Genomic DNA, 56,492 nt, shown 5'->3' with positions numbered 1-56,492 from the left:
CGCGATCGCCGATCACGCCGCTGCTGCCGTAGTCGAGGTCGAGCACAGGCGTGAAGCTGAGGTCGATATCGCAGGCGCGCAGCTCGGCGGCGAGCACATAGCCGCAGGCCATCGCGGCCTTGGTCGCGGCGAGCACGTCCTGATCCCACAGCGCGCCGAGCTTGGCCATCGCCGGCAGGTGCGTGAAACCGTCGGTCTTGCAGCGCTGCACGCGGCCGCCTTCGTGGTCGATGCAGATCAGCACGTCCTGCCGCACCTCGCGGATGGCGCGCGTCAGCGCCACGAGTTGCGCGCGCGATTCGAAGTTGCGCGCGAACAGGATCACGCCACCCGTCAACGGATGCGCGATACGGCGGATATCGTCGGCATCGAGCTGCTTGCCGACGACGTCGAGCACTACCGGGCCCGGCCGCTTGCCGGAGGTCTTCTTGTTCATAACGTCTGGTTGGATTCGTTGGAAGGCACGCCACGCTCGGCGACCGCGAAGGCGACCGCATAATCGTGTTCGTCGCTGACACTGACACGAATGGTGAGTCTGCGTTCCCTGACCCACTCGGCCAGCTCGCCCGAGCAGACCGGCGTGGGCTCGCCCGACGGCAGGTTCACGAGCTCCATCGCGCGCCATGTCATGGGCCAGCGCATGCCGAGGCCGATGGCCTTGGAGAACGCTTCCTTGGCCGCGAAGCGCGTGCACAGGAACGCGAGCCCGCGTTTCTCCGAGCGCGCCTTGCGTGCGTGATAGATCTTCAATTCGCGTGGGCCAAGGATTTTCTCGGCAAAACGCCCGCGCGTGCGCTCCATGACGCCGCGCACGCGGTCGATCTCGATGATGTCGGTGCCGATACCGGAGATCACGCCGACGTTCCGCCGAACGAGGATGCCGCCGGATAGCGCGTGCCCAGGCGCGCGGCCACCATGATGGCCTTCATCTCGCGCACCGCGTTCTGCCAGCCCACGAACACGGCATGCGCGACGATCGCATGGCCGATGTTGAGTTCCTTGATGCCCGGCAGCGCCGCAATCGGCTGCACGTTGGTGTAATGCAGGCCGTGGCCCGCATTGACGATCAGGCCGTGATTTTCGCCAGCGATCACGCCGGCGGCAACGCGCTCGAACTCCGCGGCCTGTTTGGCCGCATCATGCGCATCGGCATAAGCGCCCGTGTGCAATTCGATGACCGGCGCGCCCACCGCCTTCGCCGCGGCGATCTGCTCGGCATCCGGATCGATGAACAGCGACACGCGGATACCCGCGGCCGCGAGCTGGCGGCACGCGGCTTCCACCTGCGCATAGTGGCCCACCACGTCCAGCCCGCCTTCCGTCGTCACCTCGGTGCGCTTCTCGGGCACCAGGCACACGTCCTGCGGGTGGATCTCGCAGGCGATGTCGAGCATCTCGCTGGTGATCGCGCACTCGAGGTTCATGCGCGTCGCCAGCTTCGGCCGCAGCGCGCGCACATCGGCGTCGCGGATATGGCGGCGGTCCTCGCGCAGGTGCAGCGTGATCAGGTCCGCGCCCGCTTCCTCGGCCTGCAGCGCCGCCTGAATCGGGTCGGGATAGACCGTGCCGCGCGCGTTGCGCAGGGTGGCCACGTGGTCGATGTTGACGCCGAGGTCGATGACGCCGGGATTCGCGTGGAAAATCATGCTGTCTTCATTAGAGATACTGCAGGTCGATCAGGATCTGCCGCGTTTTCAGCGGCACGCCCTGCAAATGATAATGCAGCAGGAACCGCATCAGGCCACGACTCTGTGCAACGGTCTGCGCGCGGCCGTAATCGTCCTGCGCCATGTCGAGCAACGTCTGCCCCGATATCACGGGCCAGCTCGACGGATCGCTGGCCTGGGCGCGCCGGACGCCACGCTCGGGCTGGTAGACGTAGTCCAGTCCGGGCTGCACGCGCTCGTCGGAACCCGCGACGCGATCGAACGCCACGGCGAACCCCGTCTCCTGCAACAGCACGCGCTCGAAGCTTCGCAGCACGAGCCCCGCGGCTTCGCCGTGGGCCAGACGCGTCAGCGTGATCATGTAGTGCTTGAACAGCGCGGGATGGGCATCCTCGCGCGGACAGAAGCGCAGCAGCAGCTCGTTGAGGTAGAAGCCCGAAAGCAGCGCATCGCCGGCCATCGGCAGCATGCCGCCAACGTACTCGGCCTTCGTCATCGTCTTGACCTCGCCGCGGCCGCTCCACGACAACGAGATCGGATGAAAGTGCTGGAGCACCGCGCGCAGCGCGGAGTGCGGACGCTTGGCGCCCTTCGCGACCATCGCCATGCGGCCATGATCGCGCGTGAAGACGTCAAGGATCAGGCTGGTCTCGCGATACGGATAGGCATGCAGCACGAAGCCCGTCTCGTTCGTGACGCGCGCCTCGGGGCGCGCGGGCACGATGCGCATCGCGCGGTCCATCATTTCGCGCCCGAGCGCGGCGGACGCGCTCAGTGCCGGCGCCTGCGTGGCGAGCAGCTCGGCGGCCTCCTCCACAATGGGGTCGGCACGGCGCGGATCCGCGCGGCGCGGTGGGCCGTCGCCGCGACGCGTTTCAGCCATGCCGCTTACTCGTATCCGTAGGCACGCAGTCCTGCTTCGTTGTCGGCCCAGCCGCTCTTGACCTTTATCCACATCTCCAGGTAGACCTTGCCGTCGAACAGCTTCTCCATGTCGAGGCGCGCCTCGGTGGAGATCTGCTTGAGCTTGCTGCCCTTGTTGCCGATGATCATCGCCTTGTGCGCGTCGCGCTCGACGAGGATCGTCGCGAACACGCGGCGCAGGCGGCCTTCGGTCTCGAACTTGTCGATGATGACGGTGCTCGTGTACGGCAGTTCGTCGCCGGTCCAGCGGAACACCTTCTCGCGAATGATCTCCGAGGCCAGGAAACGCTCGCTGCGATCGGTCATCGCGTCCGCGTCGTACATCGGCTCGCCTTCAGGCAGATACGGACGGATGATGGCCATCAGGCGGTCGATATGGTCGCGCGTCTTGGCCGACATCGGCACCACTTCCCGGAACGGGAACTGATGCCCCATCTTCTCTAGGAACGGCATCATGACCTCGGCGCGGTTCTCGCCGAGCCGATCGAGCTTGTTGGTCACCAGCAGCACGGGCGTGTTCTTCGGCAGCAGCGCGAGCACTTTCTCGTCGTCGGGACCGTAATACCCGGCCTCCACCACGAACAGCACGAGGTCCACCGAGGACAGCGTGGACGTGACCGCGCGGTTCAGCGAACGATTGAGCGCGCTGGCATGGCGCGTCTGGAACCCGGGCGTATCGACGAACACGAACTGTGCATCGTCGGTGGTCTGAATGCCGACGAGGCGGTGGCGCGTGGTCTGCGCCTTGCGGGACGTGATGCTGATCTTCTGGCCGACCAGCGCATTGATCAGCGTGGACTTGCCGACGTTCGGACGGCCGACGATGGCCACCGTGCCGCAGCGGAATGCCGGGACATCGGGGTTGCCCGCCGCTTCTTGCGACGGAGGCTGTAATTCGGTCATTCCTTCAACCTGAGAGACAACTGGGGATCGGGAGGCACCGGTTGCTTGCGTGTCTTGCCCGTGCGCTCGGCGCGGCTGCGTTTGAGCAGTTGCGGCACGAGCTTCTGAACTTCGTCGAGTGCAAGCTTCGCCGCGGCCTGCTCGGCCGCGCGCCGCGAGGCACCGGTACCGAACACGCTGACTTCCAGTTTAGGCACCGTGCATTCGACTTCAAACTGCTGACTGTGCGCGGCGCCATGCGTGGCGACCACGTTGTACTGCGGCAGCGCGATTTTGTGACCCTGAAGGTACTCCTGCAGCAGCGTCTTGGCATCTTTGCCCAGCGTGCGCGGATCCACCTGCTCCAGGATCGGGATATACAGCTTGCGGATCAGGCCCCGCGCGGCGTCGAAGCCGGAATCCAGGAACACGGCACCGACGATGGCCTCGAGCGCATCGGCGAGGATCGAGGGCCGCCGGAAGCCGCCGCTCTTCAGCTCGCCCTCGCCCAGCCGCAGCGTGTCGGACAGCTGCAGCATCTGGGCGATCTCGTACAGCGCCTGCTGCTTGACGAGGTTGGCGCGCACGCGCGACAGGTCACCTTCGTCGAGCTTGCCAAACATGCCGTAGAGCATGTCCGCCACGGCGCAGTTGAGCACCGAATCGCCCAGGAATTCAAGGCGTTCGTTGTGCTGGGCGCTGTGGCTGCGGTGCGTCAGCGCTTGTTGCAGCAATTCGGGCTTGCTGAATCGGTAGCCGAGTCGTTGCTGCAAGGCGTCGAGGTTCATGTCAGTGCTGCGTTCCCGAATAAGTAATCAATAGACTCACGGCGCCGTAGACGGGAATCTCGGTCCGGTACGAAAAATCGATCGCGCGGACGCGACCGCCTTCATCTTCCTGCACGTCCAGATCCTCGCCCCTGACGGAGGAGATCTGGTCGATCTGCGCCTGCTTGTCGAAGTAACCCGCCACTTCCTTGCGGTTGGCGGCGTGGTCCTTGGCAAACGTCACCGCCCGCCGTACTGAAAAGTATTCCAGCACACTCGGTATCGCCTTCACTGCGGGGAGCACCACGCAGATGAGGATGGCGATGACGACTAGCAAGGAGCCCAACGAAAAACCACGATTCCTGCCGATGCTGCCGAAACTGCTGACCCTTTGACCCATGTTGCGCTTCCCTCTTCTATGTGAGTGTTTGCGCGGCGCGAGAAACTGTCGTTATTTGAACGTCCCCACACGCCCGAAGTTGCCCAGATTCATCCAGATCACAAATGCCTTACCGACCACATTTTTGTCCGGCACGAACCCCCAGTACCGCGAATCGAGGCTGTTGTCCCGGTTGTCACCCATCACGAAATAATGACCCTCCGGCACCTTGCACGTCAGCCCCTGCTGATTGTAAGTGCAGTTCTCGTGGAACGGAAAATCCGGGTCGGCGCCGGCCACGAACGCGGGCCGGTCGGCATCGTTAAGAATGCCGTGCGACGGACCGCCGGGCAGCGTCTCGGTGAAATGCTTCGAGTACGTCAGGCGCTCTTCGTCGAGGTAGTCGGGCAGCGGCTGGTACTCGGCCGGCTTGCCGTTGATCGTCAGTTTCTTGTTCTCGTACCGCACCGTGTCGCCTGGCACGCCGATCACGCGCTTGATGTAGTCGAGCGACTCGTCCTTCGGGTAACGGAACACCATCACGTCGCCGCGCTGCGGCTCGCCCACGTTCATGACCTTCTTGTTGATCACGGGCAGGCGAATACCGTAGTCGTACTTGTTCACCAGGATGAAATCGCCAATCAGCAGCGTCGGGATCATCGAGCCGGACGGAATCTTGAACGGCTCCACCACGAACGATCGCAGCACGAACACGGCCAGGATCACGGGGAAGAAGCTCGCCGAATACTCGAGCCACCAGGGCTGGCGCATCTTTTCCTCGGCCAGGCGCGCGCGCGAGGTATCGAGTTCCGTGCTGCCGTGCGTGGTCGCGAGGCTGCCGCGATTCGCGTCGAACTCGGCCAGCGCGAGTTGCGCCACGCTGCGGCGTTGCCGCTCGAAGATGAGCTTGTCGGCAACCCAGGCAATGCCCGTAATGACCACCAGCACAAAAAGAATCAAGGCGAAATTCATGACGGCGTTTTAGTTTTTTGAAATGCGTTTGACGCTTACTTGTCGTCGACCTGCAGGATCGCGAGGAACGCCTCCTGCGGAATCTCGACGGTACCCACCTGCTTCATGCGCTTCTTGCCGGCCTTCTGCTTTTCCAACAGCTTCTTCTTCCGCGAGATATCGCCGCCGTAGCACTTGGCCAGCACGTTCTTGCGCAGCGCCTTGACGTTCTCGCGCGCGATGATGTTCGAGCCGATGGCCGCCTGGATGGCCACGTCGTACATCTGGCGCGGAATGATCTCGCGCATCTTCGCCGCGACCTCGCGGCCGCGATACTGCGAGTTCGAACGGTGCACGATCACGGACAGCGCATCGACCTTGTCGCTGTTGATCAGGATATCCACCTTCACCACGTCCGACGGCCGGTATTCCTTGAACTCGTAGTCCATCGACGCATAACCGCGCGACACCGACTTCAGCCGATCGAAGAAGTCGAGCACGATTTCGGCCATGGGGATTTCGTACGTGAGCTGCACCTGCTTGCCGTGGTAGCTCATGTTGATCTGCGTGCCGCGCTTCTGCGTGCACAGCGTGATCACGGAACCCACGTAGTCCTGCGGCATGTACAGATTGACGGTGACGATCGGCTCGAGAATTGCCTCGATCTTGCTCGGATCGGGCATCTTGGCCGGGTTCTCGACGGTCACCATCGAGCCGTCGCGCAGTTGCACCTGATAGACCACGGTCGGCGCCGTCGTGATCAGGTCCATGTCGAACTCGCGCTCGAGGCGTTCCTGCACGATCTCCATGTGCAGCAGGCCCAGGAAGCCGCAGCGGAAACCGAAGCCTAGCGCCTGCGAGACTTCCGGCTCGAACTGCAGCGAGGCGTCGTTGAGGCGCAGTTTCTCGAGCGACTCGCGCAGGGCTTCGTACTGGTTCGATTCCACCGGATAGAGGCCCGCGAACACCTGCGGCTTCACCTCCTTGAAACCCGGCAGCGGCGCTTCGGCCTTGCGCGTGGTGGTGGTAATCGTGTCGCCCACCTTCGCGGACTTCAGTTCCTTGATGCCGGCGATGACGAATCCGACCTGGCCCGCCGACAGCGAGTCGCGCTGGATCGACTTCGGCGAGAACACGCCGACCTGTTCGACCAGATGCTGCGCGCCCGTCGCCATCAGCAGGACCTTGTCCTTGGTGCGCAGCGTGCCGTTGACCACGCGCACGAGCATCACCACGCCCACGTAGTTGTCGAACCACGAGTCGATGATCAATGCCTGCAGCGGCGCGGTGGGATCGCCCTCGGGCGGCGGCACCTTGGCGATCAGCGCCTCGATGACATCTTCCACGCCCTGCCCCGTCTTGGCCGAGCAAGGCGTCGCATCCTGCGCGTCGATCCCGATCACGTCCTCGATCTCCTGGATCGCGTTCGCGGGATCGGCCTGCGGCAGATCGATCTTGTTGAGCACGGGCACCACTTCCACGCCGAGTTCGATCGCGGTGTAGCAGTTGGCAACGGTCTGGGCTTCCACACCCTGCGACGCATCGACGACGAGCAGCGCGCCTTCGCAGGCGGACAGCGAGCGGCTGACTTCGTAGCTGAAGTCGACGTGCCCCGGCGTGTCGATGAGGTTCAGGTTGTACACCTCGCCGTTGCGCGCCTTGTAGGTCAGGGCGGCGGTCTGCGCCTTGATCGTGATGCCGCGCTCCTTCTCGATGTCCATCGAGTCGAGCACCTGCGCTTCCATCTCGCGATCGGAAAGCCCCCCGCAAAGCTGAATGATCCGGTCGGCCAGGGTAGATTTCCCATGGTCGATGTGGGCAATGATCGAGAAATTACGGATATGGTCCATCAAAAGTTCAGGGAAGCGTGGCGTGACCTCGCGGCCGGCCGAGGCGGTGTTATGCCTCGGTGTTATGCCTGAGTGTTAGGCCTGGATTAGGCCCGGATGTCGAGCGGGATTGCCCCGGGCCGGTATCGCGCGGGTTGGCGGCGCGGTTCTCGCGGGCCAAACCGGGATTTTACCGGATTTTCAAAGGGTTCCGTGACATCAAATGGTGTCGCGCCCCGGCACCCGGGTGGCGCGCGCAACACTCCCGCACCATCCGGCCCCAAAGAAAAACGTCGCGCCCGGGAGCGCGACGTTTGCGGCTTAGCGAGCCTGCCCGTTCGGGCGTAGCGTCAGTACCTGCGTCGCGTCGCCGCGGCGCACGAAGATCGCCACGATGCGGCTCTTGTCTAGCGACTTGACCATGTCGTTGAACTGGCGCGCGCCGGTCACGTCGGTATCGCCCAGGCGCAGGATGACGTCGCCCGGACGGATGCCGGCACGCAGCGCCGGACCATCGGCCGTCTCGACTTCCACGCCCGACTTGACCTTCATCTCCTTGAGGCGCGCCTCCGGGATGTCGTTCACGACCAGACCCAGCGCGTTCGGCTTCGGCGCCGGCGTGGCGCCATCATCGCCGCCCCGCTTGTCGCCGCCCTTCGAGCGCGCGGTCTTCGCGCTATCCGGCTCGAGCTCGGCCACGGTGATCGTCACGTCGCGCGTCTGGCCCTTGCGCCAGAATTGCAGCGGTACACGCGTGCCGGGCTTCGTGTCGCCGACCATGCGCGGCAGATCCGACGCCTTCTCGATATCGCGGCCGTTGAACTTCAGGATGATGTCGCCGGCCTCGATGCCCGCCTTTTCCGCGGGGCCACCGGGCTCCACGCTGCCGACCAGCGCGCCGCGCGCGCGGCCCAGGCCCAGCGAGTCGGCCACTTCCTTCGTCACGTCGCCGATCGCCACCGCGATCCGCCCACGCGTCACCTTGCCGGACGTCTTCAGTTGCTCCACCACGCGCATCGCCTCGTCGATCGGAATCGCGAACGAGATGCCCATATAGCCGCCGCTGCGGCTGTAGATCTGGGAGTTGATGCCAATGACCTCACCGCGCAGGTTGATCAGCGGACCGCCGGAATTACCGGGGTTCACCGCCACGTCGGTCTGGATGAACGGCAGGTAGTCGCCGGTATCGCGGCCCTTGGCCGAGACGATGCCCGCGGTCACGCTGTTGTCGAGCCCGAACGGCGAACCGATAGCCAGTACCCACTCGCCCGGCCGGATCTTGTCCGAGTCGCCGAGCGTCAGGCGCGGCAGGCCGGTGGCTTCCAGCTTGATCAGCGCCACGTCGGTCCGCTTGTCGGAGCCGATCAGCTTGGCCTTGAACTCGCGCTTGTCCGGCAGCGTCACGTAGATGGTCTCGGCATCGGCCACCACGTGGGCGTTGGTCATCACGTAACCGTCCTGGCTGATGATGAAGCCCGACCCCACGCCACGACTCTGCTCTTCACCCTGCGGCGGCTGACCGCGGCGCGGCGTGTTGCCACCGCCCGGCGGCGTCGGCTGGCCGGGCATGGGCACACCGAAGAAGCGGCGGAAGAACTCGGCCATCTCGTCATCGTCGGGCGTACCGTTGCCGCGCGCGCGGACGCGCTCGGTGGTGCGGATGTTCACGACGGCGGGGCTCGCCTTCTCCACCAGATCGGTGAAGTCCGGCAAGTTGTAGTTCGATGCCGCAGCCTGGGCGTGGCCGGACATGGAAACGCCCGGACCCAGCACGAGCATGGCCACCATGACCATGGTTCGCACCACGGATGGAGATTTCATCATCATCGACGGCTCCCGGAATTGCAGCGAGAAAGGAATGCGGTGAAAAGACGTGCGGGGGATCCCCGGAGACGCTCCGCAATGGAACGTCTCAAACGGGTTCAGTGTACCGTCTTGGGCGGACGATATTCGACGGCGTTCGCGAATTGCTTGACCGTGGCGGCCGGCACCTCGCCGACGACAGTGATCCAGTAATCGGATACACGGCGCACGACTACCTGGGTCGCGCCGAGCGATGCCACGCCTTCGCGCCGCGTGCGTTGCTCCGACACGGGCTCGATGAAGATCGACAGACCGGTGAGGCCGTCGCTGTAGACGACCTGCAGCACCTCGAACACCTTGTCCTTGGCGTCCTTGCTGTCCTGCGCGGGCGCGCGGAGCTCGCCGAGCGGGCGGCGCACTTCACGAATCTTCTGGAAGCCCTTGATGGGCGTATTGATGGTCCACCCCTCGTCGGCCAGATTGGCCGGCTGGTAATTGACCTCGTAGTGATTCCAGGAACTGGCGTTCTTGATCGCCGTGAGAATACGCTGCTTCTCCGAGGGCACGCCGATATCGACCTGCGAGAACGCGACCTGCTCGAGGACCTTGCCGTGCTCGCCTAACGTCTGCGCGCGCATCAGCAGTCCCGAGTTCTTGTCCGCCCACAGGCGCACGGCATACCGGGCGCTGTCATGCGGTTCGAGCGCGAACACCTCGCACTCGACGCCCGCCACGCGCTCCGCCGGCAGCTTGCGCATGTCGTACAGATCGAGCACGTCGGTCTTGTTCGTCGCGAGCAGTGCCGGGAAGCGATCCTTCGCTTCCTGCTTCTCCACGACGACGAGCTTCGCTTCGGGGATCAGGCTGTGCACGACGTCGTTCTGCCGCAGCACTTCACGCGGCTTGCCGTCGAGCGTCTCGAGACGTTCGTACTCGTTGTGCACGAGATCGCTGTAGTGCTGGATGCGCGAGGCGTGCATGACGCTGCCGCGCTGATAGATCAGCGTGCCAGCGTAGTTCTCGCGCTGCGCCGCGCGGTGGATCTTGTTGAGCCACGCGGTAGCGTCGCGGCGGTTCAGCGTGCTGTCCGACGGCTGCGCAGTCGCTGCGGCAGCGGTCAGACACAAGGCCAGAAAAAAGGACCTGCGCAGGCCCTTCATTCCGTATCCGCCCGCTACGTTGGCAGGCGTGTGTCCTTTATGCATGTCCGGCATTATTCCTGCGAATTATCCTGGGTGAAATTGGCGCCGTTAGCCACCGTGCGCATGGTGGGCACGACGGCATCGGTCGCCACCGACGTACGGTGGGCGCGCAGGTATTCGTCGAGGCGCGGATCGCGGATCATCTGCGAGCTTTCGGCAGCGACCGTGACGAGCGCACCGCCCGCTGCGGGCTTGGCGGCGACGGATTGCACAGCCGGCTGTTCCGCGCGGGCCACCACGGCATCGGGCGCGCCCAGATCGGCGGGACCGCGCATCTGCGGCACGACAACCCAGCTCACCGCGGCCACGGCGGCGGCGATCGCCGTACCGGGCATCACGCGGCGCACCCACGACGGGCGCACGAGCATGCGCTGGCGGCTTGCCGCGGCCACCGCGGGAACCAGCACGTGCGGCTCGGCGTCCAGCGTTGCGGAAAACCGCGCGAGGAACGCATCGGTCGAACCGGCATGCGTGAGTTCCTCGGACCGCAGGGCATCGCCAATCAGCTGATAGGTGGACCAGTCGGCCATCCCGGTGTCGCCCTTGGCGAGCGCCAGCACTGCATCGACTTCGTTCGGCGCCAGCTCGCCGTCCATCAACACGGAGATTTGCTCCGATGCTTCCATTACCTGTACTGCATGAACCGACTGCTTATGAGCCTGACCCATTTCCAACCCCAAGAAATTCCATTGAACACCGATAAATCCCGTACTACTGCTTGTCGTTTATCGATGCAGGAATAGGCTGCAACGCTGGCTGCACGACATTCTTCTTACCATCGCTTGCCCTCTGCCGTTCCCAGCAGGGGCCGCAACTTCTCGGCAATGGCTTCCCGCGCGCGGAAGATCCGCGAGCGCACCGTGCCGATCGGGCACCCCATCGCCTCGGAGATCTCCTCGTAGCTGAGGCCCTCGATCTCCCGCAGGGTGATGGCGGTACGCAATTCCTCCGGCAACGCTTCCATGGCGCGGTTGACCGTCTCGGCCACCTGGCGCGTATGGAGCATCGACTCCGGCGTATTGATATCCCTTAGTTGTTCACCGTCCGCAAAAGTTTCAGCCTCTTCGGCGTCAATATCGCTGGAGGCCTCCGGACGTCGGCCCTGGGTCGCCAGGTAGTTCTTGGCAGTATTGACCGCAATCCGGTACAGCCACGTGTAGAAAGCGGATTCGCCCCGGAATTGGGGCAAGGCGCGATATGCCTTGATAAAGGCATCCTGCGCCACATCCTCCACTTCGGCGGGGTCCCTGACGAGGCGCGAAATCAGGCGAATGATCTTGCGGTGGTACTTGGCCACCAGCAATTCAAATGCCCGTTTGTCGCCCTGCTGGACGCGTTCAACAAGAAGCTGATCGGCTTCGCGTTCGCTCACGAATGGTTCACCTGCAGTGTATCTCTTGGTTTCGTCGTCACGACAAGCGTTGTATTTTACCTACGTTCGCGAAACTGCCGTGTGTTGCGCAGCGCATCTTGTGACCATCACTGCGCAAGAAACGTTCCTTGGACGTGATGCGCGCGTCGCGCGGGGAAAGGGTTGCACGCGGCGCGCCCCGTACGGGGGCGCCGGCGTGCGGACAGGCGCGGTGTCAGACGCGCTTGAAGACAAGCGTGCCGTTGGTGCCGCCAAAACCGAAGTTGTTCTTCACGGCCACGTCGATCTTCATCTCACGGGCCGTGTTCGGCACGTAGTCGAGATCGCACTCCGGATCCTGATTGACCAGGTTGATGGTCGGCGGCGATACCTGGTTGTGGATCGCCAGCACCGTGAAGACCGACTCGAGACCGCCGGCACCGCCCAGCAGGTGGCCGGTCATCGACTTGGTCGAGTTCACGGCCAGCTTGTAGGCGGCATCGCCGAACGCGAGCTTGATCGCATCGGACTCGTTCTTGTCGCCCAGCGGCGTGGACGTGCCATGCGCGTTCAGGTAATGCACCTCGTCCGGATTGACGCCGGCATCCTTCAGCGCGTTGACCATGCAGCGGCGCGGACCGTCCGTGTTCGGCGCGGTCATGTGGAATGCATCGCCGCTCATGCCGAAGCCGGTCAGCTCCGCATAGATGCGCGCGCCGCGCGCCTTCGCATGCTCGTACTCCTCGAGCATCAGCACGCCGGCACCCTCGCCCAGCACGAAGCCGTCGCGATCCTTGTCCCACGGACGCGAGGCGCCCGCCGGATCGTCGTTACGCGTCGACAGCGCGCGGGCCGCGGCGAAGCCGCCGATACCCAGCGGGGAAACCGTCGATTCGGCACCGCCCGCGAGCATCGCGTCCGCGTCGCCATACTGGATCAGGCGCGCGGCCAGGCCAATGCTGTGCAGGCCGGTCGTGCACGCCGTGACGGCCGCGATGTTCGGGCCCTTCACGCCGTGGATGATCGACAGGTGACCCGAGATCATGTTGATGATCGAGCCCGGCACGAAGAACGGCGAGATACGGCGCGGGCCGCGATTGGCCAGCACCATCTGCGTGTCTTCGATCATCGGCAGGCCGCCGATGCCGGAGCCGACCAGCACGCCGATACGCTCGGCGTTGGCTTCCGTTACCTCCAGGCCGCTGTCGCGCAGCGCCTGGCTACCCGCCGCAATGCCGTAATGGATGAACGTATCCATGTTCCGGGCTTCCTTCGCGGGGATGTAATCCTCGGCGTTGAAACCCTTCACTTCACCGGCAAAATGACAGGCGAAAGGAGTCGGATCGAATTTGGTAATGGTGGCGATGCCGGACTTGCCGGCAACCAGATTGGCCCAGCCTTCGGCGACCGTGTTTCCAACCGGAGACACAAGGCCAAGCCCAGTGACGACGACGCGACGACGGCTCACTATCTTTTCCTACGAGGTGCGTGAAGCGAAACGAAATCTCGCTTCATCGAACAGACGAAAGCCACAGAAAGCAGCTTGACGGACCGGACTGGCCGGCCGCCGTGCCTTCTGTGGCTCGAATGAATACCGAGACGGCAGCAGAGACGACAGGCTTAGGCCTTGACGTGTGCGGTAGCGTAGTCGATCGCTTGTTGCACCGTCGTGATCTTCTCGGCTTCCTCGTCCGGAATCTCCATGCCGAATTCATCTTCCAACGCCATCACGAGTTCAACCGTGTCCAGCGAGTCGGCGCCGAGATCGTTCACGAACGACGATTCGTTCTTGATGTCTGCCTCGGCCACGCCAAGCTGTTCAGCCACGATTTTCTTGACGCGTTGTTCGATATTGTCCATGTAACCCTCCAGGGAAGTTCGACAAAAAGTGGGCGCATTTTAGCAGGTTTGGACCGCAAAAAATCCGCTTAGCGGTCTTTGCAAGAATCGCGCCCGTTTGGTTTGAAAAACGACTGCTACGGCCGGCTTCGGATGGCTTCTCCCTCGAAGCCGGTAAGCCGGTTAATTCAATCAGTTCATGTACATGCCGCCGTTCACGTGCAGCGTGGTGCCCGTGATATAGGCGGCCTGCGGACCGGCCAGGAACGTCACCGCGTGCGCGATGTCTTCCGGCTGACCCAGACGGCCGAGCGGGATCTGCGACTTCAGCGCGGCGTGCTGCTCTTCCGACAGGACCTTGGTCATGTCGGTATCGATGAAGCCCGGCGCCACGCTGTTGACCGTGACGTTGCGGCTGCCGATCTCGCGCGCGAGCGCGCGGGTCATGCCCTCCACGCCGGCCTTCGCCGCCGCGTAGTTCATCTGGCCCGGGTTGCCGGTCGAGCCGACCACCGAGGTGATATTGATGATGCGGCCGCCGCGCGCCTTCATCATCGGGCGCAGCACCGCGCGCGACAGGCGGAAGACGGCCGTCAGGTTCGTGTCGATGACGTTGATCCAGTCCTCGTCCTTCATGCGCATGGCCAGCTGGTCCTGCGTGATGCCGGCATTGTTCACCAGCACGTTCAGGCCGCCATGCGTCTTCACGATGTCTTCGATCAGCGACTCGCAGCGCGCGGCGTCGTTGACGTTGAGCACCGCGCCGTTGCCCTTGAGGCCCTCGGCGGCGAGATATTCACCGATCGCCGCTGCGCCGGCCTCGCTCGTGGCGGTGCCGATCACGTGGGCGCCCTGACGCGCGAGTTCGATCGCGATGGCGCGGCCGATGCCGCGCGAGGCGCCGGTGACCAGCGCAACCTGATTGTCGAGAAGCTTGCTCATCTTGCGTTCGTTGTTGCGTGGATTATTTCAGCAGCGCCAGCGTGTCCTGGAGCGAGGCGGGATCGAAGATCGCGCCGCCGACAAGGTTGCCGTCGATACGCTTGGTCATGCCGGCCAGCACCTTGCCCGGACCGCATTCGATCACGTGCGTCGCGCCTTCGGCGGCGATCTTCTGCACGCACTCGACCCAGCGCACCGGTGCGGCGGCCTGGCGCACGAGCGCGTCCTTGATCTGTTCGGGATCGCTGACGATGGCCACATCGACGTTGTTCACCAGCGGAATCTGCGGCGTGGAGAACGTCAGCGTCGCCATGCGCTCCTTGAGGCGGTCCGAAGCGGGCTTCAGCAGTGACGAGTGGAACGGCGCGGACACCGGCAGCGGCAGCGCGCGCTTGGCGCCCTTGGCCTTCGCGATCTCGCACGCGCGCTCGACGGCGCCCTTGTGGCCCGCGATCACGACCTGCGACGGCGCGTTGAAGTTGACGGCCTCGACCACGCCCGCCGATGCGGCTTCCGCGCAGGCGGCGCGCACGTCGTCATCGGACAGGCCGAGGATCGCGGCCATGCCGCCCTCGCCCACGGGCACGGCTTCCTGCATGGCCTGCGCGCGGAAACGCACGAGCGGTACGGCGTCGGCAAACGGGATCACCCCCGCAGCGACCAGCGCCGAGTATTCGCCAAGGCTGTGACCGGCCACCAGCGCCGGACGCGGACCGCCGGCGTCGAGCCATGCACGGTACACGGCCACCGCGGCGGTCAGCATGACCGGTTGCGTATTGGTGGTGAGGTTCAGTTCTTCAGCCGGACCTTCCGCGATCAAGCGGCCGATGTCCTGGCCCAGCGCGGCGGAGGCTTCCTCCAGCGTCGCGCGCACGACGGCGTTGTCGGCGAAGCCATTGAGCATGCCCACTGCCTGCGAACCCTGGCCGGGAAATACGAATGCGAATGTCATCGGTGATTCTTTCCTAGATTCGTGCTTACATGCGGAGCAGGACCGCACCCCACGTGAACCCGCCGCCCACGCCTTCCATCAGCACCGTCTGACCGGGCTTGATGCGGCCGTCGCGCACCGCGACGTCGAACGCGAGCGGAATCGACGCGGCCGAAGTATTGCCGTGCTCGTGCACCGTGGCAACCATACGGTCGTTGGAGAGCCCCAGCTTCTTCGTGGTGCCCTGCATGATGCGGATGTTGGCCTGGTGCGGCACGACCCAGTCGATCTGCTCCGGCTGCATCTCGGCCAGCGCGATCGCTTCGCGCGCCACCTTGTCGAGCACCGTCACGGCCAGCTTGAACACCGCCTGGCCGTCCATGTGCAGGAAGGCGTTGCCGGTGATGCTGCCGCCCGAGACGTTGCCCGGCACGCAGAGGATGTCCACGTGACTGCCGTCCGAATGCATGGCCGACGACAGAATGCCCGGCTCGTCGGAGGCCGTCAGCACCACGGCGCCCGCGCCGTCGCCGAACAGCACGCACGTCGTGCGGTCGGTGAAATCGAGCAGGCGCGAGAATACCTCGGTGCCGATGACAAGCACGTTGCGGTGCGAGCCGCTGCGAATGAACTTGTCCGCCGTCGCCAGCGCGTACACAAAGCCCGAACACACGGCCTGCATGTCGAAGGCCGCGCAGTTGTTGGTGATGCCGAGCTTGTTCTGCACGAGGCAGGCCGTGCTCGGGAACACGAAATCGGGCGTGGACGTGGCGACGATGATCAGGTCGATGTCCTGACGATCGAGCCCCGCAGCCTCGATCGCGCGCTCGGCGGCCTTGACCGCGAGGTCGCTGGCCGTGACATCGGGTTCGGCCCAGTGGCGCGCCGAAATGCCGCTACGCGTGACGATCCATTCGTCGCTGGTCTCGATGCCCTTTTCCGCGAGCTGGGCAGCCAGTTCCTGGTTCGTGACGCGCCGCGGGGGCAGGTAGCTCCCGGTACCGATGATTTTTGCGTACTTGGTCATGTAGTTCGGATCGTGAGGTCCGGGCCGCGGCTACCGCCGCGCACCTGGCCGGCGCGGCATGTCAGGCGGCATGCTGGCTGGAATGAGGATCGGGCGAGTTTGTCTCCGGGCCGCCGGGCGGGCTGCTCGTGGCGCCAGCCTTGTTGGCAAAAGCCTTGGCGATGCGTTCGATGACGCCGTTACTGGCGGCATCATACCCGCGTTTGATCGCCCATTCAAAAGAGCGGGCGTCGGCCGAACCGTGGCTCTTGATCACGAGGCCGCGCAGGCCGAGCAGCGACGCGCCGTTGTGGCGGGCCGGGTCGAGCCGGCTGGCAAGGCGCTTGAGCACCGGCATCGCGATGGCGGCCAGCAACTTGGTGAACCAGGAACGGGTGAACTCGTCCTTGATCATGCCGCCGATCATCTTCGCCAGCCCTTCGCTGCTCTTGAGCGCGACGTTGCCGACGAAGCCGTCGCAGACGACGATATCGGTGGTGCCCTTGAAGATGTCGTTGCCCTCGACGTTGCCGTAGAAATTGAGCTCGGAGGCGCGAAGCAGTTCGCCCGCGGCCTTGACCACTTCATTGCCCTTGATCACTTCCTCGCCGATATTCAGCAGGCCCACCGTGGGGTGCGCCTTGTGATCGACGACGGCGACCATCGCCTCGGCCATGCGCGCGAACTGCAGCAGATGCTCCGGTTCGCAATCGGCATTGGCGCCGAGGTCGAGCACGGTGGTTCCCCAACCCTGCTCGTTCGGAATCGTGGTGGCGATGGCGGGACGCTCGATACCTTCGAGCGTCTTCAGCACGTAACGCGAGACCGCCATCAATGCGCCGGTATTGCCGGCGGAAATGCAGGCCCCCGCATGGCCTTCCTTGACCTGCGTCACGGCGACGCGCATCGAGGAATCCTTCTTCTTGCGGAGCGCGACTTCCACCGGATCATCCATCGTGATGACTTCGGTGGCGGCCACGACTTTCACGCGCGGGTGATCCTGCGCATGCAGCTTTTTCAGCTGCGCTTCGATGGCGTCGGGCAGGCCGACCAGCACCATCTCGGCATCGTCGTGACGGGATAGAAAACTGATCGCTGCGGGCACGGTCACGGACACGCCGTGATCGCCGCCCATGCAGTCGATGGCGAGCTTGATCGTCATTGTTTCCTGATACGGAAAACGCGCTGCCGGCGTGGAGGTCGAGCGCCCAACAAAAAAGCGGCAACGAGCTTGCCGCTTTCCTGTTTCATTCCTGACAACGCGCGCGAGCGAGACGCAGGGTCACGCCGGACGACTTGATCAGTCGTTCTTGGTCTTGATGACCTTGCGACCACGGTAGTAGCCGTTCGGGCTGACGTGGTGACGCAGATGCGCTTCGCCGGTGGTCGGCTCGACAGCCAGGGGCGCAGCCTGCAGATGGTCGTGCGAACGGTGCATGCCGCGCTTGGACGGCGACTTCTTGTTCTGTTGAACAGCCATGATGACTCCTTCGAGAATTTTGCGATATTAACACACACGCACCCTGCACAAGGCGTAGCCGGGGCCCGGCCGGGTGCTTCAACTTACTACCCTCCAACTGACGGCGCCGATACTTCGATCAGTGCTTCGTCGTCTTCAGGCCAGCCAGCGCCGCGAAGGGCGATGGCCGCTTTTCCTCTTCGGGCGGAGCTTCCGGCTCCACCTCACCGTCCGCGCCGGTCACGAGCGACTCGTGCACGGTCGGACAAACTGCATGCTTCGGCGCGACCGGCATGGCCAGCAGCACCTCGTCCTCGATCAGCGCCAGCAGCGAGAACCGGCGCGAACCGACGATCACGTCCACGTCTTCGTCCTCGTCGGGTACGGCGTCCGCCTCTTCCTCGCTGGCCATGATCTCGAAACGCATATCGGTTTCGATCGGCTCGGCAAATGCCGCGAGGCAACGCTGGCAATCCTGCCAGACCCGGCCAGCCGTGGTCACATCGAGGAACAGCCGCTGAACCGCCGCCGTGCCGGGTTCCGCCGCATCTTCCTGGACAAAGCCCTGGACCGTGTAACGGATCGCCTCGTCGGCCGCCGTCGCTGGCGCGTCCTCGGCCGTCTCGGCTAAGATGCGCGGCAAATCGCGTACCGCGATCTCGCCTTCCGCGCTGCCGCCTTTGCGGCAAAACGCGAAGATGTCGATCTCGCGCAAATCGAAGTCAGCGACGTTCGCAGTGACATTCGCGGTCGATGGAGTCATGTCGATCTCCTGCAGATCTCTGCCATACGCGAGCAGCTAAACGCGCGATTATACGACGCTTTTGGCCGCGCGGCAAAGTTTACGGAACAACCCGCCGGATAAACCGCCGAGCAAACCGATCTGACCCGACCGACCGACGACCGTTCCCTCTTTCCCTTTTGCTTCAAATAGTTACTCATATGCCACACTCCTCGCGGCCCCTACTGATCCTCGGCTCGAGTTCGCCCTACCGGCGCGAATTACTGACGCGTCTGCGCGTGCCCTTCGAGGTGGCCGTGCCCGATATCGACGAGACACCGCTCGCCGACGAAACGCCCGAAGCCACCGCGCTGCGGCTGGCGCGGCGCAAGGCGGAGGCGATCGCCGCACAGCTTCCTGGAGCGTCGGGGGCGTTGATCATCGGCTCGGACCAGGTCTGCACGCTGGACGGCGCGCAGCTCGGCAAACCCGGCGACCATGCGCGCGCGCTCGCGCAGTTGCAGCGCATGCGCGGCCGCACCGTCACCTTCCATTCCGCGCTGTGCCTGCTCGATGGCCGCACCGGGGACGCACAGGTCGCCGATATCCAGACGCGCGTGACGTTCCGCGACCTGCCCGACGCGGAGCTCGACGCCTACCTGCGCCTGGAGACGCCGTACGACGTAGCGGGCAGCGCCAAGGTGGAGGGGCTCGGCATCGCGCTGCTCGAGCGCGTGGAGTCGGACGACCCGACCGCGCTCATCGGCCTGCCGCTGATCGCGCTGACGGGCATGCTGCGCCGGGCCGGCTTTCCGCTGATCGACACGCCTGCCGGGAGCCAGCCATGAGCGGCATCCTCTATCTATTACCGAATACGCTCGGCAAGCGCGACGAATTCGATCCGCTGCCTGACGTGCTGCCCGCGGGCGTGCAGCAGATCACGGCGCGGCTCGACTACCTCGTGGCGGAAAACGCCAAGACGGCTCGTGCATTTCTGAAGAAGCTCGGCGAGACGTGCCCGTTAGCGAAACCGATCCAGCAGATCGAGATCCGGGAGCTCAACGTCAACACCCGGGCGGACGCGCTTGGCGCGCTGCTGGATCCGATCGCGGCGGGACGCGACGGCGGGCTGCTGTCGGAAGCCGGCGTGCCGGCCGTGGCCGATCCCGGCGCCGATCTGGTCCGCCTGGCGCATGCGCGCGGCGTGACGGTGCGCCCGCTGGTCGGGCCCTCTTCGATTCTGCTGGCGGTGATGGGCTCCGGCCTGAATGGCCAGAGCTTTGCCTTCAATGGCTATCTGCCCGTGGATCCGGACGATCGCGCGCGCCGGTTGCGGGAGCTGGAAGCGCGGTCGCGCAAGGATCGGCAGACCCAGGTGTGGATCGAGACGCCGTACCGCAACGGCGCGCTGCTGGAGGCACTGCGCCAGCATTGCGCCGGCACCACGCTGCTGTCGGTGGCCGTCGATCTGACGCTGCCGACCGAGTCGATCGTCACGCTGCCGCTCTCGGCGTGGACGCCGGAGCGGCTGGCACTGCACAAGCGGCCGGCGATATTTTCGCTGCTGGCCGGCTGAAGCAGGGTGGATCAGCGGAGGGCGTCCACGCGGGCGCCACCGAAGATCATCGCCTTCATCGCCGCGCTGCCCATGGCCGCGCCAAACCGCTTGGCCACGCGCTCGGCGATGTTCTCCTTGACCGTGTAGTCCACGATGTCCTCGGCCTTGAACAGGTCGCGCGCCACATAGTCGGCGCTGCCCAGGCCATCGGCAAGACCCAGCTCGACGGCACGCTCGCCCGACCAGAACAGGCCCGAGAACAGCTCCGGATCGCTCTTGAGGCGATCGCCGCGCCCTTCCTTCACCACGTTGATGAACTGCTGGTGAATCTCCTTGAGCATCGTCTCGGCATAGGCCTTCTGGCGCGGCACCTGCGGCGAGAACGGATCCAGCATGCCCTTGTTGGCGCCGGACGTGTACAGGCGACGCTCGATACCGAGCTTGTCCATCAGCCCGGTGAAGCCGAAGCCGTCCATCAGCACGCCGATCGAGCCGACGATGCTGGCCTTGTCCACGTAGATCTTGTCGGCGGAGGCCGCGACGTAGTAGCCGCCCGACGCGCAGATCTCCTCCACGACGACGTAGAACGGCTTGCCCGGATACAACGTGCGGAGGCGGTGGATCTCGTCGTTGATGATGCCGGCCTGCACGGGCGAGCCGCCCGGCGAATTGATCTTGAGGATCACGCCCGCCGCCGTGGTGTCGGCAAACGCCGCCTGCAGCGATGCGTTGATCGACTCGGCGCTGGCCGGCGTTCCCGCCGCGATCTCTCCCTCCAGCGTGACCATGGCCGTGTGGCGGCCGGACGTGCTCAGCGCGCCGTCGCCTTTGAAGTCGAAGACCGCGAACAGGATCAGCGCGAGGATGCCGAGCCCGATGAAACGGAAGAAGATGCGCCAGCGGCGCGCCGCCCGCTGCTCGCGCAGGGTGGCCATCAGCACGCGCTCCAGCACGTCCCGCTCCCAGCGCGCGCCCGGGGCGCCGTCGGCGCCGACCGGCGCGGTGCCGCCCTTGCCCGCCATGCGCGCGCGGCGGGCCTCGGCCTCGCGCCGCGCGGCTTCGTCGCCCGCGCGCAAGTCCTTCTCGAGCGGATGCTCGGCTTCGCGCGCCACATCCAGGCGCTCTGCGTCCGGCTGCGTACCTTGCGGATCGACCGGCGGTTTTTGCTGTTCAGTCATGCAATGGACTCATTGGGTTCGGGCGGAAAAAAAGGCGGCTCGGGCAGCCAGTAGACGCTGCCATCGCGTTCCTCTATCCGGAGTTTGGCCAGCGCGGCGCCCCGGCAAGGGCCGCCCACGCAATGGCCGGTGTCTGGCGCATAAACCGCGCCATGTGTCGCACACATCAAGTATAGGCCCGCGCTATCGAAAAACTGGCCTTCCTGCCAGTCCATCTCCATCGGCACGTGCGCGCACCGGTTCAGATAACCATGGGCCACGCCATCGTAGCGGATGACGAATGCGCCGACGTCGCGCATGGCGTCGCGCGCCGCCACGGCAACCGTGAACCGCACGCCGATGCCGCCATCGGCCAGCTCCCCGGACGCGCAGACGCGCCGCGCGCGATCCATGTCAGGCATGGGCCAGCAGCCACCCATGGAGGTCGTCGATCGACGTCGCGCAGTGGACCGGCGTCATCGCGCGCAGCGAATCGGCCGGATGGGCGCCGTAGCATACGCCGAGCCCGTGCGCGCCCGCGTTGACGGCCATCTGGAGGTCGTGTGTGGTGTCGCCGATCATGACCGTGCGTTCGACGTCCTGACCGAGTTCGCGCGTGAGTTCGTGCAGCATCGCGGGATGCGGCTTGGAGAACGTCTCGTCCGCGCACCGCGTGGCATCGAACAGCTTGCCGAGGCCCGTGGCGGCGAGCGCGCGGTCGAGCCCCGCGCGCGTCTTGCCGGTAGCTACGCCGAGGAAGTAATGCTCGGCGCGCAGCGCCTCCAGCATCTCCCGCACGCCGTCGAACAGCACGAGGTCCGCGTCGCGCGTCAGAAAGTGATAGCGGTAGCGCTCGGCCAGCTTCGGGTAGTCCGCGGGGTCGAGCGTCGGGACAGCGTACGACAGCGCATCCTTCAGGCCGAGGCCGATCACGTGGCTCGCGGCGCTGTCGTCAGGGACCGGCAGGCCGAGATCGCGGCTGGCCAGCTGGATGCATTTGGCGATGGTGGGCGTGGAATCCATGAGGGTTCCGTCCCAGTCGAAGACGATCAGGTCGAAGCGCTGCCTGGCCATTGGGATTGGGGTCCTTGTAGGGAGACTTTTCGGCGCGGCACCGTCAGGCCGCCGCGCCCGGCTCCCGCAATTGTTGCAGAAATTCGACACACTCCGGCGGCAGCGGCGCGGAGACGGTGAGCGCCTCGCCCGTTGCCGGATGCACCAGCGTGAGACGGTGCGCATGCAGGAACATCCGCTTGATGCCGGGCCGCGCCCCGCTGCGGGCAAGCGCCTTGTTGAGCGCGAAGTCACCGTACTTGTCGTCGCCGACGATCGGAAAGCCCGAGTGGGACAAATGCACGCGAATCTGGTGGGTGCGCCCGGTCTTGAGCTCCGCTTCCAGCAGGGTGTAGCCGGGGAAGGCCTCCACGCGGTTGAAGATCGTGTGCGAGGTGAGTCCGTCTTCCTGCACGCGCACGCGGCGCTCGCCGTCGGCGGTCGTGTATTTGAACAGGGGCAGCTTCACATGCTGGCGCTGATTGAGGAATGCCCCCGCCACGCACGCAAAATACCGCTTGTCCATGCCATCTCCACGCATCTGATCGTGAAGATGCACGAGGGCCGAGCGTTTCTTGGCCAGCACGAGCACACCCGATGTCTCGCGGTCGAGCCGATGCACGAGTTCGAGGAACCTGGCATCGGGCCGCGCGCGCCGCAACTGTTCGATCACACCGAAGGCCACGCCGGAGCCCCCGTGCACGGCGACGCCGGCGGGCTTGTTGACGACCAGCAGGTGCGCATCCTCGAACAGGATCGGGAATTCGCTCGGCGGCGCTTCCGCCGTGGTCGCGCGTTCGGCCACGCGCATCGGCGGAATTCGGACAATATCGCCGAGCTTCAGGCGATAGGTAGCATCTATCCGACCCTTGTTCACCCGGACTTCGCCGGAACGCAGCACCCGGTAGATATGGCTCTTCGGGACCCCGCGCGCAACCTTCAACAGAAAGTTATCGATACGCTGCCCTTCGCCGCTTTCGTCGATCGTGACGTACGCCACCTGGAGCGCGTTCGACGTGGAACGGGCCTCCTTTTCAATTTGATGGCGTAACTCATTCATTTTCAATATAATTTCCCCGCTGTTGCCGGCGAGACGCCAGCAACGCAAAAGCCTGTGTGACTTTGCGTAATTCCGCATTTTACACTTCGGGTTGCCGCCAGCCCGGCCCGTCCCGCGCAAACACGCATATATTCGCGCGCGCCGATGGGTGAATGACGGCATCAGCAGCACGCACGCGCCACGCCGGCGCGCAGGAAGCCGCCCACAGGCGACTTCGGCGAAGACGGCGGGCTCGTGGGAACAGAGCTATCAGGTAGATCAGAATTTGGATGCGGATGCCCGGTGGCATCCGCAAATGGTGAGAGAAGACCGCCTGCACCGGGAATCCGGTGCCGGCCGGCAGGTCGAACTGCCACCTGACTTGTCACGCCGGCGTCGCGCCGGCATGACGCACGGCGCCTAGTCGCAGAACTCCAAGAAGCAGCCAGCGCGCCCAGAAGGAGAAGTCAGGTTGGCGAGTGTTCGCCTGCCGCGTCCGAAAAACTTGCTCTTTGACGCGTCTGGGCCGCCCGGCCAGCCGCGGCGCGAGGCACGCATGCCGAAGGCTTGCCGTGCTGGCCGCGCCGCCGCTGGCATCCGGGAGTTCGCCGGAGCCGCTGCACGAGGAGCAGGACTTTTTTGGTGCCCCTCCCTGCCAGCGGACGACTGCCTCGACGTCATCGCCTCTTCCCTCACCCGTGCCCTTGCCGGTGCGCATGTCTTTCGCGCCGGTGCCCTGGCAATTCTCCCACCCTGCTCTCTTTCCTCGCGTGCTCCATGGATCGTCGCGCGCACGGCCACCTTTTGGCTTTCGGCTCCGCGCGACACTGGAGTGAGGTATTGCGATGAAACGCATGCTGTTCAATGCGACGCAACAAGAGGAATTGCGCGTCGCGATCGTCGATGGTCAGAAGCTGATCGACATCGACATCGAAACTGCCGGGCGCGAACAGCGCAAAGGCAATATTTACAAGGGCGTGATCACGCGCATCGAGCCGTCGCTCGAAGCGTGCTTCGTGAACTACGGCGAAGAGCGCCACGGCTTCCTGCCGTTCAAGGAAGTCGCCCGCGCCTACTTCAAGGAAGGCGTGGACGTGCGCAACGCGCGCATCCAGGACGCGCTGCACGAAGGCCAGGAACTGATCGTCCAGGTGGAAAAGGAAGAGCGCGGCAACAAGGGCGCCGCCCTGACCACGTTCATCTCGCTGGCCGGCCGTTACCTCGTGCTGATGCCCAACAACCCGCGTGGCGGCGGCGTGTCGCGCCGCATCGAGGGTGAAGACCGCCAGGAACTGCGCGAAACCATGGCGCAGCTGCAGGTGCCGGACGGCATGAGCATCATCGCCCGGACCGCCGGTATCGGCCGCGCGGCCGAGGAACTGCAGTGGGACCTGAACTACCTGCTGCAGCTGTGGAAGGCCATCGACGGCGCCGCCGGCGACAACAAGGCTCCGCTGCTGATCTATCTGGAATCGAGCCTCGTGATCCGCGCGATCCGCGACTACTTCCAGCCCGATATCGGCGAAATCCTGATCGATACCGACGAGATCTACGAGCAGGCCCGCGCCTTCATGAGCGTGGTGATGCCGGACAACATGAATCGCGTGAAGAAGTACCGCGATGACGTGCCGCTCTTCTCGCGCTTCCAGATCGAACACCAGATCGAGTCGGCGTACTCGCGCATGGTCATGCTGCCGTCGGGCGGCGCGATCGTGATCGACCATACCGAAGCGCTCGTCTCCGTGGACGTGAACTCGGCCCGCGCCACCAAGGGCGCCGACATCGAGGAAACCGCGCTCCGCACGAACCTCGAAGCCGCCGACGAGATTGCGCGCCAGCTGCGTCTGCGCGACCTGGGCGGCCTGATCGTGATCGACTTCATCGACATGGAGTCCGGCAAGGCCCAGAAGGACGTGGAAACGCGCCTGAAGGACGCGCTGCGCCACGACCGCGCGCGCGTGCAGATGGGCAAGATCAGCCGCTTCGGCCTGATGGAACTGTCGCGCCAGCGCCTGCGTCCGTCGCTGTCCGAGGGTTCGCACATCACGTGCCCGCGCTGCAACGGTACCGGCCATATCCGCGATACCGAATCGTCGGCACTGCAGGTGCTCCGCATCATCCAGGAAGAGGCGATGAAGGAGAACACCGCGGCGATCCACTGCCAGGTGCCCGTGGAAGTCGCGGCCTTCCTGCTGAACGAGAAGCGCCAGGAAATCAACCTGATCGAGCTGCGGTTCAAGGTCAACGTGCTGCTGATCCCGAACAAGCACCTCGAAACCCCGCATTACAAGCTCGAGCGCCTGCGTCACGACGATCCGCGCCTCGAGGATTCCACGGCCAGCTACCGCATGGCGGAAGCGGCGGCCAAGGAACTGGAAGCCGATACGAGCTACAGCAGCCGCAAGAAGGAAGACGCGCGTCCGCGTCAGGAAGCGGCGGTCAAGGGCATCACGCCCGACGCGCCGGCGCCCGTCTCGGTGCCCCGCCCCGAGCGCGCGCCGCGTCCGGAGGCCCCGGTGGCACGTCCGGCACCCGCGACGCAACCCGTCGCGGCCGGCGGCTTCATCGGCTGGCTGAAGGGCCTGTTCGGTGCCCGTCCGGCGGCGCCGGCGGCGGAGCCCGTCAAGGCCGAGGCTTCGGCGCAAGCCCGCGGCGAAGGCCGCGAGGGTCGTGAAGGCCGCGAAGGTCGTGGTGAAGGCCGCCGTGAGCGTGGTGAGCGCGGCGAGCGTGGCCAGCGCGGTGAAGGACGCGAAGGCCGCGAGGGCCGTAGCGGCCGTGCCGGCGGCGAAGCACGCGAAGGCCGTGGCGAGCGTGGCCCGCGCGGTGGCGAAGGCCGTGGCCAGCGCACCGAGAAGGAACAGCGTGAACCGCGTGAATCGCGTGAGGGCCGCGAGGCCCGTGCCGATCAGCGTGGCGAACGAGGTGAGCGCGGTGAACGTGGCGAGCGTGGCGAGCGTGGCGAGCGCCCGGCGCGCGCGCCGCGCGATGCGCAGGCCACGCCGGCCGTCGCCCGTCAGGCGGATGCCGCCCCCGGTACCGAAGGCGCGCGCCCCGAAGGCGGCCGTCAGCGCAATCAGGAACGCCGCGAACGCCAGCGTGAACGTCAGCGCGAGCGCAGCGAGTCGCGTGAGGGCGAGACGACCGATGAACTGAACGCCGTGGCGGCCGCGCCGCAAACCGCGTTCGAGGCCATCCAGTCCGCTCCCGCGACGATCGCCCAGACCGCCGACGCCGCTGAAGCCGATGCGCTGGAACGCGCCGATGGCCTGGACGGCGTGGCGACGGAAGGCGGCGAAGGCGAAGAACGCCGCCGCCGCAACCGCCGTGGCCGTAACCGCTACCGCCGCGAACGCGACGAGGCACAAGGCGCCGATGGCGACAACGTCGCCAACCTCGCTGAAGTGTCGGCTGGCGTGACCGAAAGCGAGTCCGAGTTTGCCGAGACGGTGGCGCCGGTGTCCGCGCAACCGGCACTGCAACCGGTGTCTTCGCCGCTCTCGTCGCCGCTCTCGTCGCCGCTCTCGTCGCCGCTCTCGTCGCCAGTATCGCAGCCTGTGGCCACCGCTACCGCGCAATCGGACGTTACGCCCGCGGCGCAGCCCGCCGCCGAACCCGTCACGGCCGTGGCCGTGCAGCCCACGCCGGCTTCGTCCGTCACGCCCGTGACGCCGGAACCCGTATTTGCTCCGGTGACACCGGAAGCCGAGCCGGTTGCCGCAAGCTATTCCGCACCGACAGCCGCACCGACAGCGGCACCGGCAGCAGCACCGGCACCGGCAGCGGCCCAAGCCGCGCCGGTTGCACCGGAAGCCGCGCCCGCCGTCGCGACGGCCGCAGCGCCGGTCGCCGCCCCTGTCCCGGCAGCCGCCGTGGCACCGGAACCGGTGATCCTGTCCGCCGAAGTCACTGCCGTACCGGCACCGCTGGCCGCCCCGGCATCCACCCGCGTCGCCACGGAAACGCTCGAGCCGATGCTGGCCGCCGCAGGCCTGCAGTGGGTCCACACGGACGACAGCAAGCACCGCGCCGCGCAGGAAGCCGCTGCGCGCATCGTGCCGGCGCCGCGCGTGCCGCGCGAGCGCAAGCCGCTGCCGCCGCTGCCCCAGGGTCCGATGATCCTGGTGGAGACCGGCCGTGCCGGTTCGGACCAGCAGCAGCAACAGCAGCAACAACAGCAGTAATCCGCCCGCTGGCGATACCGCGGCCGCACCTTTCGAGGGGCCGCGGATCCCCAGATGAACCGGCAGCGCCGCAAGGCCTGCCGGTTTTTCTTTGTCAGGCAGGATTGTCTTCAGCGCACTGCAACATCTGTACTCCTCGGGCGTCGCCCCAGGTGTACGCCCGTCACGGCGCGGTAGTTTGGCGGTGTCGGCTAGAATGGCACCCATAGCCGCGGCCTGTGTCGCGGCGAATGCCCCCGCCCATGACCGACACCGTCATTCCGATCCTCGACCTGCGCGACCATCGATATCGTTCGATGGTGCCGGCCATTCCCGCCCGCCTCACGCCGCCCACCGGGCTGGTGACGGACACGCGGGGCCGCATGCTGCACGACCTGCGCATCTCGGTGACCGACCGCTGCAACTTCCGCTGCGTCTACTGCATGCCGAAGGAGGTGTTCGACAAGGACTACACGTTCCTGCCGCATTCGGCGCTGCTGAGCTTCGAGGAGATCGAGCGGGCCGCGCGGCTGTTCGTCGCGCATGGCGTGGAGAAAATCCGCCTGACCGGCGGCGAGCCGCTGCTCCGCAAGAACATCGAACGCCTTGTGGAAATGCTCGCGCGCATCGAAACGGTTTCGGGCAAGCCGCTGGATCTGACGCTGACGACCAACGCCTCCCTGCTCGCCCGCAAGGCCCGCGCGCTGCGCGATGCGGGCCTTTCGCGCGTGAGCGTGAGCCTCGACGCGATCGACGATGCGACCTTCCGGCGCATGAACGATGTCGACTTCGCGGTGCGCGACGTGCTCGATGGCATCGAGGCCGCGCAGGCCGTGGGCCTCGCGCCGATCAAGGTCAACATGGTGGTCAAGCGCGGCACGAACGATGCGGAGGTGGTGCCCATGGCGCGCCATTTCCGCAATACGGGCATCATCGTGCGATTCATCGAGTTCATGGACGTCGGTGCGAGCAACCACTGGCAGATGGACGAGGTGCTGCCGTCAAACGAGGTGGTGCGCCGAATCGACGAAGCTTTCCCGCTCGAGATGATTGCCGCCAACTACACCGGCGAGACCGCCGAGCGCTGGCGCTATCGCGACGGCGCGGGCGAGATCGGCGTGATCTCGAGCGTGACGCACGCCTTCTGCGGCGATTGCAGCCGCATTCGCCTGTCCACGGAAGGCAAGCTGTATCAGTGCCTGTTCGCGACCGAAGGCTACGACCTGCGTGCGCTACTGCGCGGCGGCCATAGCGACCTTGAAGTCTCCAACGCGATCGCGCAGGTTTGGCGCGGCCGTACCGACAACTATTCGGAGCAGCGTGGCGACCCCGCCGTGCGGCTCGCGCGCGCCGAACAGAAAATCGAGATGTCATACATCGGCGGATGAGTCAGCATCGGAGCGATGGGCCTCTCATGATCGACCGATCCGATATCACCGGACTGATCCTCGCGGGCGGCCGCGGCAGCCGGATGGGCGGCGTCGACAAGGGCCTGCAGCTGCTGCATGGCACGCCGATGGCGCTCCACACCCTGCGCCGGCTTGCGCCGCAGACCGGCGCCCAAATGATCAACGCGAACCGCCATCTCGATGTGTATGCGTCGTTCGGCGTGCACGTTGTCAGCGATGACGCCATCGGCAATACCGTACCGTTTAACGGTCCGCTGGCCGGCATGCTCGCGGGATTGGCCGCGTGCAAGACCCCGTGGATGGTCGCCTCTCCGTGCGACACGCCCTTCCTGCCCGTCGATCTCGTCGAACGGCTCGTGCAGGCGATCGTCGTCACGCGCGCGGAAATCGCCATGCCGGTGACCGTTTCGCCCGACGGCCGCCGCCAGCCGCAGCCGGCGTTCTGCCTGATGGCGGTGCGCCTGCGCGACAGCCTGCGTGATTATCTGGACCGCGGCGAACGCAAGATCGAGACTTGGGCAGCAAGCCATTCGCGCGTCGATGTGCCGTTCGACGACGACAGCGCTTTCGCCAATATCAACACGCTGGACGAACTGCGCGCGTTCGAGGCGCGCTGACCCGACCCATGCCTTCCCTGCAATCCGTCATCTCCTGCCTGTCCGACTACGATCCTTCCGCGTTGACTGTCGATCAGGTCGCGTCGATCCTCGACAACGTGATCGAGCCGATTCGCGGCATCGAGCAGGTGCCCATCCGCGATGCGCTCGATCGCGTGCTCGCGGAGGACATCGTCTCCCCGATCGACGTCCCCGCGCACGACAATGCGGCCATGGACGGCTATGCGTTCTCCGGCGTCGCGCTGGCCCATGCTGGCGCGGACGGCGTGACACTCGACGTCGCGGGCAAGTCGTTGGCGGGGGATAACACGGGCGTGGCGCCCTCCCTCACGCAGGCGGTACGCATCATGACCGGAGCCGTCATGCCGGCCGGCTGCGATACGGTGATTCCGCAGGAGTTCGTGGAGACCATCGACGGAGGCGACGGTGACGTGGGTCGTGAGAAAAACCCGCGCATTCGCTTCGCCGCCGATGCGGTGCGCGCCGGCGACAACCGCCGCCTGCGCGGCGAGGATCTTGCGCGCGGTCAGGCTGCCCTGCAGAACGGCCGCATCCTGCGTCCCGCCGATATCGGCATGCTCGCCTCGCTCGGTATTCCTGAGGTCAAGGTCAGGCGCCGGCTGCGCGTGGCGTTTTTCTCCACCGGCGACGAACTGCGTTCCATCGGGGAACCGCTCGACCCGGGCTGCGTGTTCGACTCCAACCGATACACGCTGCATGGCATGCTGCGCCGCCTGCATGTGGACCTGATCGACATGGGCGTCGTGCGCGACGATCCCGAAGCGCTGGAGCAGGCGTTCCGCACCGCCTGCGAGAACGCGGACGCGATCATCACGTCGGGCGGCGTCTCCGTGGGGGAAGCCGACTACACCAAGCAGACTATGTCCCGGCTGGGCGAAGTCACGTTTTGGAAGATCGCGATGCGCCCCGGCCGGCCCATGGCGTTCGGCCGTATCACGTCCGATGGCCATGACGCGCTGCTGTTCGGCCTGCCCGGCAATCCGGTCGCCGTGATGGTCACGTTCTACCATTTCGTGCGCGCGGCGCTGCATCGTCAAATGGGCGCCGACGTGCCGCCCCTGCCGCTGTTTCCCGTGCGCAGCGCGGGACCGATCCGCAAGAAGCCGGGCCGCACCGAGTATCAGCGCGGCGTGCTCACGCGCGGCGCGGACGGCGAGTGGGAGGTCCGGCTCACGGGCCAGCAGGGATCCGGGGTCTTGCGGTCGATGAGCGAGGCGAACTGCTTCATCGTGCTAGGCCACGACCAGGGATCCATCGCCGCCGGCGGCAAGGTCCACGTCATGCTGTTCGACGGCCTGATCTGACATGGATCGGTCCCATTGATCACCAAAATCGATGATCGATGACGGCTCAGGAAAATCTGTCGTTTTTGTGCACCATTCGCCCGCCGCGTGACCGCACCAAACCTTGGAATTACGCGTACGCTCCGTTGGCGGGCTATGCGGCCATAAACGCAGTCGCTACACTTGCACCACGAAAATTCGTACATCCTCCTCATCCCATATTGCCGTCATGAACCAGGAGATTGCATACCTCCACCCCGTGAAGACCGCCCGCGCGCTGGTGCTGGTCTATCTGTGCTTCTCGGTGCCGATCGTGGCGATGGGCCTGTTCGTGGCCTTCGTCCGCTATGGCGACCTGCCGGGCATCACCGTCTTCACGGCACTGATCCTTAACGCGCTGATCGGCTTTGGCCTGCTCTGGCTGGGCTGCAAGGCGTACAACTGGGTGGCCGCCCGATTCGGCGGCATCGAAGTCCACGTCCGTGAATTGACGCGGCAGGACTGACCGTTCATTCCGCTGCGCGGCGATCGTGCTCCGCGGCGGCGTCCGCTGACTGGGTTGTGGGTCGTTCCGTGGGTCCTTCCGTGGACCCTGCCGTGGATCCTGTCTTGGATCCTGTCGCGGATCCTATCGACGTCCCTTCCGACGCCCCTAATCCCCCCGCGGCCTCGGGCCGACCGAGCAGTTGTTCCGCCAGATCCCCCGGTAACGCTTCCACATTGCGCAGCTTGCGCTCCATCTGCCGCGTGCGCACTTCCGCCTGCTCGATATTGCGCGCCGCGCGTACGAGCGTATCGCGGGTCTTGGCCAATACCTCGCCAAACTTGCCGAACTCGGTCTTGACGGCGCCCAACACCTCCCATACCTCGCTCGAACGTTTCTCCAGCGCCAGCGTGCGAAAACCCATCTGCAGGCTGTTAAGCAACGCGGTCAGCGTCGTCGGCCCCGCCACGGTCACGCGATAGTTGCGTTGAAGGAGGTCGGTCAGACCGGGCCGCCGCAGGACTTCGGCATAGAGCCCCTCGGTCGGCAGGAACAGAATCGCGAAATCGGTCGTCGCCGGCGGCGAGAGATATTTCTCGGCGATCTTCTGCGCTTCGCCGCGCAGCGCCACCTCGAGCTCGCGCCCCGCCGAGGCCACACCATCGACGTCGCCACGCTCCTGCGCGTCGACGAGGCGCTCGTACTGCTCCTTCGGAAACTTCGCGTCGATCGGCAGCCAGACCGATTCGCCGTACACGTCCTTGCCCGGCAGCCGGATCGCGAACTCCACGCGCGCGCCCGAGTTGCGCACGGTCTCGACATTCTTCGCGAACTGCTCCGACGTAAGCATCTGCTCGAGCAACATCTCGAGCTGTACCTCGCCCCATGTGCCGCGCGTCTTCACGTTCGTCAGCACGCGCTTGAGGTCGCCCACGCCCTGGGCGAGCATCTGCATTTCGCCGAGGCCGCGATGCACCTGCTCGAGACGGTCCGATACGAGCTTGAACGACTCGCCCAGGCGCTGCTCGAGCGTCGCGTGGAGCTTCTCGTCCACCGTGCGACGCATCTCCTCGAGCTTCGTCGCGTTGTTGGACTCGATATCGCGCAGCTTCTGCTCGATGGTCGCGCGCACCTCGATGAGCCTGCGCTCGTTCGACTCCGTCAGCCGGCCGAGCTGCTGCGCGAACGTGTCGATCTGATTGTTCTGCAAGCGCGCGATCTCGGTCAGTTGCGACAATAGCGCCTGCTGCAGGCGCATCATCTGCTGGCCTGCCTCGCCACGGCTCGCGCGCGCGGTTTCGTCGATCTCATGGCGCAGTTCGCGCTCCACGCGCTCGAAGCCACGCGACGCATCGTCGCGCACCTGCCCACGCAGCTCGGCCAGCAGGCGTGCCAGTTCGGCTTCCGGCGATGCGCCGCGCGTGCGCGCGAGCAGGACGACGAGCAATGCCACGCCGATCAGCGCGACGAAGAACGTCAGGATTTGCAGCCAGTCCATACTTTCCTTGATGACGACTCAGACTCGAACGCAATCAGCGGCGACGCGGCATGACGTCGGGATTGATGACCGACGGGGGATGCCCAGCGTTCGGTCCCGCGTCGAGCGCGGCAATCAGATTGTCAGCGGCGAGGGTTGCCATCGCGCGCCGCGTCTTTTCGGATGCGCTCGCGATATGCGGGGTCAGCACGACATTCGGCACGGTCAGCAGATCGGGATGCACGCTCGGCTCGCCTTCGAACACGTCGAGACCGGCCGCGAAGATCTGCCGCGCGCGCAGCGCGTTCGCCAGCGCGGCATCGTTCACGATACCGCCACGTGCGAGGTTGATCAGCGTGGCCGTCGGCTTCATCTTCGCGAGTTCGGCTGCGTCAATTGCATGATGGCTCTCCGGACTGTACGGAAGCACGAGGATCAGATGATCCGCCTGCGCGAGCAGTTCGTCCTTGGTCACGTAACGCGCGTTGAGTTGCTGTTCGGTCTCGGCCGGCAGCCGGCTGCGGTTGTGATAGATCACGGGCATGCCGAAGCCCGACGCGCGGCGCGCAATCGCCTGCCCGATGCGGCCCATGCCAAGGATGCCGAGCGTGGCGCCGAACACGTCCATGCCGACCAGCATGTCGTAGCTCCAGCGCTCCCACTTGCCCGCGCGCAGATAGTGCTCGGACTCCGTCACGCGCCGCGCGGTGGCCATCAGCAACGCCCAGCCGAAATCCGCGGTGGTCTCGGTCAGCACATCGGGCGTGTTCGTCGCCACGACGCCAGCCGCCGTCAGCGCGGGCACGTCCAGGTTGTTGTAGCCCACGGCCATGTTGCACACGGCGCGCAACTGCGGCAGTGCGCACACGAGCGCGCCGTCGATACGGTCCGCCGCATTGGCGAGCACACCCGCCTTGCCGGCCAGCCGCTCGCGCAGCGCGGCCGCGTCGAGCACCGCGTCTTCCTGGTTGCTGTCGACATCGAAATACTGCGCCAGGCGATCGATCACATCGGGAAAGATCGCGCGCGTCACGAGGATGGATGGCTTCATTGCGCTCACACGTGGAAGAAGAGAAACGTCATCACGAAGAAGATTGGCAACAGGATCGCCCCGGACCATGCCATGTAGCCGAAAAAGCTCGGCATGCGCACGCCACGGCTTTCCGCGATTGCCTTCACCATGAGGTTCGGCGCGTTGCCGATATAGGTATTGGCGCCCATGAACACGGCACCTGCCGAAATGGCGGCCAGCGTCGACGCGTCGCGCGTCATCAGCGTGGCCGGGTCACCGCCGGCGGTATTGAAGAACACCAGATACGTCGGCGCATTGTCAAGGAACGACGACAGGATACCCGTCGCCCAGAAGTACATGCTGTCGATCGGCTGCCCCGCGGGATCGCTGACCATGCGGATCACGCCCGCGAACGCCCCGTCCGTGCCCGCGCGCAGCATCGCGATGACTGGGATGATCGTCAGGAAAATGCCCGCGAACAGCTTGCCGACCTCGAGCATCGGTTCCCAGTTGAATTCGTTTCCCGCGCGCGCGGTGCGTGGCGTCACGGCCAGCGAGACCAGCGTGACGGCGATGAGCAGCCCATCGCGCACGGCTGCCTGCAGGGGCACCTCGGTGCCCAGGATGTCGAACACGATGCCGGGCTTCCACAAGCCGCTCATCAGCACGAGCGCGACCACGGCGACCAGCAGGGCGAAGTTCGCCTTGCCCTCGAGACGAATTCCGGCCCGAGGCCCTTCCGAATCGGGGGTGGGATCGCTCGGCAGAAGCTCTTCACGATTGACGTAGTAGTGCCGGTCGATGAAGTAGAACAGCACGAGCAGCACACCCCACAGCAACAGCGTCTCGGGCAGGATGTGCCGCAGCGTCCAGAAGAAATCGACACCCTTCAGGAAGCCCAGGAACAGCGGTGGATCGCCGAGCGGCGTCAGTGCGCCGCCCGCGTTCGCCACGAGGAAGATGAAGAATACGACGACGTGCGCGACGTGGCGCCGGTTGTCGTTCGCGCGCAGCAGCGGACGGATCAGCAGCATGGCCGCGCCCGTCGTGCCCATCACGCTGGCCAGCACCGTGCCGAGTCCGAGCAGGAACGTATTGAGCTTCGGCGAGCCATGCAGATTGCCGCGCACGCAGATGCCGCCCGCGACCACGTAGAGCGCGGTCAGCAGCACGATGAACGGCAGGTACTCCGCGAACAGCGCATGCACGACATTGGCGGCCGCCGCATGCGCGCCGAACGCGAGCGCGAACGGCACGAGGAACAACGCGCCCCACCCCGCCGCGATCTTGCCGTAATGGTGGTGCCACACCGATGGCATCACGAGCGGGCACAGCGCGATGGAGAGCAGGATGCCCGCGAACGGGAGTCCCCACAGCGGCGACAGCGCGGCGCCGTCGACATCTGCTGCATGGGCGAACGACGGCAGGACACTCATGCAAAGGCCGACGGCCAGGACACGGGCAACAGCAAGAGCCAGGGCACGCAAAGAGAAACGGGAGACGGCGACCGTCATCGGCAGGCCTTTCCTGTGACATAAGGAAGGCCCAGTGTAAAGCAAAGCCCTATGAGACTGGTCTGAAAATAGGCATCACAGAACCGCTAAAAATAGCGGTACAAGCGCGCTATGCCTCGTCCACGAGGATCACGTGCACCCGATACGGCCCATGCGCGCCCAGCACGAGCGACTGCTCGATATCGGCCGTGCGCGAGGGCCCGCTGATGACGTTGGTGGCGCGCGGCAACTGCCCGCGCTCCGCGCGCATCAGCACAAACGCGGCCTCGAGATTCGCGACGATGCGCGAGACCGGCACCACGGCGATATGCGTTTCAGGCAGCAGCGCCGCGGACGCATAGGTCTCGGGTCCGGACAACAGCATCAGGGACCCCGTCTCCGCGATCGCGCAGAAACAGCCGGTGAGGCCGACGAGGTCGCCATGCTCGAGATCGCCCCGCGCATCGCGCACGGGCGGCCGTACCTCGACATCGAGGCCATGGGCCGACCATGGCAGCTCGCCGAGCGTTTCCCATGCGATGGCACGCCGCGGCAGGTTCAACCCTTCCAGATAATGCGCGGCGGCGGCCGGCACGTCGGCCAGCGTGGCAACGCGATCCACGGTCGACGCCATCTTCTGCGCCTGCTCCGCGAACACCTGCACGATGTCGTCGCCGAGCGCGGGCTGCGGGCCCTGCGGATGCCGGTCGAGGTAATCGGCGACGGCCTGGCGCTCGCCCGGCCCGACGTTCGGCGAACGACCCTGGGCGGCGCGGATGCGGGCAAGAATTCGGTCGCGAGCGGCGGAAGTGTCCATGAGCGGGCGGATAACGTGAGCAGAATAACGTCAGCGGATGCGGTCGGGCGATTATAGGCCCGCGCAACCGCGCGCAGGCCGCGCTTACGCCCGGGGCGCGATGAATAATCCTAAGCGCCGCGCTGAACCGTGAACACCTGACGGAGGTAGGCGAGATAGCCAGGGTCGTCGCACATCGTCTTCTCGGGCGTGTCCGACAGCTTGGCCACGGGCTGTCCATTGCAGCGCACCATCTTGATCACGATCTGCAGCGGCGTGTAGCCGAGGTCGTTCGTCAGGTTCGTGCCGACGCCAAAGGCGAGGCGGCACCGGCCGCGGAATCGTTCGTAAAGTTCGATTACCTTCGGGATATTCAGGCTGTCGCTGAAGATCAGCGTCTTGCCGCGCGGATCGACGCGATTGTCGACGTAGTGCGCGAGCATGCGTTCGCCCCATTCGAGCGGATCGCCCGAGTCATGGCGCACGCCATCGAACAGCTTGCAGAAATACAGGTCGAAGTCGCGCAGGAACGCGTCGAAGCCGTACGTATCCGACAACGCGATCCCGAGGTCGCCGCGGTACTCGCGCGCCCAGTTCTCGAGCGCGAACACCTGCGAATCGCGCAGCCGCGGGCCGAGCGCCTGGCAGGCCTGCAGATACTCGTGCGCCATCGTGCCGAGCGGCGTCATGTTGTGCAGCCGCGCGAAGTGGACGTTGCTCGTGCCCGCGAGCTGCGGGCCCAGCATCTCTCGCGTGGCGAGCAGCACCTCTTCCTGCCAGTCGCGCGAGAAGCGGCGGCGCGTGCCGTAGTCCGCGATGATGCAGTCCGCGTACGGCGGCGCCTGCAGCAGCGCGAGCTTGGCTTCGAGGCGTCGGCGCCCTTCCGCGAGATCGGCCTCGGGCTGCGTGCGGCGGAAGTAGACCTCGTTGACGATCGCGAGCAGCGGCACCTCGAACAGGATCGTGTGCAGCCACGGGCCGCGAATCGTGATGTCGATCTCCCCGTTCCCGGTCGCCGACGGCGCCACGGTCACGTACTTCTGATTCAGGTGGAACAGCGCGAGGAAGTCGACAAAGTCGCTCTTGATAAAGCGCATCCCGCGCAGGTAGTCGAGTTCCTCTTCCGTGAAGCGCAGCTCGCAAAGTTGCGCGATTTCGTCGCGGATATCGTCCACGTACGGCGTCAGGTCCACCTTGTTGCGGCACTTGAACCGGTACTCGACCTGCGCTTGCGGAAAGTGGTGCAGCACCACCTGCATCATCGTGAACTTGTACAGGTCGGTGTCGAGCAGCGAGCGAATGATCATAACGAACTTTGCGGACCGGGCAGGCCGGGAAGCGGTAGCGGGCCAGCGCCCGCGGAGGCAGACATGCTAACCGAAGTCAGCCGCCGTCGAGGAAGCGCTGCGCGGGCCGGGGACCGTACGGCTTGAGGCACCATACGGGCTGTCGCGTCGGGCCCGGACAGGAGACGAGCGTGGCATGCGCGCGGGGCACCGCGTTGGGCAACGGGTCGGCAAACCGACCCGAGGCAGCCATGATGCGCTCTTCGTAGACCGGTTCGCCATTGCGGTCGAACTGCAGCACCTGCACCACGCTGTCCGGCGACGGGCGGAGCTCCGGCCCGCACGGCAGAAATCCCTGGCGCCCGCAGTTCGCCATGCTTTCCCCCGCCGGGACGCGGATGACGCTGAAGCTGTCCCATTCGAACGAAGTCAGCGTGGATAGCATCACGGGCTGATCCCCGCGCGCGCGGGAGGCCACCAGCCGCGCCACGACGCTGTCCGTCGTGTTGGAGACGGCCAGCGTCTGGGCCGCGCAGGCATTGGCAAAGGCAGCGGCAAAGGCAGCGGCGAAGGCAGCAACGAGCGGAGCGACAAACGAAGCGACAAACGGCGCGAGAATGGGCATCCCGCGTGCGCGGGCGAAAAACGGCATCGGGCGAAACTCCTGAAAGACCCGGCAAATATAAGGGAATAGTAGGCTGGAATCACTCGCCGAATGTCCGGAATGCACGGTCCGAGGCGGCTTCCAGGGCGGTTTTGCACCGGAAGCACATAAAGAAATAAGAAAACTGTCTGACCTGGCTATATAGAGTGGCTATCCTTGCCGGAAGGCTCGGCTACAATAGCGGTCTTTGAAAGGCCACGGCCCGCGCTCGTCCGCGCATTAAAGTCATTCACAAGTGACGAGTGCCCCAACCAAGTGGCCCAAACAGTTTCCCATCGAAGACCGCCCGTTTTTCTGGAACCGAAATGACTCACGTTGTCACCGACTCCTGCATCCGTTGCCGCTATACCGACTGCGTTGATGTGTGTCCGGTCGATTGTTTCCGCGAAGGCCCGAACTTCCTGGCCATCGACCCCGACGAATGCATCGATTGCGCCGTGTGCGTGGCCGAGTGCCCGGTGAACGCGATTTACGCCGAGGAAGACGTGCCCGGCGATCAGCAGCACTTCATCGAACTGAACGCCGAACTGTCCCGCAGCTGGCCGTCCATCACCAAGACCAAGGCACCGCTGCCCGAAGCCGAGGAGTGGAAGGACGCCACGGACAAGCTGCAGTACCTGCAGCGCTAAGACCAACTCAACAGCAATACGAAAGCCGTCCCCACGCGCTTTCCCGCAATGCCGGGCGCCCAGGCGCCCACAACGTATCAGGACGAATATGGACTTGAGCATTCCCAATCCCGTGGCCGACGCGACGCAGCAAGGCAACGGTGGCAACGCCGGCGGCCAGCCGCTGGAAATCGACGCGCTGATCGTGGGTGCCGGCCCCGTCGGTCTCTTCCAGGTCTTCGAACTGGGCCTGCTCGAGATCAAGGCGCACGTGATCGACTCGCTCAAGGTGGTCGGCGGCCAGTGCGTCGAACTCTACCCGGACAAGCCGATCTACGACATTCCCGCCGTGCCCATCTGCACGGGCCAGGAACTGACCGATAACCTGCTCAAGCAGATCGAGCCGTTCGAGCCGACCTTCCACCTGGGCCAGGAAGTCACCGTCGTGGAGCGCAAGGAAGACGGCCGCTTCTTCGTCGAGACCTCGCTCGGAACCCGCTTCCTGACCAAGACCATCTTCATCGCCGCCGGCGTGGGCTCGTTCCAGCCGCGCACGGTGAAGGTCGAAGGCATCGACAAGTTCGACGGCAAGCAGCTGTTCTACCGCGTGAAGGATCCGAGCCGCTTCCACGGCCGCAATCTCGTGATCGTGGGCGGCGGCGACTCCGCGCTCGACTGGGCGCTGGACCTCCACGGCAAGGCCGAATCGATCGTGCTGCTGCACCGTCGCGACGGCTTCCGCGCGGCGCCTGCCTCGGTAGCCAAGATGAAGGAACTGTGCGACCAGATGGAAATGCAATTCCTGGTCGGCCAGATCAGCGGCTATGAAGAGAAGGACGGCGTGCTCACCGAGATCAAGGTTGCCGGCGCCGACGGCGTGACGCGCCGTCTGCCGCTCGACGACCTGCTGGTGTTCTTCGGCCTGTCGCCGAAGCTCGGCCCGATCGCCGAGTGGGGCCTCGACCTCGAGCGCAAGCAGATCAAGGTGGATACCGAGAAGTTCCAGACGAACATCCCCGGTATCTTCGCGGTGGGCGACATCAACACCTACCCGGGCAAGAAGAAGCTCATCCTGTCGGGCTTCCACGAGTGCGCGCTGGCAGCGTTTGGCGCCGCGCCGTACATCTTCCCCGAGAAGAAGATCCACATGCAGTACACGACGACTTCGCCGAAGCTGCACAAGATCCTCGGCGTCGATTCGCCGGTGTTCGACTGATACGCGGGTCGCCCCAGCGTATCGAAGAAAAAACCGCCTCCGGGCGGTTTTTTTCTGGCACAAAACAGAAACCGTCGCTATAATGCGGCCTCGCTGTTGAGCAAGACCGGCAGCGAACCAGAGTTTCGGCAGCGCTTTCGACGCGCTTTCATATGAAAGCAAAACGTTGAAAAGTTGTTGACGAAACGAAGAGAAGCTGGTTATAATTTCTTTCTCAGCTGTTCCCCGATAGCTCAGTCGGTAGAGCGCCGGACTGTTAATCCGTAGGTCCCTGGTTCGAGCCCAGGTCGGGGAGCCAACCGATAGAGAATGAAGGCCGATGCGAAAGCATCGGCCTTTTTTCTTTTCTACTTCGGGTCTGCGCGCCCCCTCCCCTCATATCGACCGCTGTCGAGGGTCGCTGACAGCGTTACGGCCCCGGCAAACGAAACTACTGAAACGGCGGATCGGTCCGGCAACGCGGCCTGAAATCATAGGCACACCGCAGCACTTGGTGGCGCGCGCTCACCCGTTCAGGGCGCTTTCACTTGACGTTCGCCCCGTAAACCTGTAAAAGCTTACCGGCGTATTACTTGCGCAAGTTTCAAGGAAACAGGTAGGCCACCAAGTTTTTACCTACGTAGGAAAATTTGGCTAGATCACCCCGATCGCTCTCTTGCAGGTCCTCGGGGGGCACCGCGGCACTCGCCGTAGCGTGCATACCTCAGTCGCCCATGGCTCCGGAGCCGGCATGCGACGACGTTTCCCCCCGTATGAACCGCCGCTACCCGCGGCATTTCCTAAAGGACTGAGTTGACTAAGATCGTTCTGAAACCGGGTGAGCCCGTTGAAGTTGCAATGCGTCGTTTCCGTCGCGCCATTCTGCAGACTGGCCTGATCGTGGAACTGAAGAGCCGTACGGCTTACGAAAAGCCGACGACCGAGCGCAAGCGCAAGAAGAAGGCTGCCGAATCGCGCCTGCGCAAGCGTCTCCGCATGCAAATGCTGCCGAAGAAGCTGTACTGATTCTTCGCGCTCAGCAAGAAAAAAAACCGCCAGGTGACTGGCGGTTTTTTTTCGTCGGCGCGCCCTCAGCTTTTTGCCGCAATCAACGCCCCTGCCCCTATCAGCGTAATGCCGCCTGCCCGTTGCACGTTCGACTGTGCGCGGCGCGTGGTCAACCGCGAGGCCAGCGAGCGCGCGAGCAGCGCGTAGACCATCGCATTGGCGCTCGCCATGACGACGAAGGTGGGAATCAGCACCACGGCCTGCTGCCAGAATCCGAGATGCGGATCGAGGAATTGCGGCACGAACGCGACGAAGAACACGATGCTCTTCGGATTCAGCGCCGTCACCAGCCACGCCTTGGCGAAGCGCTGGCGCCCGCTGCCGGCTTGCGAGGAAACTTCCATGGCCTGCGCCCTGCCCGCCGAACGCAGCGCCTGCACCCCGAGATAGACGAGATAGGCCGCACCCGCCCACTTGAGCGCCGTGAACAGCGTGGCGGATGCCGCCAGCACGGCGCCCAAACCCGCCATCGACAGCGTGAACGCGGTGAGATCCCCCGCGGCCACCCCCGCCACCGTGGCAAACGCGCTGCGGCCGCGATGCGCGAGCGCGTCGCCGATGACCAGCAGGATGGTCGGCCCTGGAATGATCAGGATCACGATGCTCGTCAGCACGAATGCGAGCCAGTGTTCTAACGACATGGTTTCCCCCTTTATTCGATCGTCGTAGCCGCCACAGCGTAGTACAAAGCGCGCCCGTTGTCTTCCTCAGCCCTGCCGATGTCGATGGTGCTGCATTGCGTCACGCGACCCTCGGCATAATGGCGGGTATTGCATCCAACGAGGCGAGCCTTGACTGCCATCCTCCAACTGCGCAAGGTGCGCAAGCTGTACGGCGACACCGTCGTGGTCGACGACCTCGACCTCGAAGTCCAGCGTGGCCAATGCTTCGGCCTGCTCGGACCCAATGGCGCCGGCAAGACCACCACGCTGCGCATGCTGCTGGGGCTGACCACGCCAGCCTCGGGCACGCTGACGCTGTGCGGCGAGCCGATTCCACAGCGCGCGCCGCAGGCGCGCATGCGCGTGGGCGTGGTACCCCAGTTCGACAACCTCGATCCCGATTTTTCGGTCATCGAGAACCTGCGCATCTTCGGGCGGTACTTCGGGCTGCCGTCGGCAGTGATCGAGGAGCGCGTGCCGAAGCTGCTCGAATTCGCGCGGCTCGAGAACCGCGCCAAGGCGCAGGTGCGTGACCTCTCGGGCGGCATGCGCCGGCGCCTGACCGTCGCGCGCGCGTTGATCAACGACCCCGACCTGCTCGTGATGGACGAGCCCACCACGGGCCTCGATCCGCAGGCGCGGCACCTGATCTGGGAGCGCCTGAAATCGCTGATCGCCGCGGGCAAGACGATCCTGCTCACCACGCACTTCATGGAGGAAGCGGAACGCCTGTGCGACCACCTGTGCGTGATCGACGGCGGTCGCAAGATCGCCGAGGGCAAGCCGCATGAACTGATCGACAGCGAGATTGGCTGCGACGTGGTGGAGATCTATGGCGACGAACTGGGACCGATCCATGAAGTGGTCCGACCCCTCGGCCAGCGCTGCGAGATGCGTGGCGAGACGCTGTACTGTTACGTGCGCGAGCCCGCGCCGCTGCTGGCCGCGCTGCACGGCCGCGCGGGCATCCGCTACCTGCATCGGCCCGCGAACCTCGAGGACGTGTTCCTCAAGCTGACCGGCCGCGACATGAGGGATTGAGATGAGCGAACAGGATCCTCCGAACACCGGTGCCGCGCACACGCGCGCCGCCGTCGCGCCCACCCACTATCCCCAGCCCCTGCTGCCCCGCAACGCGCGGAACTGGATGATGGTCTGGTATCGCAACTTCATGGTGTGGAAGAAGCTCGCGATTCCGTCGATGATCGGCAATCTGGCCGATCCGATGATCTATCTCTTCGGGCTTGGCCTGGGGCTGGGTCTGCTCGTCGGACAGGTCAGCGGCGTGTCGTATATCGCGTTCCTGGCGGCCGGCACGACGGCCTCGAGCGTGATGATGTCGGCGAGCTTCGAGGCCATGTACTCGGCGTTCTCGCGCATGCACGTGCAACGCACGTGGGAGGCCATCATGCATGCGCCGCTGACGCTTGGCGACGTCGTGCTGGGCGAGATCGTGTGGGCGGCGAGCAAGGCGGTGCTGTCGGGCGTGGCGATCATGCTCGTGGCGGGCGCGCTCGGCTATGCGCAGATGCCGGGCGCCCTGCTCGCGCTGCCGGTCATCGTGCTCGCGGGCATCACGTTCGCGAGCCTCGCGATGATCGTGACGTCGCTGGCGCCGAGCTACGACTTCTTCATGTTCTACCAGACGCTCGTGATGACGCCGATGCTGTTGCTCTCGGGCGTGTTCTTTCCGCTGGAGCAGTTGCCGGAGGGGGTGCGGGTGGCGACGGGATTTCTGCCCCTATCGCATGCGGTGGCGCTGATTCGGCCGCTGATGCTGGGCACCCCTGTGCAGGGTGCCGCGTTGCACCTGGGTGTGCTGCTGACGTATGCGGTGGTGGCGCTGGTGGTAGCGTTGATACTGCTGCGCCGGCGGATGTTGAAGTAAGGGAAAGACCTGCCCCTCTCCCAGGGAAGAGGGGCAGCAGAACTTAGTTGCCGAGCCCGCGCAGCAGATCCGCCTTCAGGTCTTCCACCGACTCCAGACCCACCGACAGGCGGATCAGCCCTTCGCCGATGCCCGCGGCGGCTTTGGCCTCGGGCGCCACGCGCAGGTGTGTGGTCGTGTACGGATGCGTGATGGTCGTGCGCGTATCGCCGAGGTTGCCCGTGATCGAGCACAGCTTCGTGCTGTCGATCACGCGCCATGCGTTGGCACGTTGCTGCTCGGGTGTGGCGCCCTTCAGTTCGAACGACACGATCGCGCCGCCACCGCTCTGCTGACGCTTCGCGGTCTCGTACTGCGGGTGCGACTTCAGCGCCGGATGGAACACGCGCGAAACGGCCGGATGCGACTCAAGGAACTCGGCCAGCGCGAGCGCATTCGACGAATGGCGCTCCATGCGGATGGCCAGCGTCTCCATGCCCTTGAGCATGACCCATGCATTGAAGGCCGACAGCGTCGGACCCGCGGTACGCACGAAGGGAAACACCTTGCCCATGATGAAGTCGCGCTTGCCGACGACCGCGCCGCCGAGCACGCGGCCCTGCCCGTCGATATGCTTGGTAGCCGAATGCACGACGACGTCCGCGCCGAACTTCAGCGGCTGTTGCAGCGCCGGCGAGCAGAAGCAGTTATCGACGACAAACAGCGCGCCCGCGTTATGCGCGATATCGGCCACGGCGGCGATGTCGGCAACCTCGGTCAGCGGGTTCGACGGCGTTTCCAGGAAGAACAGCTTCGTGTTCTGACGCACGGCCGCGCGCCATGCGGACACGTCGCCGCCATCGACATACGTCGTTTCCACGCCGAACTTGCCGAGCACCGTATTGAACAGCGTCATCGTCGAGCCGAAGATCGAGCGCGAGCTCACGATGTGGTCGCCGGACTGCAGCGTGGCCAGCGCCACCGACAGGATGGCGCTCATGCCCGATGCCGTGGCCTGGCAGGCCTCGGCACCTTCGAGCGCGGCCAGCCGGGCCTGGAACATCGACACGGTCGGGTTCGTGAACCGCGAGTACGTGTAGGCCTCTTCCGAGTTGGCAAAGCGCTCGGCCGCTTCCGCGGCGTTGGCAAAGCAGAAGCTGGAGGTCAGGTACATCGCCTCCGAGTGCTCCTGGAACTCGCTGCGGAGCGTGCCGGCACGCACGCCCAGCGTGTCGATGCCGAGGGCATTGGGATCGAACGGATCGCTCATCGTCTTGTCGTTAGTTCTTATTCGTTGGCGCCCGAACGCTGCAGATGCAGCTGCGAACGCTCGGTGTCGCCACTGGCGCTGGTGCCGTCGCGATCGGCCTGGCTGCGCGCGGTCTCGAGGCGCTCGAGGTAGGCTTCGTCGATATCGCCCGTGATGTACTTGCCATCGAAGCACGACGCATCGAAGTCGCGCAGTGCCGGATTGATGTCGCGCACGGCCTGCTTCATCGCTTCCACGTCCTGGTACACGAGCTTGTCGGCGCCGATCATGCGCGCGACTTCCTCGTCGGTACGGCCATGGGCGACCAGCTCGCTGCGCGTCGGCATGTCGATGCCATACACGTTCGGGTACTTCACGGGCGGCGCGGCCGAGGCGAAGATCACCTTGTTCGCGCCCGCGTCGCGCGCCATCTGCACGATCTCGAACGACGTCGTACCGCGCACGATCGAGTCATCGACGATCAGCACGTTCTTGCCCTTGAACTCCACGCCCATCGCGTTGAGCTTCTGGCGCACGGACTTCTTGCGCACGGCCTGGCCCGGCATGATGAACGTACGGCCGACGTAGCGGTTCTTGAAGAAGCCTTCGCGGTAATCCACGCCGAGGCTGTTGGCCACCTGCATGGCGGCCGGACGGCTCGAGTCGGGAATCGGCATCACCACGTCGATATCGCCGCCCGAGACCTCCTTGCGGATCTTCTCGGCGAGGTAATCGCCCATGCGCAGGCGCGCGTCGTAGACGGGCACGCCATCGAGGCACGAGTCCGGGCGCGCCAGATACACGTATTCGAAGATGCAGGGCGTGAGCACCGGGTTGTCGGCGCACTGCTTGCTGTAGAGCTTGCCGTCGAGGTCGATGAAAATCGCCTCGCCCGGCGCCACGTCGCGCTCCATCGTGTAGCCGATGCCCTCGAGGGCCACCGACTCCGACGCGACCATGTACTCCTTGCCGGTCGGCGTGTCGATGCTGCCGAGGCACAGCGGGCGGATACCGAACGGATCGCGCACGGCGAGCATGCCGTAACCCGCGATCTGCGCGGTGATGGCATATGCGCCCTTCACGCGGCGATGCATGCCCGACACGGCGCGAAATATCGTTTCCGGATCGAGCGACTTGCCATTGCTCGCGCGCTGCAGCTCGTCGGCCAGCACGTTGAGCAGCACTTCCGAATCGGAATGCGTATTGATGTGGCGGCGATCGCGCTGGAACATCTCCTCGCGCAGCTGACGCCAGTTGGTCAGGTTGCCGTTGTGCGCCAGGATGATGCCGTACGGGGCATTGACGTAGAACGGCTGGGCCTCTTCCTCGCTGGAGGCGGAACCCGCGGTCGGATAGCGTACCTGGCCGATGCCGGCCGCACCGGGCAGGCCGCGCATGTTGCGGGTACGGAAGACATCGCGCACGAGGCCGTTGGCCTTGTGCATGTGGAAGGTGCTGCCGTTGGCGGTGGCGATGCCGGCTGCATCTTGCCCGCGATGTTGCAACAGCAGCAGGCTGTCATAGATCAACTGATTGACAGGCGAAGTGGACACCACGCCGACGATACCGCACATGCCAAGCTCCCAACGGAATGCAAAAATCGCAAAAATTCAGGGGGCGCGGCCCGCCCTGAGAGCGGACCCGCGTTGTTCGAAACCCGGCTTGTGGCGCGGATCCCGGTAAATCGATCATCAGGTCTTCACGTACCTGGCGAGTTCTGGCGGCAGCCACTGCCGCGCGGCCTCCATGGCCTGCATCACGTAGGGCCGGGAAACCGCATCTCGCCAGAACGGTTCCTCGGGCAGTTTCGTCAGGCTCGCGACCGTGACGATCACCATGATCAGCAATGCGCCGCGCGCGATGCCGAAGATCAGGCCCAGCCCGCGATCCGCGGGCTTGAGGCCGGTGGTCTCCAGCAACTGGCCAAGCACGGTGCCAGCGAGCGCCGCGCCGATCCACACGGCGAGGAACACCGCCACGTAGCCCAGCGCCGTGCGCGTCAGCTGGCCGCCCGGCAGCGACTCGGGCATCCACGCCGCGACCGTCGCGCCGAAGTGGTACGCCACCACGAGCGCCACCACCCAGCCCACCAGCGCCAGCAACTCCCGCACGAGTCCGCGCAGGATGCCGATCAAGGCCGACGCCACCAGAATGAACGCGACGCCGTAATCGAAAAATGTAAATGCCATGCCTGTCATGGACGCTACCGCGCGTTCCTCGAAGATGGGGCCAATCGGTCCGCCTGCAATGGGCGCCTACTGTCCTGCTTCTACTGCTCCACCAGCTTCGACGTCAGGCCGATGGCCCGGATACGCTTCTCCGCGGACTCGGCCGCCTCACGGTCACTGAACGGTCCCGCACGCAACAGGTTGCGCTCGCCATCGGCGAGCGTCTTCTTTTCCACATAGGCCGGCACCTTGCTCTCCTTGAGCTTGGCGAGCCAGTTCTTCGCGCGCTCCTCCGAAGAGAACGCGCCGATCAGAATCAGGTATTTGCCGCTGCCGCTGGCCTTGTCGGCCGGCTTGTCGACCACCTTAGCCTCGGCCACCTTCACCTCGGCGGGCTTCGCATCGGCAGGCTTCGCGGCCGCCGGTGCGTTCACGATTTCCTCGCCGGCGTCGAGCGCCGCATCGTTACGCGACGACGCGGCCGGCGGCAGCGGATCCGCCTTGCGCGGCTCGACCTTGGGCTTCTGCCCCGTGGCCTGGCCGTTCGCGACCTTCACGGCGATGTCTTCCGACACCGGGCGCGGCTTGTGTTCGAAGATGATCGGCAACACGATGATCGCCACGGCGAGCAGCACCACGGCGCCGATCAGGCGACGGCGCGCGCGTTGCTTCTGCGGGAAATCGGGGTCGAGGGTGTCGTCGGCATACTCGCTCGATGCGCTCGACATGCGGCCGCGCGGTGCGGCGGCGGAATCGGTGCGCGAGCGCCGGCCCCGCTCGGGAAATGCGTCTTTCCCCGTCGATTGTCTCGTCGACTCTTTGCCCTTGCGGGACGAGAACAGCGAAAGCAGGCCCATGGATGCCTAGAAAGAAAGGTTCGAGGTCGATCAGGTCAGTCAGTTTGCCTGCGTGGCGCGGTACGCCAGGACGCCTGCAACTGTGTAGAACGATCCGAAGACCAGAATTCTATCATTCTCGGTCGCTCTGCCGATGGCGTCCCGATACGCAAGCTCGGGACTTGCGAAACAGGCGGCCGAACGATCCGTTCCTGCCTCGAATCCGCTGGCCTCGAGCTTCTCGAGCAGGTCGGCCGCGCTGGCCGCGCGTTCCGTCGGCAAATCGCACAGGCACCAGTGGTCGATCTTGTCGCCCACGTGCTGAAGCACGCCCGCGATGTCCTTGTCCTGCATCGCGCCAAACACCGCGTAGGTGTAGCGGAAAAACCCCATGTTCTCGAGGTTCTGGCCCAGCGTGGCGGCAGCATGCGGATTGTGCGCCACATCGAGGATTACGGTTGGACGACCGGCCATGACCTGGAAGCGGCCCGGCAGCTCGACGAAGGCCAGCCCGTTGCGGACATCCTGGGCGCTGACCGGCAGGCGCGGCCGCATGGCCTGCAGCGCGGCCAGCGCGGCCGACGCGTTGAGCAGCTGGTTCGCGCCGCGCAGCGCGGGGTAGCCAAGCCCGTTGAGCTTGCGCTCGCGGCCGCTCCAGTCCCATTGCTGGCGTTCCTGGCCCTTGGCGGCCTGATGCTGGAAGTCGCGGCCGACGAGCCACAGGTCGGCGCCAATTTCCTCGGCATGCGCGATCAGCGTTTGCGGCGGCATCGGGTCGCCGCAGATGGCGGACACGTGCGGACGGAAGATGCCGGCCTTCTCGAAGCCGATCTTCTCGCGCGTGTCTCCGAGGTATTGCGTGTGGTCGATATCGACGCTGGTGATGACCGCGCAGTCGGTGTCGATCACATTGACGGCGTCCAGGCGCCCGCCGAGACCCACTTCCAGCACCATCGCATCGAGACCCGCCTGCGCGAACATATGGATGATCGCGAGCGTCGTGAACTCGAAGTACGTGAGGCTCACGGGATCCGCGAAACTCGTGCGTGCGCGCTCCACCGCCTCGAAGTGCGGCAGCAGCTGCGCATCGGTCGCGAATTCGCCGTTGATGCGCGCGCGTTCGTTGAACGAGATCAGGTGCGGCGACGTGTGGCAACCCACCTTGTAGCCCGCCTCGAGCAGAATGCGCTCGAGCATCGCGCAGGTCGAACCCTTGCCGTTGGTGCCGCCCACCGTGAACACGACGGCGTCGATGCGCAGGCCGAGCGCCTCTTTGACGCGCGTGATGCGGGTCAAACCCATGTCGATGCCGACAGGATGCGCGGTTTCCAGATGGGTCAGCCAGTCGGGAAGATTGTGGAAGATGGGCATTTCAGCGGGTCAGCGGGGACTGCGGGAGGATGGGTACAAGCGTTGGACCTGCGCGCGCGCAAACAGTGCGCGCCAAATGGAAAACGGCGCGTCAACCGCCCGCGCCGTTCCGTATTGCGGCGGCGGCCCTATCAGGCCACCGCGTCTGCCGGCTGCTTCTGCAGCAAGGCGAGCAATTGCGCGATCTCGGCGCGCAGCTTGCGACGATCGACGATCATGTCGATGGCGCCCTTCTGCAGCAGGAACTCGGCGCGCTGGAAGCCTTCCGGCAGCTTCTCGCGCACGGTCTGCTCGATCACGCGCGGGCCGGCAAAGCCGATCAGCGCCTTCGGCTCGGCGATGACCACGTCACCGAGGAACGCGAAGCTCGCCGACACGCCACCCATGGTCGGGTCGGTCAGCACGCTGATGAACGGCAGCTTGGCATTGGACAGCTGGTTCAGCATGGCGGTGGTCTTGGCCATCTGCATCAGCGACAGCAGGCTTTCCTGCATGCGCGCGCCGCCCGTGGCGGTAATGCAGATGAACGGCACCTTCTGCTCGAGCGCCGCCTGCGCGCCGCGCGCGAAGCGTTCGCCCACGACGGAGCCCATCGAGCCGCCCATGAATTCGAACTCGAAGCACGACACGACCACCGGGATCGTATGAATCGCGCCGCCGAGCACGACCATCGCGTCGGTCTCGCCGGTGTCGTCCATGGCCGCCTTGATGCGGTCCGGATACTTTTTGGTGTCCTTGAACTTCAGGGCATCGACCGGCACGATCTCCTGACCGATCTCATAGCGGCCTTCGGCGTCGAGCAGCGCGTCGAGGCGCTCGCGCGCGCGGATGCGCATATGGTGGTCGCACTTCGGGCAGACGTGCAGATTGGCTTCGACGTCGGTCCGGTACAGGACGGATTCGCACGCCGGGCACTTGACCCACAGCCCTTCCGGAATGCCCTTGCGGGTGGAGGGGTCGGTCTGTTGAATTTTGGGGGGCAGGAGTTTATCCAACCAGCTCATGAAAGCTCCTTACGGAATTCAGGCCGCGAATTTACCACGGCGGGGGGTTCCCCGCCGCAGGATGCGCGCGGATTTCGCGCTCATTGAGGCGAACGCATCACAAAACGGAGGACGAAGTCATCGTCTCGTCACATCCGCGATACCGCGTGACGCGAGCCTCGTCGGTAACTTCAACGATCCAGCGCCTCGCGGATCTCCGCGATGAACGCGCGCAGGGCTTCGACGGCCTGCTCGCGCGGCGTATCTTCCAGCAACTGCACGATTCGGCTGCCGATCACGACGGCATCGGCCAGCTCGCCGATCGCGCGGGCGCTCTGCGCATCGCGAATGCCGAAGCCCACGCCGACCGGGAGGTTGGCATGACGCTTGATCAGCGGAATCCGCTGCGCAACGCTGTCCAGATCGAGCGCGGCCGAGCCCGTCACGCCGCGCAGCGACACATAGTAAAGATAGCCGCTGGCAACGCGCGCGACGGCCTCGATGCGTTCATCGGTGCTCGTCGGCGCCAGCAGGAAGATCGGGTCCATGCCGTTGGCGCGCATCAGCGCGGCAAACGCTTCGCACTCTTCGGGCGGATAGTCCACGATCAGCACGCCATCGACGCCCGCCGCCCTGGCATCGGCGGCGAACTTCTCGCTGCCCATGCGTTCGATCGGATTGGCATAGCCCATGAGCACTACGGGCGTCTCGTTGTCGGTCTTGCGGAATTCGGTGACCCATTCAAGCACGTGCACGAGCGTGACGCCCTGCACGAGCGCGCGCTCGGAGGCGCGCTGAATCACGGGGCCGTCGGCCATCGGATCGGAGAACGGCACGCCGAGCTCGATCACGTCGGCGCCACCGGCCACCAGCGCGTGCATCAGATCGACGGTCAGCGCCGGCGCGGGATCGCCCGCCGTGATGAACGGTACCAGGCCCTTCTTGTTCTGCGCGGTCAGTGCCGCGAACGTTTTCTGGATGCGGGACATGGGGTCCTCAACTCCTCAGATTAGGGTGCCGCTCGCGGACGCAACGTCGTCGTTGGCCGCGTCGGTGGTATTGGAGGCATCGGCCTGTGCGCCCTGTGCAGCGTCTGCCGCGGCGGAGGCGGTTTCAGCGGAGTCGGCGATCTCGGCCAGCGCGGGCTGCGTCGCGGTCACGCGCTGCCGCGCCACATCAATGTACGTGGCATTGATCTCGAAACCGACGAAGCGCCGGCCGTGGCGCAAACACGCGACGGCCGTGGTGCCGCTGCCCGAGAACGGATCGAGCACGATGCCGCCCGGCGGGCAGCTCGCCAGCACCATCCGCTCGACGATCTCCAGCGGCTTCTGCGTGGGGTGATCGGCGCGCTCCGGATCCTGGCGGTGGATCCGGGGCACGCTCCACAGGTCCTTCGGGTTGTAGCCGACTTCGAGCCACTTCTTGCCCTCGAACCGCGGGCGGCTGCGCGCCTTCTTCGTCTCGGCATCGTACGGAATGCGCACGGGGTCGAGGTCGAAGTAATAATCGCGCTGGCGGGCGAAGAAGCCGATGTTGTCGTGCACCGAGGAATACTTGCGCGTGGTGCCGCCCATGCTCGGCACGCGGCGGTCCCAGATGATCTCGTTGATCATCGTCATGCGCTGCTTCAGCATGACGAACAGTTCCGGGGAGTATTGCCACGTGCAAAACAGGTACAGCGAACCGCGCGGCGCGATCTTCGGAATCAGCGCGTCCATCCAGCGCACGGACCAGTCGAGATAGGCCTGCCCCGAGAGCAGGTCCGAATCGTTCCCGTAGTCCTTGCCGAGCCCGTAGGGCGGATCGGCAACCACGAGATCGATCGAGCCGTCCGGAATCCGGGCGAGCCCCTCGAGCATGTCTTCCTGATACAGGCGCAGGTTGGGCGTGTCGAGCACGTCAACGGTCGGGTCGGCAGCTTGCATCAGAATTTGATCCCGGCGCGTTCGGCCACGGTGTGCATGTCCTTGTCGCCACGGCCCGACAGGTTCACGAGCAGCAGCTTGTCCTTCGGCAGCGTCGGGGCGAGCTTGCACGCGTACGCGATGGCATGGCTCGACTCCAGCGCGGGAATGATGCCCTCGATGCGGCAGCAGTCGTGGAAGGCCTTGAGCGCTTCATCGTCCGTGATGGTCACGTATTGCGCGCGCTGGCTGTCCTTGAGCCACGCGTGCTCCGGACCGACGCCCGGATAGTCGAGGCCAGCGGAGACCGAATGCGTCTCGATGATCTGACCATTCGCATCCTGCAGCAGGTACGTGCGGTTGCCGTGCAGCACGCCCGGCACACCGGCCGTGAGTGAGGCCGCGTGGCGGCCCGTCTCGATGCCGTCGCCGGCCGGTTCCACGCCGATCAGTTGCACGTCCTTGTGGTCGATGTACGGATAGAAGATGCCCATGGCATTGGAGCCGCCGCCCACGCACGCGATCACGGCGTCCGGCTGACGGCCGGTCAGCTCGGGCATCTGCACCTTGGCCTCTTCCCCGATCACGCACTGGAAATCGCGCACCAGCATCGGATACGGATGCGGACCCGCCACGGTGCCGATGATGTAGAACGTGCTCTCGACGTTGGTCACCCAGTCGCGCATCGCTTCGTTGAGCGCGTCCTTGAGCGTGCGGGAGCCGCTTTCCACGGGCACCACGGTCGCGCCCAGCAGCTTCATGCGATAGACGTTGGCCGCCTGCCGCTTGACGTCTTCCGAGCCCATGTACACCACGCACTCCATGCCAAAACGCGCGGCGATGGTGGCGGTGGCCACGCCATGCTGGCCGGCGCCGGTTTCGGCGATCACGCGCTTCTTGCCCATGCGGCGCGCAAGCAGCGCCTGGCCAATCACGTTGTTGATCTTGTGCGCGCCGGTGTGGTTCAGGTCTTCACGCTTCAGGAAGATCTGCGCGCCGCCGAGCGTCTCGCTCCAGCGCTGCGCGTGATAGATCGGCGACGGGCGGCCGACAAAGTGCTTCAGCTCGCGCCGGTACTCGGCGTCGAACTCGGGATCCTTCTGGTAATGCGCATAGGCCTGGCGCAGCTCGTCGAGCGCGTGCATCAGGGTCTCGGACACGAACACACCGCCATAGGGGCCGAAGTGGCCGCGGGAATCGGGCAAGTCGTACATGGTTGTCTCTTCAGAGAGGTCCCCGCGCCATGGCGCGGGGACGTAATGCCGTGGGAGCCGGAGGGAGGACGCGGACGACGGGGTCGTCGCGGCTATCCTGCGTCGGCGGATCGGACCGCGCGCACGAACGCGGCAATACGGGCGGCATCCTTGACGCCCTTGGCGGCCTCCACGCCGCTGCTGACATCGACGGCGTAGGGGCGCACGCGTGCGACCGCCTCAGTGACGTTTTGCGCGTTCAACCCACCACTCAAAACGATGCGAGGAGCGTCGTTTGCGGCCAGGCTGTCCGGCGTACCCGTGGGACGGCCGGAAGACGGAGCAGGCGGAAGCCATGGTGCGGGGATCAGGGTCCAGTCGAAGACGTGGCCACCGCCGCCATAGCCTTCCACGAAGGCATCGAGCAGCAGGCCGGCGGCGTCGGCATATTGATGGCCGAATTCTACCAAATCGAGACCCTGCCGAACACGGGCGGCACGCACGAACGGCAGCCGGCAGCGGCGCGCGATGTCCGTGCATTGCTGCGGCGTCTCGTCGCCATGGAACTGCAGTAGCGTCAGCGGCACACGCTCGGCCACGTGGGCGACCTCCTCGGCGTCCGCGTTGACGAACAGGCCGACCACCGAGACGAACGGCGGCACGCGCTCGGCCAGCGCGGCGGCGCGCGCCACATCGACGTGCCGGGGGCTGCCGGGATAGAAGACGAGGCCGATGGCGTCGGCGCCCGCATCCACGGCCGCGGCGACGTCCTGCTCGCGCGTGAGGCCGCAGATCTTGATGCGCGTGCGGTGCGGCATCGTCAGCGGGCCCGCGGTGGCATGGTCAGGCGCGGTCATCGGCGAATACTCCATGGAAAAGGCTGGCGGACGTGTCCGCCCGCGGAAGGTCGTAAGGCTCAGGATACTTCACGCCGACCAGATACAGCCCATCGGGCATGAAGGTCGGGGCGGCGCGGCGGCGGTCCCGCGCGGCCAGCAGCTCGGCCATCCACGCGGGCGGGTAACGGCCCCGCCCCACCGCCACAAGGCTGCCCATCAGGTTGCGCACCATGTGGTGGAGAAACGCACTGGCGCGAAAACGCAGGAACAGCCAGTTGCCGTCCTCAGCCAGCGTCACGTCGTACATCGTCTTGACCGGCGACTTGGCCTGGCACTCGGCCGCGCGGAACGACGAGAAGTCATGCTCTCCGATCAGGCACGCGGCGGCCTCGCGCATCGCCGCGACATCGAGGCGCTGGCCCGGCGGCAGCATCAGGTAGCCGGCGCGGCCGTGCACCATGGGCACGCGGTGGGGTCCCGTGTACAGCGCGTAGTAGTAGGTGCGCTCGTACGCCAGAAAGCGCGCGTGGAAACCGTCATCGACGGGCATCGCCCATTGCAGGGCGATCGACGGCGGCAGGAACGCATTGACGCCGCGTACCCACGAAAACGGCGTGCGCGACAACGCGGTGTCCAGATGAATGACCTGTCCCAGCGCATGCACGCCCGCGTCCGTGCGGCCGGCGACCGTGGTCAGCAGACGCACGCCCGCGAAGCGCTCGATGGCGTCTTCGAGGTGGTCCTGCACAGTATTGCGGTGCGGTTGAGACTGCCAGCCGGAGAAGGCGGCTCCGTCGTAATGGAGGCCGAGGGCGATGCGATTCATGAGGTTCGGTCAGGACGCCAAAAACAAATGCGCCGGAAGAAACGCTTCCGGCGCATCGTTCGCGAAGCTCAATGATAACGCAGCGCGATACCGCTCAGCGCAGCGCAATACCTGAATGCAGCGCGACCTCCCTCAGGTCAGGCCACCTCGCGCAGCAGCGTGCGCGCTTCGGCCTGCAGCGGATCCTGCGACTGGTCCACGACCTCCTGCAGCAGTTCGCGGGCGCCTTCCTTGTCGCCGATCTCGATGTAGGCGCGCGCCAGATCGAGCTTGATCTGCATGTCGCGGCCGCCATCGATGCCCACCGCGGACAGCGTGCTCGGTGCCACGCCGTTGGTGTGCTCGCTGCGGTGCTCCGACGTCACGCGCGACAGGTCGATCGGCTCCACGAGCCTGCCGTCCTGCAGCATCGTCGGCGCCGGAAGCGGTACCGTGGCTTCGTCGAGCTGCGGCACGCGATGCGGTGCCGGGGCGTCGTCACGGACGGCGCTCCGGTCCGCGTTCAGGTCGGCATTCAGGTCGGCATTCAGATCCAGCGAGAGGCCCGACATGTCGAACTCCAGCGGGCGCGAGCGCGTCGGAGCGTCCAGCGGAGGCACGTCCGACTGCGGCAGGTCCAGGCCTTCGTCGACACGATCGTCGAGCACGTCCACCGAGTGCGCTGCCTTTTCGGTTGCGTGCGGATCGGTGGCGTGCGGATCGGTGGCGTACAGATCGTGACCGAACACGAGCGACGCCGACTGCGGCGCCACGATGGGCTCCCCTGCCGCCGGGGCCGGGAAACCGTCGAGCGGCAGCGCGATGTCGCCGAGCGACGGCACCGAAGGCGGCTGCTGCAGGTTCATCGCCGGATCCTGCGTCCGCCACTGGTCGGCGGCCGGCGTCTGCGTGTCCTGGTCGCCCGCCGCATCCGGCGCGACCGTCAAATACAGCGCATTGCTCGGATCGAGCTTGCGTCCCATCTCCACGGCCTGTTGCCAGTCCGCGCCTTGTCCGCCAGTCTGGGCAAACATTTCTTCTGCGATCACTCGGAAACCTTCCACATCCTGACGAGTGCTGTAAATCTCCATGAGCTTCAGGCGAATGGCCTGGCGCTCAGGGTTCTGCTGAAGCGCTTCGCGCAGGATTTCCTCTGCCTGCACGTCGCGCCCGTAGGCGATATACACCTCCGCTTCCGCGATCGGATCCACCTCGGTTGCTTCCGGCGAGTTGCTGCCGATGCGGAAGTCCGCGCCGAACACGCTGTGCTGCGACGTGTCCACGCTCTGGCCGCCGGCCGCGCCGAACAGCGAATGGCCACCGGCCATCACCGTGCTTTCCTGCGAGAGGATGCTGTCGCCGAAACCATGGCCCTCGGTGGCCTTCTGCTTCTGGCGGCGGCGATAGATCGCGTACCCGCCGAGCAACGCGATGAGCAGGCCGGCACCCGGCAGCAGCATCGGGTTCTCGAGCAGATCGTCGAGGAACGACTTCTCGGGCGGCAGCGGCGCGGGCGGACGCACGGCCGGCTTGGCGGGCGTCGCCGCGGCGGCGGCGGGGCTCGACGCCGCCGCGGCTG

General features: G+C 65.4%; 56 protein-coding genes and 1 tRNA gene (1 of these 57 running past the window's edge). 13 read left to right on the top strand and 44 right to left on the bottom strand.

Translation table 11 applies throughout. The features are described 5' to 3' along the window. The 21 genes from nagZ to KHP16_RS24260 all read right to left on the bottom strand — a co-directional run. Positions 1-436, bottom strand: the 5' end (the start) of a protein-coding gene (gene nagZ / locus KHP16_RS24360; protein ID WP_211961309.1) for a beta-N-acetylhexosaminidase. Its footprint begins 614 nt before the window's first position; only the first 436 of its 1,050 coding nucleotides appear in the window; it begins with the start codon at positions 434-436; its stop codon lies beyond the left edge, outside the window. Continuing rightward, entirely contained in the window at positions 433-855 is a 423-nt protein-coding gene (acpS, locus tag KHP16_RS24355; RefSeq protein WP_211961308.1) for a holo-ACP synthase, read from the bottom strand. The genes nagZ and acpS overlap by 4 nt, the downstream gene beginning before the upstream one ends. Then, positions 852-1,646 (bottom strand): pyridoxine 5'-phosphate synthase, encoded by a 795-nt coding sequence (gene pdxJ / locus KHP16_RS24350; RefSeq protein WP_109580570.1) that lies wholly within the window; start codon positions 1,644-1,646, stop codon positions 852-854. The genes acpS and pdxJ overlap by 4 nt, the downstream gene beginning before the upstream one ends. Before the next feature lie 10 nt (positions 1,647-1,656). After that, positions 1,657-2,550 (bottom strand): DNA repair protein RecO, encoded by an 894-nt coding sequence (recO, locus tag KHP16_RS24345; RefSeq protein ID WP_109580569.1) that lies wholly within the window; start codon positions 2,548-2,550, stop codon positions 1,657-1,659. 5 nt (positions 2,551-2,555) lie between these two features. Further along, positions 2,556-3,494, bottom strand: coding sequence for a GTPase Era (gene era / locus KHP16_RS24340; protein WP_109580568.1), 939 nt, complete (start codon positions 3,492-3,494; stop codon positions 2,556-2,558). Beyond that, positions 3,491-4,261, bottom strand: a complete 771-nt coding sequence (rnc, locus tag KHP16_RS24335; RefSeq protein ID WP_109580567.1) for a ribonuclease III — start codon at positions 4,259-4,261, stop codon at positions 3,491-3,493. Before rnc ends, era begins: the two co-directional genes overlap by 4 nt. 1 nt (position 4,262) lies before the next feature. Beyond that, entirely contained in the window at positions 4,263-4,640 is a 378-nt protein-coding gene (locus KHP16_RS24330; RefSeq protein ID WP_109580566.1) for a DUF4845 domain-containing protein, read from the bottom strand. Positions 4,641-4,691: 51 nt separating this feature from the next. Beyond that, positions 4,692-5,591 carry a signal peptidase I gene (gene lepB / locus KHP16_RS24325; protein ID WP_115952580.1) on the bottom strand — a complete coding sequence of 300 codons (900 nt, stop codon included), beginning with the start codon at positions 5,589-5,591 and terminating at the stop codon, positions 4,692-4,694. A gap of 35 nt (positions 5,592-5,626) precedes the next feature. Continuing rightward, positions 5,627-7,420 (bottom strand): translation elongation factor 4, encoded by a 1,794-nt coding sequence (gene lepA / locus KHP16_RS24320; protein WP_109580564.1) that lies wholly within the window; start codon positions 7,418-7,420, stop codon positions 5,627-5,629. Positions 7,421-7,720: 300 nt separating this feature from the next. After that, positions 7,721-9,187, bottom strand: a complete 1,467-nt coding sequence (locus tag KHP16_RS24315) for a DegQ family serine endoprotease (protein WP_375153789.1) — start codon at positions 9,185-9,187, stop codon at positions 7,721-7,723. Positions 9,188-9,321: 134 nt separating this feature from the next. After that, positions 9,322-10,407, bottom strand: coding sequence for a MucB/RseB C-terminal domain-containing protein (locus KHP16_RS24310; RefSeq protein ID WP_109582603.1), 1,086 nt, complete (start codon positions 10,405-10,407; stop codon positions 9,322-9,324). A gap of 8 nt (positions 10,408-10,415) precedes the next feature. After that, a complete protein-coding gene (locus KHP16_RS24305; RefSeq protein WP_109580562.1) occupies positions 10,416-11,072 on the bottom strand; it encodes a sigma-E factor negative regulatory protein in 657 nt (218 codons plus the stop codon). Positions 11,073-11,176: 104 nt separating this feature from the next. Next, positions 11,177-11,776 (bottom strand): RNA polymerase sigma factor RpoE, encoded by a 600-nt coding sequence (gene rpoE / locus KHP16_RS24300; RefSeq protein WP_109580561.1) that lies wholly within the window; start codon positions 11,774-11,776, stop codon positions 11,177-11,179. A gap of 214 nt (positions 11,777-11,990) precedes the next feature. Then, positions 11,991-13,223 (bottom strand): beta-ketoacyl-ACP synthase II, encoded by a 1,233-nt coding sequence (gene fabF, locus KHP16_RS24295; RefSeq protein WP_109580560.1) that lies wholly within the window; start codon positions 13,221-13,223, stop codon positions 11,991-11,993. A gap of 152 nt (positions 13,224-13,375) precedes the next feature. Continuing rightward, positions 13,376-13,615, bottom strand: coding sequence for an acyl carrier protein (gene acpP / locus KHP16_RS24290; protein ID WP_008644813.1), 240 nt, complete (start codon positions 13,613-13,615; stop codon positions 13,376-13,378). 171 nt (positions 13,616-13,786) lie between these two features. Then, positions 13,787-14,536 carry a 3-oxoacyl-ACP reductase FabG gene (gene fabG / locus KHP16_RS24285; protein ID WP_115952583.1) on the bottom strand — a complete coding sequence of 250 codons (750 nt, stop codon included), beginning with the start codon at positions 14,534-14,536 and terminating at the stop codon, positions 13,787-13,789. A gap of 22 nt (positions 14,537-14,558) precedes the next feature. Continuing rightward, positions 14,559-15,488 (bottom strand): ACP S-malonyltransferase, encoded by a 930-nt coding sequence (gene fabD, locus KHP16_RS24280; RefSeq protein WP_109580558.1) that lies wholly within the window; start codon positions 15,486-15,488, stop codon positions 14,559-14,561. A gap of 25 nt (positions 15,489-15,513) precedes the next feature. Next, positions 15,514-16,494, bottom strand: a complete 981-nt coding sequence (locus KHP16_RS24275) for a beta-ketoacyl-ACP synthase III (protein ID WP_109580557.1) — start codon at positions 16,492-16,494, stop codon at positions 15,514-15,516. Between the two features lie 61 nt (positions 16,495-16,555). Then, entirely contained in the window at positions 16,556-17,635 is a 1,080-nt protein-coding gene (plsX, locus tag KHP16_RS24270; protein ID WP_109580556.1) for a phosphate acyltransferase PlsX, read from the bottom strand. A gap of 138 nt (positions 17,636-17,773) precedes the next feature. Continuing rightward, positions 17,774-17,953 (bottom strand): 50S ribosomal protein L32, encoded by a 180-nt coding sequence (gene rpmF, locus KHP16_RS24265; RefSeq protein WP_109580555.1) that lies wholly within the window; start codon positions 17,951-17,953, stop codon positions 17,774-17,776. A 118-nt stretch (positions 17,954-18,071) separates the two neighbouring features. Continuing rightward, positions 18,072-18,695, bottom strand: a complete 624-nt coding sequence (locus KHP16_RS24260) for a YceD family protein (protein ID WP_109580554.1) — start codon at positions 18,693-18,695, stop codon at positions 18,072-18,074. A 179-nt stretch (positions 18,696-18,874) separates the two neighbouring features. Here KHP16_RS24260 and KHP16_RS24255 point away from each other — a divergent pair, with 179 nt between their 5' ends. Both KHP16_RS24255 and KHP16_RS24250 read left to right on the top strand, forming a co-directional pair. Then, the gene (locus KHP16_RS24255) at positions 18,875-19,501 is read left to right on the top strand and encodes a Maf-like protein (RefSeq protein WP_211961307.1); all 627 of its coding nucleotides are present in this window, start codon (positions 18,875-18,877) and stop codon (positions 19,499-19,501) included. Further along, complete coding sequence (locus KHP16_RS24250) at positions 19,498-20,229, top strand: SAM-dependent methyltransferase (protein ID WP_109580552.1); 732 nt, start codon at positions 19,498-19,500, stop codon at positions 20,227-20,229. The genes KHP16_RS24255 and KHP16_RS24250 overlap by 4 nt, the downstream gene beginning before the upstream one ends. An 11-nt stretch (positions 20,230-20,240) precedes the next feature. Here the strand turns inward: KHP16_RS24250 and KHP16_RS24245 are convergent, their stop codons facing one another. The 4 genes from KHP16_RS24245 to KHP16_RS24230 are packed head-to-tail and all read right to left on the bottom strand — an operon-like array spanning position 20,241 to position 23,481. Beyond that, a complete protein-coding gene (locus tag KHP16_RS24245) occupies positions 20,241-21,389 on the bottom strand; it encodes a S49 family peptidase (protein ID WP_109580551.1) in 1,149 nt (382 codons plus the stop codon). Further along, positions 21,386-21,790 (bottom strand): Rieske (2Fe-2S) protein, encoded by a 405-nt coding sequence (locus KHP16_RS24240; RefSeq protein ID WP_109582602.1) that lies wholly within the window; start codon positions 21,788-21,790, stop codon positions 21,386-21,388. The genes KHP16_RS24245 and KHP16_RS24240 overlap by 4 nt, the downstream gene beginning before the upstream one ends. Further along, the gene (locus tag KHP16_RS24235; RefSeq protein WP_109580550.1) at positions 21,783-22,442 is read right to left on the bottom strand and encodes an HAD-IA family hydrolase; all 660 of its coding nucleotides are present in this window, start codon (positions 22,440-22,442) and stop codon (positions 21,783-21,785) included. The genes KHP16_RS24240 and KHP16_RS24235 overlap by 8 nt, the downstream gene beginning before the upstream one ends. A 43-nt stretch (positions 22,443-22,485) precedes the next feature. Further along, positions 22,486-23,481: an RluA family pseudouridine synthase gene (locus KHP16_RS24230; RefSeq protein ID WP_211961335.1), complete on the bottom strand. Its 996-nt coding sequence runs from the start codon at positions 23,479-23,481 to the stop codon at positions 22,486-22,488. Between the two features lie 824 nt (positions 23,482-24,305). On the opposite strand from KHP16_RS24230, the gene KHP16_RS24225 reads away from it, so the two are divergent. From KHP16_RS24225 to KHP16_RS24205, 5 genes are all read left to right on the top strand, one after another. Next, entirely contained in the window at positions 24,306-27,641 is a 3,336-nt protein-coding gene (locus tag KHP16_RS24225) for an Rne/Rng family ribonuclease (RefSeq protein WP_211961306.1), read from the top strand. A gap of 242 nt (positions 27,642-27,883) precedes the next feature. Continuing rightward, a complete protein-coding gene (moaA, locus tag KHP16_RS24220; protein ID WP_109580547.1) occupies positions 27,884-29,008 on the top strand; it encodes a GTP 3',8-cyclase MoaA in 1,125 nt (374 codons plus the stop codon). Between the two features lie 26 nt (positions 29,009-29,034). After that, the gene (gene mobA, locus KHP16_RS24215) at positions 29,035-29,646 is read left to right on the top strand and encodes a molybdenum cofactor guanylyltransferase MobA (protein WP_179593292.1); all 612 of its coding nucleotides are present in this window, start codon (positions 29,035-29,037) and stop codon (positions 29,644-29,646) included. 8 nt (positions 29,647-29,654) lie between these two features. Then, complete coding sequence (moeA, locus tag KHP16_RS24210) at positions 29,655-30,971, top strand: molybdopterin molybdotransferase MoeA (RefSeq protein WP_211961305.1); 1,317 nt, start codon at positions 29,655-29,657, stop codon at positions 30,969-30,971. A 208-nt stretch (positions 30,972-31,179) separates the two neighbouring features. After that, positions 31,180-31,455 carry a hypothetical protein gene (locus KHP16_RS24205; protein WP_109580544.1) on the top strand — a complete coding sequence of 92 codons (276 nt, stop codon included), beginning with the start codon at positions 31,180-31,182 and terminating at the stop codon, positions 31,453-31,455. A 4-nt stretch (positions 31,456-31,459) separates the two neighbouring features. Here the strand turns inward: KHP16_RS24205 and KHP16_RS24200 are convergent, their stop codons facing one another. The 6 genes from KHP16_RS24200 to KHP16_RS24175 all read right to left on the bottom strand — a co-directional run bounded on the left by KHP16_RS24200 (position 31,460) and on the right by KHP16_RS24175 (position 38,150). Further along, positions 31,460-32,932, bottom strand: a complete 1,473-nt coding sequence (locus KHP16_RS24200) for a DNA recombination protein RmuC (protein WP_211961304.1) — start codon at positions 32,930-32,932, stop codon at positions 31,460-31,462. 34 nt (positions 32,933-32,966) lie between these two features. Further along, positions 32,967-33,962, bottom strand: a complete 996-nt coding sequence (locus KHP16_RS24195) for a 2-hydroxyacid dehydrogenase (protein ID WP_211961303.1) — start codon at positions 33,960-33,962, stop codon at positions 32,967-32,969. Between the two features lie 5 nt (positions 33,963-33,967). Then, positions 33,968-35,359, bottom strand: a complete 1,392-nt coding sequence (locus tag KHP16_RS24190) for a sodium:proton antiporter (protein ID WP_244836010.1) — start codon at positions 35,357-35,359, stop codon at positions 33,968-33,970. 187 nt (positions 35,360-35,546) lie between these two features. Further along, positions 35,547-36,233, bottom strand: a complete 687-nt coding sequence (locus KHP16_RS24185; RefSeq protein WP_109580540.1) for a LutC/YkgG family protein — start codon at positions 36,231-36,233, stop codon at positions 35,547-35,549. A gap of 110 nt (positions 36,234-36,343) precedes the next feature. Further along, positions 36,344-37,519 (bottom strand): nicotinate phosphoribosyltransferase, encoded by a 1,176-nt coding sequence (gene pncB, locus KHP16_RS24180; protein ID WP_109580539.1) that lies wholly within the window; start codon positions 37,517-37,519, stop codon positions 36,344-36,346. A 76-nt stretch (positions 37,520-37,595) separates the two neighbouring features. After that, positions 37,596-38,150 carry a hypothetical protein gene (locus tag KHP16_RS24175; protein WP_109580538.1) on the bottom strand — a complete coding sequence of 185 codons (555 nt, stop codon included), beginning with the start codon at positions 38,148-38,150 and terminating at the stop codon, positions 37,596-37,598. Between the two features lie 317 nt (positions 38,151-38,467). Here KHP16_RS24175 and fdxA point away from each other — a divergent pair, with 317 nt between their 5' ends. The 4 genes from fdxA (at position 38,468) to rpsU (ending at position 40,991) form a co-directional block, all read left to right on the top strand. Then, the gene (gene fdxA / locus KHP16_RS24170; RefSeq protein ID WP_109580537.1) at positions 38,468-38,791 is read left to right on the top strand and encodes a ferredoxin FdxA; all 324 of its coding nucleotides are present in this window, start codon (positions 38,468-38,470) and stop codon (positions 38,789-38,791) included. An 88-nt stretch (positions 38,792-38,879) separates the two neighbouring features. Beyond that, a complete protein-coding gene (locus KHP16_RS24165; protein ID WP_109580536.1) occupies positions 38,880-39,986 on the top strand; it encodes an NAD(P)/FAD-dependent oxidoreductase in 1,107 nt (368 codons plus the stop codon). Positions 39,987-40,208: 222 nt separating this feature from the next. Beyond that, positions 40,209-40,284, top strand: a tRNA-Asn gene (locus KHP16_RS24160). A gap of 494 nt (positions 40,285-40,778) precedes the next feature. Next, the gene (gene rpsU, locus KHP16_RS24155) at positions 40,779-40,991 is read left to right on the top strand and encodes a 30S ribosomal protein S21 (protein ID WP_029044331.1); all 213 of its coding nucleotides are present in this window, start codon (positions 40,779-40,781) and stop codon (positions 40,989-40,991) included. A gap of 65 nt (positions 40,992-41,056) precedes the next feature. Here rpsU and KHP16_RS24150 read toward each other — a convergent pair whose 3' ends face one another. Beyond that, positions 41,057-41,674, bottom strand: coding sequence for a LysE family translocator (locus KHP16_RS24150; protein ID WP_109582601.1), 618 nt, complete (start codon positions 41,672-41,674; stop codon positions 41,057-41,059). Positions 41,675-41,824: 150 nt separating this feature from the next. Here KHP16_RS24150 and nodI point away from each other — a divergent pair, with 150 nt between their 5' ends. Both nodI and KHP16_RS24140 read left to right on the top strand, forming a co-directional pair. Continuing rightward, positions 41,825-42,736, top strand: coding sequence for a nodulation factor ABC transporter ATP-binding protein NodI (nodI, locus tag KHP16_RS24145; protein ID WP_109580535.1), 912 nt, complete (start codon positions 41,825-41,827; stop codon positions 42,734-42,736). Between the two features lies 1 nt (position 42,737). Next, positions 42,738-43,583, top strand: a complete 846-nt coding sequence (locus tag KHP16_RS24140; RefSeq protein ID WP_115952597.1) for an ABC transporter permease — start codon at positions 42,738-42,740, stop codon at positions 43,581-43,583. Positions 43,584-43,626: 43 nt separating this feature from the next. On the opposite strand, the gene KHP16_RS24135 is transcribed toward KHP16_RS24140, so the two are convergent. The 12 genes from KHP16_RS24135 to KHP16_RS24080 all read right to left on the bottom strand — a co-directional run. Further along, positions 43,627-44,832, bottom strand: a complete 1,206-nt coding sequence (locus KHP16_RS24135; protein WP_211961301.1) for an O-succinylhomoserine sulfhydrylase — start codon at positions 44,830-44,832, stop codon at positions 43,627-43,629. 17 nt (positions 44,833-44,849) lie between these two features. Beyond that, the gene (gene purF, locus KHP16_RS24130) at positions 44,850-46,385 is read right to left on the bottom strand and encodes an amidophosphoribosyltransferase (RefSeq protein WP_211961300.1); all 1,536 of its coding nucleotides are present in this window, start codon (positions 46,383-46,385) and stop codon (positions 44,850-44,852) included. 117 nt (positions 46,386-46,502) lie between these two features. Beyond that, positions 46,503-47,000 carry a CvpA family protein gene (locus KHP16_RS24125; RefSeq protein WP_115952598.1) on the bottom strand — a complete coding sequence of 166 codons (498 nt, stop codon included), beginning with the start codon at positions 46,998-47,000 and terminating at the stop codon, positions 46,503-46,505. A gap of 80 nt (positions 47,001-47,080) precedes the next feature. Continuing rightward, entirely contained in the window at positions 47,081-47,836 is a 756-nt protein-coding gene (locus tag KHP16_RS24120; protein ID WP_211961299.1) for an SPOR domain-containing protein, read from the bottom strand. 39 nt (positions 47,837-47,875) lie between these two features. Further along, positions 47,876-49,186 carry a bifunctional tetrahydrofolate synthase/dihydrofolate synthase gene (gene folC, locus KHP16_RS24115; protein WP_211961298.1) on the bottom strand — a complete coding sequence of 437 codons (1,311 nt, stop codon included), beginning with the start codon at positions 49,184-49,186 and terminating at the stop codon, positions 47,876-47,878. 131 nt (positions 49,187-49,317) lie between these two features. Next, positions 49,318-50,190, bottom strand: a complete 873-nt coding sequence (accD, locus tag KHP16_RS24110; protein ID WP_115952600.1) for an acetyl-CoA carboxylase, carboxyltransferase subunit beta — start codon at positions 50,188-50,190, stop codon at positions 49,318-49,320. A 170-nt stretch (positions 50,191-50,360) separates the two neighbouring features. Continuing rightward, positions 50,361-51,158, bottom strand: a complete 798-nt coding sequence (trpA, locus tag KHP16_RS24105) for a tryptophan synthase subunit alpha (protein ID WP_109580527.1) — start codon at positions 51,156-51,158, stop codon at positions 50,361-50,363. A 15-nt stretch (positions 51,159-51,173) separates the two neighbouring features. Next, a complete protein-coding gene (locus tag KHP16_RS24100) occupies positions 51,174-52,097 on the bottom strand; it encodes a DNA-methyltransferase (protein ID WP_109580526.1) in 924 nt (307 codons plus the stop codon). Then, complete coding sequence (gene trpB, locus KHP16_RS24095; protein ID WP_109580525.1) at positions 52,097-53,290, bottom strand: tryptophan synthase subunit beta; 1,194 nt, start codon at positions 53,288-53,290, stop codon at positions 52,097-52,099. The genes KHP16_RS24100 and trpB overlap by 1 nt, the downstream gene beginning before the upstream one ends. A 92-nt stretch (positions 53,291-53,382) precedes the next feature. Further along, positions 53,383-54,126, bottom strand: coding sequence for a phosphoribosylanthranilate isomerase (locus KHP16_RS24090; protein ID WP_109580524.1), 744 nt, complete (start codon positions 54,124-54,126; stop codon positions 53,383-53,385). Beyond that, positions 54,113-54,934: a tRNA pseudouridine(38-40) synthase TruA gene (gene truA / locus KHP16_RS24085; RefSeq protein ID WP_109580523.1), complete on the bottom strand. Its 822-nt coding sequence runs from the start codon at positions 54,932-54,934 to the stop codon at positions 54,113-54,115. The genes KHP16_RS24090 and truA overlap by 14 nt, the downstream gene beginning before the upstream one ends. A gap of 137 nt (positions 54,935-55,071) precedes the next feature. Continuing rightward, positions 55,072-56,492 (bottom strand): motility hub landmark protein FimV (locus tag KHP16_RS24080; RefSeq protein ID WP_280528149.1); only part of this gene is annotated, 1,421 nt, incomplete at its 5' end.

It is taken from the genome of Cupriavidus plantarum (genome assembly GCF_905397285.1).
In the GTDB taxonomy this organism is placed as follows: domain Bacteria; phylum Pseudomonadota; class Gammaproteobacteria; order Burkholderiales; family Burkholderiaceae; genus Cupriavidus; species Cupriavidus plantarum.
Note: the sequence above shows the minus strand (reverse complement) of the source record. Positions and strands in the feature narration are given on the sequence as shown.

Excerpts from the sequence above, each read along its gene's own strand:
- pdxJ (WP_109580570.1), bottom strand. The coding sequence starts at position 1,646 with ATGATTTTCCACGCGAATCCCGGCGTCATCGACCTCGGCGTCAACATC.
- recO (WP_109580569.1), bottom strand. The coding sequence starts at position 2,550 with ATGGCTGAAACGCGTCGCGGCGACGGCCCACCGCGCCGCGCGGATCCG.
- era (WP_109580568.1), bottom strand. The coding sequence starts at position 3,494 with ATGACCGAATTACAGCCTCCGTCGCAAGAAGCGGCGGGCAACCCCGAT.
- rnc (WP_109580567.1), bottom strand. The coding sequence starts at position 4,261 with ATGAACCTCGACGCCTTGCAGCAACGACTCGGCTACCGATTCAGCAAG.
- KHP16_RS24330 (WP_109580566.1), bottom strand. The coding sequence starts at position 4,640 with ATGGGTCAAAGGGTCAGCAGTTTCGGCAGCATCGGCAGGAATCGTGGT.
- lepB (WP_115952580.1), bottom strand. The coding sequence starts at position 5,591 with ATGAATTTCGCCTTGATTCTTTTTGTGCTGGTGGTCATTACGGGCATT.
- lepA (WP_109580564.1), bottom strand. The coding sequence starts at position 7,420 with ATGGACCATATCCGTAATTTCTCGATCATTGCCCACATCGACCATGGG.
- KHP16_RS24315 (WP_375153789.1), bottom strand. The coding sequence starts at position 9,187 with ATGGTGGCCATGCTCGTGCTGGGTCCGGGCGTTTCCATGTCCGGCCAC.
- KHP16_RS24310 (WP_109582603.1), bottom strand. The coding sequence starts at position 10,407 with ATGCATAAAGGACACACGCCTGCCAACGTAGCGGGCGGATACGGAATG.
- KHP16_RS24305 (WP_109580562.1), bottom strand. The coding sequence starts at position 11,072 with ATGGGTCAGGCTCATAAGCAGTCGGTTCATGCAGTACAGGTAATGGAA.
- acpP (WP_008644813.1), bottom strand. The coding sequence starts at position 13,615 with ATGGACAATATCGAACAACGCGTCAAGAAAATCGTGGCTGAACAGCTT.
- fabG (WP_115952583.1), bottom strand. The coding sequence starts at position 14,536 with ATGAGCAAGCTTCTCGACAATCAGGTTGCGCTGGTCACCGGCGCCTCG.
- fabD (WP_109580558.1), bottom strand. The coding sequence starts at position 15,488 with ATGACATTCGCATTCGTATTTCCCGGCCAGGGTTCGCAGGCAGTGGGC.
- KHP16_RS24275 (WP_109580557.1), bottom strand. The coding sequence starts at position 16,494 with ATGACCAAGTACGCAAAAATCATCGGTACCGGGAGCTACCTGCCCCCG.
- plsX (WP_109580556.1), bottom strand. The coding sequence starts at position 17,635 with ATGACGATCAAGCTCGCCATCGACTGCATGGGCGGCGATCACGGCGTG.
- rpmF (WP_109580555.1), bottom strand. The coding sequence starts at position 17,953 with ATGGCTGTTCAACAGAACAAGAAGTCGCCGTCCAAGCGCGGCATGCAC.
- KHP16_RS24260 (WP_109580554.1), bottom strand. The coding sequence starts at position 18,695 with ATGACTCCATCGACCGCGAATGTCACTGCGAACGTCGCTGACTTCGAT.
- KHP16_RS24255 (WP_211961307.1), top strand. The coding sequence starts at position 18,875 with ATGCCACACTCCTCGCGGCCCCTACTGATCCTCGGCTCGAGTTCGCCC.
- KHP16_RS24250 (WP_109580552.1), top strand. The coding sequence starts at position 19,498 with ATGAGCGGCATCCTCTATCTATTACCGAATACGCTCGGCAAGCGCGAC.
- KHP16_RS24245 (WP_109580551.1), bottom strand. The coding sequence starts at position 21,389 with ATGACTGAACAGCAAAAACCGCCGGTCGATCCGCAAGGTACGCAGCCG.
- KHP16_RS24240 (WP_109582602.1), bottom strand. The coding sequence starts at position 21,790 with ATGCCTGACATGGATCGCGCGCGGCGCGTCTGCGCGTCCGGGGAGCTG.
- KHP16_RS24235 (WP_109580550.1), bottom strand. The coding sequence starts at position 22,442 with ATGGCCAGGCAGCGCTTCGACCTGATCGTCTTCGACTGGGACGGAACC.
- KHP16_RS24230 (WP_211961335.1), bottom strand. The coding sequence starts at position 23,481 with ATGAATGAGTTACGCCATCAAATTGAAAAGGAGGCCCGTTCCACGTCG.
- KHP16_RS24225 (WP_211961306.1), top strand. The coding sequence starts at position 24,306 with ATGAAACGCATGCTGTTCAATGCGACGCAACAAGAGGAATTGCGCGTC.
- moaA (WP_109580547.1), top strand. The coding sequence starts at position 27,884 with ATGACCGACACCGTCATTCCGATCCTCGACCTGCGCGACCATCGATAT.
- mobA (WP_179593292.1), top strand. The coding sequence starts at position 29,035 with ATGATCGACCGATCCGATATCACCGGACTGATCCTCGCGGGCGGCCGC.
- moeA (WP_211961305.1), top strand. The coding sequence starts at position 29,655 with ATGCCTTCCCTGCAATCCGTCATCTCCTGCCTGTCCGACTACGATCCT.
- KHP16_RS24205 (WP_109580544.1), top strand. The coding sequence starts at position 31,180 with ATGAACCAGGAGATTGCATACCTCCACCCCGTGAAGACCGCCCGCGCG.
- KHP16_RS24200 (WP_211961304.1), bottom strand. The coding sequence starts at position 32,932 with ATGGACTGGCTGCAAATCCTGACGTTCTTCGTCGCGCTGATCGGCGTG.
- KHP16_RS24195 (WP_211961303.1), bottom strand. The coding sequence starts at position 33,962 with ATGAAGCCATCCATCCTCGTGACGCGCGCGATCTTTCCCGATGTGATC.
- KHP16_RS24190 (WP_244836010.1), bottom strand. The coding sequence starts at position 35,359 with ATGAGTGTCCTGCCGTCGTTCGCCCATGCAGCAGATGTCGACGGCGCC.
- KHP16_RS24185 (WP_109580540.1), bottom strand. The coding sequence starts at position 36,233 with ATGGACACTTCCGCCGCTCGCGACCGAATTCTTGCCCGCATCCGCGCC.
- pncB (WP_109580539.1), bottom strand. The coding sequence starts at position 37,519 with ATGATCATTCGCTCGCTGCTCGACACCGACCTGTACAAGTTCACGATG.
- KHP16_RS24175 (WP_109580538.1), bottom strand. The coding sequence starts at position 38,150 with ATGCCGTTTTTCGCCCGCGCACGCGGGATGCCCATTCTCGCGCCGTTT.
- fdxA (WP_109580537.1), top strand. The coding sequence starts at position 38,468 with ATGACTCACGTTGTCACCGACTCCTGCATCCGTTGCCGCTATACCGAC.
- KHP16_RS24165 (WP_109580536.1), top strand. The coding sequence starts at position 38,880 with ATGGACTTGAGCATTCCCAATCCCGTGGCCGACGCGACGCAGCAAGGC.
- KHP16_RS24150 (WP_109582601.1), bottom strand. The coding sequence starts at position 41,674 with ATGTCGTTAGAACACTGGCTCGCATTCGTGCTGACGAGCATCGTGATC.
- KHP16_RS24140 (WP_115952597.1), top strand. The coding sequence starts at position 42,738 with ATGAGCGAACAGGATCCTCCGAACACCGGTGCCGCGCACACGCGCGCC.
- KHP16_RS24135 (WP_211961301.1), bottom strand. The coding sequence starts at position 44,832 with ATGAGCGATCCGTTCGATCCCAATGCCCTCGGCATCGACACGCTGGGC.
- purF (WP_211961300.1), bottom strand. The coding sequence starts at position 46,385 with ATGTGCGGTATCGTCGGCGTGGTGTCCACTTCGCCTGTCAATCAGTTG.
- KHP16_RS24125 (WP_115952598.1), bottom strand. The coding sequence starts at position 47,000 with ATGGCATTTACATTTTTCGATTACGGCGTCGCGTTCATTCTGGTGGCG.
- KHP16_RS24120 (WP_211961299.1), bottom strand. The coding sequence starts at position 47,836 with ATGGGCCTGCTTTCGCTGTTCTCGTCCCGCAAGGGCAAAGAGTCGACG.
- folC (WP_211961298.1), bottom strand. The coding sequence starts at position 49,186 with ATGCCCATCTTCCACAATCTTCCCGACTGGCTGACCCATCTGGAAACC.
- accD (WP_115952600.1), bottom strand. The coding sequence starts at position 50,190 with ATGAGCTGGTTGGATAAACTCCTGCCCCCCAAAATTCAACAGACCGAC.
- trpA (WP_109580527.1), bottom strand. The coding sequence starts at position 51,158 with ATGTCCCGCATCCAGAAAACGTTCGCGGCACTGACCGCGCAGAACAAG.
- KHP16_RS24100 (WP_109580526.1), bottom strand. The coding sequence starts at position 52,097 with ATGCAAGCTGCCGACCCGACCGTTGACGTGCTCGACACGCCCAACCTG.
- trpB (WP_109580525.1), bottom strand. The coding sequence starts at position 53,290 with ATGTACGACTTGCCCGATTCCCGCGGCCACTTCGGCCCCTATGGCGGT.
- KHP16_RS24090 (WP_109580524.1), bottom strand. The coding sequence starts at position 54,126 with ATGACCGCGCCTGACCATGCCACCGCGGGCCCGCTGACGATGCCGCAC.
- truA (WP_109580523.1), bottom strand. The coding sequence starts at position 54,934 with ATGAATCGCATCGCCCTCGGCCTCCATTACGACGGAGCCGCCTTCTCC.